Raw genomic sequence first — 57,671 nt, forward strand, 5'->3', positions numbered from 1 at the left:
AGTTGGCGGGTAAACCTGGCCAACGGAGAAACTCTTTCAAGCCCGGTCGTGGTGAACTGCGCAGGTGCTTCAGGCGGTCCAGAGATCTGCAGGCAGGCCGGAGCAGAGGTTCAGATCGTACCGAAGAAGCGCTGTGTCTTCACTTTCGAATGCCGAGACCGGCTTGAAGGTTTTCCCTTGCTGATCGATCCGACCGGAACTTATGTGCGTCCGGAAGGGACCGGCTACATCTGCGGCTCTGCGCCTCCAGCGGACAGAGACCCGAATTGCAGCGACTTCGATGTCGACTACACACTCTTTGAAGAGCATATCTGGCCAACGCTTGCTGCCCGAGTTCCCGCCTTCGAAGCAATCAAGCCAGGAGCCGCCTGGGCAGGCACCTACGACATGAACCTGTTCGATCACAACGCCTTTGTCGGAGACGTCTCTGGTCTGGACGGATTTTTCCTTGCGCTCGGGTTTTCCGGGCATGGCCTGCAGCAGTCTCCTGCGGTCGGCAGGGGACTGGCTGAACTGATCGCTACCGGAACCTATCAGACACTCGACCTCTCGCCTCTATCTCACGACAGGCTCAAGGCCAACGCACCGATTGTCGAGAAGAACGTCGTATAGAGAAACTGCTTCCTATTCAGCAACAAGCAGCGGAACAGCCGGTTCTTCTTCTACCTGCGATGTTTGAGATTTTTTTGCCTTTGCAAGACGTTGCCCATCCGCGGGGACAAAATCCGCTCCGGTCTTTTCAATGCGTCTTTGCGCGAGACTGGACACGTTCGAGGCTGTTGCCCAGTCGATCACCTGTGACAGCATCTCCTTCAACACTGCCTGCAAACGGGCAACGCGGATCTTGTCGGGTTCGAAAGGTGGAGACTCGTGCCGCAAGTATGCACGCTGCGCCAGCAACAAAGTCAGCGCGTGAACGCCTTTTCCGGGTTGACCGAACGTCCGCGCGATGTGCCCGCCTTTTGTTTGCTCATCGACGCTCAGCGAATATCCATCCCGGTTACGAAAAGTTCCGGTAACCAGGTTTTTCAGGTCCGAAGCACAGGAAGTTCCGTCGGCTGTGCCGATGCTCACCACAGGCAATCCGGCGCTGCTCACGCCCCTGACATGCGTCCGCATGGACTGGCAATCAAGCACCACGACGGTTCCGTGCTTTTCCAGCAGCCGGCCGATCTGCTTGCGCAGCGCGTTGTGGTACGGTGCGAAAAACAACAGCGATCGTTGCTCGATTTCGGTCGGACCCGGCTCTTCCCCCTCCCGATAGATCCGCTTGCCATCGAGCGTGGTGACCGGGCACAATCCACCACTGGTTACTTCCGGGCCCTTCGGCTGAAACGACAGTTCTTCATCGAGGTCAATGACGTAACGCGAAACCGTGGACCTCACCAGCGTTGCATCCAGTTCCTCGCGAATACCGAAAACGCGTTCCAGCCGCCATGCCAGATCCACCTGCAGACGCCCGGTTGCGTTCAATCGCTTTCCGACGACTTCAGGTATTTCCGTGCCGCTATGCGGGAGACACAGAATGAGGGGGCTTTGCCCTTCTTCAACCAGGATCATGCTGTAACGCTTTACTCAAAAATACCAATTGGTCTTTAATTTGAATAATTTACTTAACGGAAACAAGACATTTTCTTTTCAGTTGAAAAACATCCAAATTCCGCAACACATGAATTCTGAAAAATTTGTCACAAGTAAATCAGCTATTTAGAGTGTTTTTTCCTGCGCATGAGATACTACCCGCCTCACTCGTTAAGGTTAGTTGCGCACACAAATATTTGAACATGCCTGCAATTTTCGGGCGAATTGCAACTGCCTCAACCAATGTTTCGTTGTCATTCCCTTGACGTGGAACTTCCATCGCGCAATTTTTTCAGGACCCACACTCATGCAGCTTCTGCCGGCTGCAATTTCCGGATTTGAAACCCCGCTTCAAACAAGGATGCCGCCATGACGCTTCGCAATGGCAAAGAGTTTTTGATGATTCCAGGGCCGACCAATGTCCCCGAAGAAGTCTTGAGGGCGATGCACAGGCCCGCGGTGGACATCTATGAAGGTCCACTGCTGGAAACAACGAACTATTGCCTGAAGAGCCTGAAAACTCTGTTCCGGACCGAAGGCAAAACGTACATCTATGCCGCAAACGGACACGGCGCGTGGGACTCGGCGCTCTGCAACACGCTGAAAAGAGGCGACAAGATCCTGGTGCTGGAATCCGGACGCTTTGCGCTCGGTTGGGGCGAAGCGGCGTCAGTGAGCGGGCTCGACGTCGAAATCCTGCCGGGCGCTTGGGACAAGGGTGTTGATCCAATGCGGCTGGAAGAGCGCTTGAGACAGGACAGCACGCATGAAATCGCTGCGGTCCTTGTTGTCCAAGTCGATACCGCCTCGGGCGTCTGGAATGACATAGCCACGCTTCGCAAAGCAATCGACGCAGCCAACCACCCGGCCCTCTACATGGTCGATACGATCGCATCGCTCGGTTGCATGCCGTTCGAAATGGATGCATGGGGTGTCGACGTTGCCCTGACAGGTTCGCAGAAAGGACTGATGTGCCCACCCGGCCTTTCCTTTGTCGCAGCCGGACCCAAGGCGGACAAGGCACATGAGACCGCAGATTTGCGCACCAACTACACGGACTGGACGTTTCGGCAGGGAGCCGAGCATTACCAGAAGTACTGCGGCACCCCACCGGAACATCTCCTGTTTGCCTTCCACAAGGCCCTGGACCTGATTTTTGCCGAAGGCCTGGAAAACGTTTGGAAACGCCACGAACTGCTTGGCGAAGCAACCCGCCGCGCGGTGGCGAAATGGTCCAAGAAGGGTGCAGTTGAGTTCAATATCAGCGACCCCAACGCGCGCTCCAACAGTGTCACGGTTCTGCGGCTGGCCAATGGAGATGCAGCAGCGCTGCGTGCCTTCACCCAAGAAACCTGCGGCGTTACCGTAGGCGGCACGATCGGCGAGTTGTCCGGCAAGGGAATTCGTATCGCCCATATGGGACATGTGAATGCGGTAATGCTGCTGGGAACACTTGCAGCGATCGAACTCGGTTTTGACAAGCTGGCAATTCCACATTGCAAGGGCGGCGTTCAGGCAGCGATCGACTATCTGGCGGCAATGGTTTGACAACTCCCCGCGTCGACTTTTCAAATTTCTGGTTGAGGACTGAAGAAACGGGGGGATACCGATCCCCCTGATCTCCCATTTCTTCATGAAAATGAGGAACGCGGGCAGCGCACACGCGGCCTTCGAAATCCTGAAACGGGATGCCGATCAACATGACATCACGACTTTCGCCGAAGTCGACGAATTGATCCGCAAGCAAGGTTTCACGCTTGGTGAAGGTGCGGCATCAATCAATGCAAGTGCGATCACGAAACAAGTCCCACGCGATCTGGTGAAGGCTGCACGTACGTTTAGCAGCGACCTTCACCACACTGAGAACCTGGAAATACTGGAAGCCGCTTTGCGAGATTGAATGGCGCTGTTTCGATCAGGCGTGATTTCCCGCCATCATGGCGGCAGCCATTTGACTGAGCCTTGGCCGGTTCAGTTTGCCGACGGCTGTAAGTGGCAGACTTTCCAGGAAGACGATCGCTTCGGGAGCTTTGTACCCCACTCTCGCGCGCGCAAAATTCAGGAGATCCCGTGTATTCGGTCGAGCCATGTCATTCTTCAGTGTCACGAAAGCCCAAACGTTCTGACCGTGCACCAAGTCGTCTACACCGACGACACCGGCATAGGCAATTGAAGGGTGATCCATCAAGGCGCCTTCGACATCCTGCGGATTTATATTGGAGCCGTCGTGAATGATGATCTGCTTCCTGCGGCCGCAAAACCATAGGTAACCGTCTTCATCGGCGCGCATGATGTCACCGGAATCGAGCCAGCCCATCTTGAGAATCCGGTCCGTTGCGTCACGGTCGTTCCAGTAACCGGTCATCATGCAGGGGCTTTTGACCCAGTGTTGCCCTTCAACACCTATAGGAACCTCCTCGCCATCGATATCCCGTAGCGCAGACGTATAACCGGGATTGTTCAATCCGACCGAGCCGAGTTTGTTGACACCGTAGGGGGGATTGAGATGTGAAGTGCCGATCTCGGTCATTCCGTATGCCTCGTTGATCGGGATGCCCGCAATTTCGGTGAATTCCTTCTCCAATTCCGCTGACAGCTTGTCACCGCCCGACATGACCAGCCGAAGCGATTTGAAATCGCCTGGAGTTGAATGAGTATCCCGGATCAACCCGAAGAGCGCCGCCGGAAGTATCAGCGAAACCGTTGGCCGGTTTGCTCTCAGAAGCGGCAATAAGCCTTCTGCGTCAAAGGTGGGTGCCAGACAAACCTCCGCACCTGCCCACAAGCTGGACAATGAAAGCTTGATAGATCCCATATGCGAAGCCGAGGAGGCAGCCAGCAAGACATCGTCCGGTGTGATTGCCAGGGCTTCGGCAAAGCTGGAGGTGATGTAGCCGAATGTCGTCAGGCTATGAGTGACGCCCTTCGGCTTTCCCGTACTGCCGGAAGTGAAGAGAATGAACGCAGGAGCATCGGGGGTCACCTTGGGAGGTGAAAAATCTTTCGCTTCTTCGCTCAACAGCCACTCCAGGCTGTTATCGGCTCCAGCTTGATCTCCTTCGAAAGAGAACAGTCCCTGCGGCAGCTTTCCGGCTTCTTCACTTCCTTCGATTTCCGGCACTCGTTCAGAATGCACGATCATCATTGCGGGCTTCACTTTTGCCAATGCGTGATCGATTTCCGAAGCTGTGTACCTGTAATTCAACGGCATGGCGACGAGGCCCGCCTTCACGCAAGCCAGGTAGTGCACAATGAGCGCAGACCTGTTCGGCATCAAAGATGCCACTACGCAACCTGGCGATAATTCCATGCTGACGTAGTGCCCGGCAAGGCGGTTCGAGAGCGTATCCAACTCCTGCCAGGTCAAACGCGCATCCGATCCGGTCAACGCATAGGCGTCCGGCTTTTCACGAACGTGAGGCGAAATCAGTGACCGAAGGTCTGCGGCTTCTTCAAGTGGACTGCCGTGCAGCAAGTTTTCGCCCTCCCTACGAATTTCCCACTAGGTGCCAGACATAGAAGAATATCTCTTGGCTCGATCAAAGCTTTTCTTCCAGGCGCTCACAAATTGTCTTGAGCACCTGAACCCGTGCATGCCGCTTGTCTTCAGAAGACACCAGAGTCCATGGTGCATAGTGCGTCGAGGTGCGGTCAACCATGTCGCCCGCAGCAACGGCATACTGGTCCCATTTCAAACGGTTTCGCCAGTCTTCATCGGTAATCTTGTGCTGCTTGTAAGCGATGTCTTCACGAAGCTTGAAGCGCCGCAGCTGCTCCTCTTCGGAGATTGCCAGCCAGAATTTGCAGACAATGTAGCCGAAGTCGGTCAGTTCCTGCTCGAACTCGTTGATCTCGTTATAGGCCCTGAGCCAATCTTCATGCCCGGCAAATCCCTCGACACGCTCGACAAGCACGCGTTCGTACCAGGACCGGTCAAAGATTGCGAAATGCCCCTTGCGGGGGACCCGTCGCCAGAACCGCCAAAGGTAGGGACGCGCCTTTTCTTCATCGGTTGGCGCCGAGATCGGGTGCACCTTGTATATCCGTGGATCGAGGGGCCGGATCACCCGTCGGATCGCACCACCTTTTCCGGCCGCGTCGTTGCCCTGAAACACGAGGACGACGCCTGTCTTGGACATCGTCTTGCGATCGGAAAGCTCAGACAGGACCTTCTGATACTTGTCCCGCAAATCTTCGTATTCGGCCTTCTGGAGCTTCGCGGTGAGATCGATCGTGTCCACCGCCGTTTCCCGTTTCAAACCGCCAACCACGGGCGGTGCGGCGACAGAATGCGGTTCGCCGTCTTCCAGTTTCAATTTCATGGAACGGGCAACCGTCTGGGCAACCGCCGCGTCCCGGTATTCAGGATCCTGGGAAGGGATCACGAACCAGGGTGCGTACCCCTTGCTGGTCTCGAGAATGATTTTTTCACCTGCCTGGGTGGCTTTCTTGTGATGCTTCAGGGCCGCCCAGTCCACCAGCACATGACGCGCGGCATGCTTCTTTTCAATTTTCTTCAACCGCTCTTCCTGAACATCCTTCGGCAGAAAGAACCAGAACTTGAGGATCAGAACGTCTTCATTGGAGAGCATTTCCTCGAAGCGGCGGATTCGCGACAACGCTTTTTCAAACGCGTCCTCATCGATCTTCTTGTAGATCCAGTCGCGCAGGATCGACTGGTACCAGCTGCCGAACACAATGGCCGTTTCGCCCTTCGCCGGCAGGTCCCGCCAATAGCGCCACAGCGGCGGTCGCAAACGCGCCTCGTCCATCGGCTCGCCATAGGCATTGCACCCCAGATGACGTGCATCCATCCAACCGTAAAGCCGCGCGACAGCTTCGCCCTTGCCCGCGCCGTCCAGCCCATCAACCAGAATCAATGTCGAAAACTGCTTGTTCTCCACCACGGGCAACTGTGCCGCAAGCAGGTCTTCTCTCAGTTTCGGCTCCAGTTTCTTGAAGGCCTTCTTGTCCATCTTTTGCGGCAGGCGGGCAGATTCAAACATCGGGACCTCCGTGGAAAAACACGCTGATTGCATATTGAATCAGCTGAAACCAAAAGGCCATGTTCCAGATCAAAGGTTCGGAATTGCAGAAGATTCCGTTTTTTCCTGTTGGAGGAAACAATCGTGGCCTATATGAAACGATATCCGACTCCGGCAGGACCTTTCCTGAGCGGAACTCGATCTTGACCACATGACTTTCGTCGAACCGGCAGATGTCCGTATCTGATTTTATTGATCCCATACTCAGCTTCATAGCCAACAATCCGTCACTTGCCGGTTTGATCTGCTTTCTCGCAGCGATGGGTGAAGCCCTTTTCATCATCGGGCTGTTTGTGCCGACAACGGTGGTTCTGGTTGGTGCCGGCACCCTCGTTGGCCTTGGCAAGCTGGACCCGGTGCCGCTGTTCATATGGACCACGCTGGGGGCGACCGCGGGTGACGCGATCTCCTACTGGATCGGCTATGCATTCAAGGACAAGATCAAGAGCATGTGGCCGCTCAACAAATATGCGCACATGATCGAGAGCGGCGAAAAGTTCTTTCAACACCATGGCGGCAAGAGCGTGTTCATCGGCCGGTTTGTTCCGGGCGTCAAATCCGTCGTTCCCGGCATCGCCGGGATGGCAGGAATGAATTTTACGCGCTTCTCCGTGGTCAACGTCACTTCCGCGTTCGCCTGGACGATTGCCCATATGGGGCCGGGCATCATCGCCGGTTCGGCACTTGGTGCCATCGGTCAGATCAGCGGACGTCTGGCGTTCGTGCTGGGAGCGTTGCTGGTCGTCATCTTCCTGATCGTCATGCTTGGCCGCTGGCTGATCCTGATCATCCTGCCCCTTTTTCCAAACGCGCATGCAATGATTGTCAGCTGGTTTGCGAAACGGGATGACCGGGTTTCACGCTGGATCGCACAAAACTTCGATCCGGCGCATCCGCGTTCCACCGGCATGCTGGCCTCTGCCCTGCTGCTGCTGATCAGCATGCCGGCATTCTTCTGGATCATGGGGGAAGTCGCACCGGGCGAGCCGATGGTCCGTGCCGATCTTGCGATCCTGAACCTGTTTGACAGCCTTCGCACGCCGGTCGGCGACGAGATCATGGTGTTCATGACAACCCTTGGCGACGGCGTTGTCGTCACCGGTGTTACCGTCGCGGTCGCTGCCTATCTGTTCGGAAAGAAAGCCTGGCGGCGCGGTATCGGCTTCGTTATTGCCATGGCAGGAACGGCAATGTTCGTTCCGCTCATCAAGCTGCTTCTGCACCGTTCCAGACCGATCGAGCTTTATGCCGGTGCGGACGCCTACAGTTTTCCCAGTGGGCACGCAACGCTCAATGCCGTCCTTTTCGGCATCTGCGCGGTTCTGATCGCCCACGACCTCAAGCGATGGGCCAAGGCGGGTATCTTCACGGTTTTCGCGACCTATGTGATCACCATCGGCTTTTCCCGCATCTATCTGGGCGCTCACTGGATGTCGGACGTTCTGGCCGGCCTCCTGTTCGGCACCGCGATGGTCTCGGCATTCGCCTTCGTATTCGGACCCATCCACAATGAAAAGATCGGCCGCGCAACGTTGGCGGGGATCGTGGTCGTCACGCTGGCGGCCTTCGGTGGCTGGCATCTGTCCACGAGCTTCGACAAGGCGCTGGTGACTTACAAGCCACGCACCAACAAGGAAGTCATGACCGCGGCCAGTTGGCGCGAGTATGGCTGGATTTCCGTTCCGGCCCGTCGGATCGAATTGAACGGAGACCGGGAAGAGCCCCTGGTCATTCAGTATGCCGGTTCCCTGCAGCGTTTTGCCGACCTCGCCAAGAAAGGCGACTGGCAACTGCCGCCCAAATGGTCGCTCACAACAGCCGGCGGATTTGTCGAGGGTGAAACCCCGCCGGACTCGCTGCCGATCCTTCCGCGCAGCCAGAACGGTCATCAACCCGACCTGGTCTTGATCAGGAGAGATCCCGGAAAGGACAAGAGCGGGCGATGGGTTCTGCGCCTGTGGCCCAGCCAGTATGAAGTCCTGGATGGCGGCCGTCTGCAGCCGCTTTATGTCGGCTCTGTGGTGCATGAGGATATCGTACGCCCGCTGGGAGAATTCTCCGGTCCGCGCACGGACATCCACGCGCCGCCCCTGGCCGACAATCCTGCCATGCACATACCCGGCTCGGTGATCCGGAAACGATCGGACGGAACCGAAGTCGTCCTCGGTCAGGCGGAAGACCGGTCCGGACAGCCATAAGTCAAAACCGTTTCCGGCACCCGCGGCAAAGTGAGGAAGTCTCTTCCTCGCTGCAATCCTGCTTGCCTCACCCCAGGAAACTCTGCCGCCCTCGACATGATTTCCGCGACCTGACGGAACCTTCTGTTCCCTCTTCAAGCCTGCGACACCTCGTCTTCAAGGATCCACTTGCGACTTTGTTATTATATTCATATATTCGAATATAACGTAATTAAGGATCCATCATGACTGACTTCACTCCTCTTTTGAGTTTTGCCGGCGGTGCGATGATCGGCCTTGCGGTGGTTGCGCTGATGGCGGTTCACGGCCGGATTGCCGGTATCAACGGCATTGTAAGCGGCTTTCTGACAACCCGGCTCTCGCAGGACTGGGCATGGCGAGGTGCGTTTCTGGCGGGATTGATTGCCAGTCCCCTGATCATGCTCGGTGTGTCCGGACAACTGCCGGCCATCACGATACCGTCTTCACCGGTGTTGCTGGCAATCGGCGGGTTCCTGACCGGCGTCGGCACCACGCTTGGCTCCGGGTGCACGAGCGGGCACGGGGTGTGCGGCATGTCCAGACTGTCGACCCGCTCCATCACGGCAACGCTCACCTTCATGGCCACTGCCGTTGTGACCGTATTTCTGACCCGTCACGTCTTCGGAGGCTGATTGGATGAGACTCGTTTTTGCTTTCGCATTTGGCCTTCTGTTTGGCAGCGGTATACTGATTTCCGGAATGGGAAATCCGGCAAAGGTCCTGAACTTTTTTGATTTCGCCGGAACCTGGGACCCGAGCCTTGCGTTCGTCATGGGAGGTGCGTTGCTGGTCACGGCTATCGGCTATCGCCTGGTGTTTCGCATGCGGAAACCCTTGCTGGCGCAGGCATTCAGCCTGCCGACAAGGCAGGATCTGGACATCAGACTGCTCGGTGGCTCGGCCATTTTCGGGATCGGTTGGGGCCTGAGCGGCTTTTGCCCGGGCGGTCTCATTCCCGTGCTCGGACTGGGCATGAGCGGCCCCTTGCTGACAGCGGCAGCCATCGCGGCAGGTATTGTCTCGGCCAGATGGATGATCAAATTAAACTATGGCGGACAACCGGCCGGTGCCTGATCCCATCAGAAAACGGCCGCTAACACGGAGATAATAATGAGCAGTTCAAACTACCCGGTCGACATGGCTGTCAAACCGGAAGTGAAGGCATTTTTCGATCCCGCGACGAACACGATCAGTTACGTCGTCAAGGATCCGGCGACCAACGCCTGCGCCGTCGTCGACAGTGTCATGGATATTGATTACGCGGCCGGTCGTATTACTTACGACCACGCTGACGAAATCATCGCCTATATCCAGGACAATGGCCTGAAGCTTGAATGGCTCATTGAAACGCATGTCCATGCCGATCACCTGTCGGGCGCTCCCTATATCCAGCAGAAGCTCGGTGGCAAGCTTGGGATCGGCGACAAGATAACCGTGGTTCAGGAGACTTTCGGCAAGGTCTTCAACGAGGGCACGGAGTTTCAGCGCGACGGCAGCCAGTTTGATCAGCTGTTCAAGGATGGCGACAGCTACCAGATCGGTGAGATGACGGCATTTGTCATGTACACACCGGGTCATACGCCCGCCTGCATGGTTCACGTCATGGGCGATGCGACGTTTGCCGGGGACACGCTGTTCATGCCTGACAGCGGATCCGCACGAGCGGATTTTCCCGGCGGCGATGCCGCTACCCTGTACGATTCCATACAGAAGGTTCTTGCCCTGCCTGACGACATGCGCCTGTTCATGTGTCACGACTATGGTCCCAATGGACGCGACATTCAGTGGGAGACCACTGTCGGCGCGGAGAAAGAGCACAACATTCATGTTGGCGGTGGCAAGACGAAAGCCGAGTTTGTCAAGTTCCGCACCGAACGCGACGCCACATTGGATATGCCGAAGCTGATCATACCATCGCTGCAGGTCAACATGCGCGCAGGTAAACTGCCGCCGGCCGATGACAGCGGCAAAACGTTCCTGAAGGTGCCTGTAAACACGCTCTAGCACCAGGACAAACATGCAGAGCCGCTCCGGCTCTGCCCAGCCGCAGGAGTTACCTGCATTTTCAAAGCGTTGAATTGCGCAATTCTGAAACCCGGCCGCTATTGCGTTTCGACCGGGGTCGTTCAGTGCGCTCAAAGTCCGTTGTGAACAGAAGCGCCGGGAGGAAACGGCCATGACGATAAAGGCAATCAACTCGGAAATTTCCGTTGCCCCTCAGATCACCCCGGAGGATGTCACCGACATTGCCCAGCTCGGGTTCCGGTCCGTGATCTGCAATCGGCCCGACGGTGAAGGCGCAGATCAGCCGACATTTGAGGAAATCGAGGCGGCCGCCAAGAAATTCGGTCTCGAAGTGCACTATCTTCCCATTGTCGCGGGAAAGGTGCGCGACGAGGATGCCGACGCTTTCGATGCACTCATGAGCAAGTTGCCCAAACCGGTGCTCGCCTATTGCCGGACCGGAACCCGCTCGGCAACTCTCTGGTCGCTGTCCCAGTCAGACAAGCTGCCGCTGGCGGATATCCTGGCTCAATCGAAATCTGCCGGCTACGACATGGCCGGCGTCGTGCGCCGGATCGCCAATGGTGGACGCACGCCAACGGAAACCGCGGAAGACGCGCGTTTTGACGTCGTGATCGTGGGCGGAGGTGCTGCGGGCATTTCTGTGGCATCGAGCCTTCTGGCCCGCAAATCCGATCTGAATGTTGCGATCATCGACCCGGCTGATGTTCACTACTATCAGCCCGGTTGGACCATGGTCGGCGGCGGTATTTTCAACGCATCCGACACTGCCAAGACCATGGGGTCGCTGATCCCGAGAGGAGTGCACTGGATCAAGTCGGCGGTTGCCGCGTTTGAACCGAAGGACAATGCCGTCATTCTCGATGGTTGCCGGGTCGTGAAATATGGCCGGCTGGTCGTGTGTCCAGGTCTGAAACTCGACTGGCACGGGGTGGAAGGCCTGGTCGATACGCTCGGCAAGAACGGTGTCACTTCCAACTATCGCTACGACCTGGCTCCCTATACCTGGCGTCTGGTTCAGGAAATGGATGCTGGACGAGCACTCTTTACCCAACCTCCGATGCCGATCAAATGCGCCGGTGCGCCGCAAAAGGCGATGTATCTTTCTGCTGATTACTGGGTGAAAACTGCCAGACTCGGCAGCATCGACATTCAGTTCATGAATGCAGGAGGTGTTCTCTTCGGCGTCAAGGACTACGTTCCGGCCCTGATGAACTACATCGAACGCTACGGCGTCCAGTTGAATTTCTTTCACAATCTGGTCTCGATCGACGGACCGGCCAAAAGAGCTGTCTTTGAAGTGAAGCTGCCGGATCAGGCGCCGACACGCTTCGAAACCGACTTCGACATGATCCACGTTACCCCGCCGCAGACCGCACCCGATTTCATTCGCGTATCACCACTTGCCGATGGCGCAGGCTGGATCGATGTCGACCAGTCGACTTTGCGCCACAAGACTTTTGACAACATCTGGTCGCTGGGTGACGTGATGAATGCTCCCAATGCCAAGACGGCGGCGGCGGCACGCAAACAGGCACCGGTCGTTGCCCAGAACCTTGTGTCGGATATCGAAGGACACAGTGCAACTGCTCAATATGACGGATACGGGTCCTGCCCGCTCACCGTAGAGCGGGGCAAGATCGTGCTTGCGGAATTCGGCTATGGCGGGACGCTGTTGCCGAGCTTTCCGCGTTGGTTGGTGGACGGGACCAAACCAACGCGGACTGCATGGCTTTTGAAGGAACGCATCCTGCCGCCGGTCTACTGGCGCGCCATGCTGCGCGGCAAGGAGTGGATGGCCAAACCGGAAAAAGTCACCGCTTCATAAGCCTTTAATCGATAAACTGTTTCATCGCTCGGGCCGGTTCTCCGGCTCGTTTGATGTCTCGGCGGAATGAAAGCCCAATTGATGAACCTGCTTCAGCGCTATTTGCCCATCCTTGATTGGGGAAAGCGATACGACAAGGAAACGGCGACCAACGATCTGGTCGCCGCGGTGATCGTGACCATCATGCTGATCCCGCAATCGCTGGCCTATGCGTTGCTGGCCGGGCTGCCGCCGGAAGTCGGACTTTATGCATCGATTCTGCCGCTTGTCGCCTATGCGCTTTTCGGCACCAGCCGGGCCCTGGCAGTCGGCCCTGTCGCCGTGGTGTCGCTCATGACCGCCTCAGCTGTCGGCGAACTCGTGCAGCAGGGCACACCGGGATATCTTGGAGCGGCAATCGTCCTGGCGTTCCTCTCCGGTCTCATGCTGGTCGTCATGGGACTTTTCCGGCTCGGTTTCCTTGCCAATCTGCTGAGTCATCCGGTGATTTCCGGCTTCATCACGGCGTCCGGACTGCTGATCGCCTCCAGCCAGCTGAAGCACATTCTCGGTGTGCCGGCAAACGGGCACACCCTTTACGACATTCTGCTGTCGATCCTCGATCATCTGGATGAAATCAACTGGATCACATTCATCATCGGAGTTGCGGCAACCGCGTTTCTGTTATGGCTTCGCAAGGGACTGAAGAAGCTGCTGCTCGGGTTCGGCTTCAAGCCCTTTCTTGCCGATATCCTGACGAAAGCCGGACCAGTGGCGGCCGTTGCCGTCACGACGCTCGCCTCCGCCACCTTTCACCTGGGTGAACGAGGCGTTCGCGTTGTCGGCGACATCCCGTCCGGACTGCCGGTGCCGCAGTTGCCTGCCTTTGACAGTGAACTCTGGATGGCGCTTGCCGGCCCTGCACTGCTGATCTCCGTGATCGGATTCGTCGAGAGCGTATCGGTGGCGCAAACCCTGGCGGCCAAGAAACGGCAGCGCATCGATCCGGATCAGGAACTGATCGGCCTCGGCGCCTCCAATATCGCCTCCGCCGTTTCCGGCGGATATCCGGTGACCGGTGGATTCGCGCGGTCGGTCGTCAATTTCGACGCGGGCGCCGCGACACCCGCGGCTGGAGCCTTCACCGCCGTCGGCATCGCGCTTGCGACCCTGTTCCTGACGCCTTTACTGACCCACCTGCCGCAGGCAACCCTTGCCGCGACGATCATCGTCGCTGTTCTGTCGCTTGTCGATTTCGGCGCGATCCGGCGCACCTTCGCCTATTCGAAGAGCGACTTTTCCGCCATGGCGGCGACCATCGTCGCCACTCTGGTATTCGGTGTCGAACCTGGTGTTGTCACTGGCGTACTGTTGTCCATCGCGCTTTATCTTTACCGCAACAGCCGCCCGCATCTGGCGATTGTCGGTATCGTTCCGGGAACCGAACACTTCCGCAACGTCGACCGGCACAACGTGGTCACCGGCGAACGCGTGTTGACGTTGCGCGTCGACGAGAGCCTGTTTTTCGCCAATTCCCGTTATCTGGAAGACAGGGTCTATGAGCTTGTGGCGGAAAAGCCCGAGATAGACCATGTCGTCCTGATGTGCCCGGCCGTGAACGAAATCGACGCCAGTGCCCTGGAAAGTCTTGAGGAGATCAATCACCGGCTTTCCGATTCCGGCGTCTGTTTTCACCTCTCGGAAGTCAAGGGACCAGTGATGGACAGATTGAAGAGAACCGATTTTCTCGAACACCTGACGGGTCAGGTCTTCCTCAGCCAGTACGAGGCCTTGTGTGCGCTGGACCCGCTGACGGCGCATCTGGCGGAAGCCCGCACGCCCAAGAAGACAGCGCAGCCCGTTGTCTGGGCAGGGCCCGAAATCTGACCCCGAAGAGCCGCTTAATCGCTGCCCTCGGCCTGCAGAACCGGCGTGATCCTTTCACAAAAGCGGAACTGAACCGGAGGCCGTTCGCCTTCCTGCACCAGCAGGCCGTCGCTTCCTCTCGGCTGAACGGTCACCAGCTCAATGGCTTCCCCGCCGTCATTCATCAGACAATTGATGGCCGCGCGCTGCGTGTCGCGGCTGCCCAACTCGGCGCCATAGACCTGGCAGATGCGCCCCGGCATTTCCCAGAGCCCGCGATAGATGGCAAGGGTCGATCCCGGAGCACTCTGGTCGATGCGCGGAGCAGGACAGTCTTTCAGGTCGCGCACCCAGATCCCTTGCGCAAAACTGGCAAACCGCAGATCGAGCGTCCGCCCCTGCAGCAACGGTGCCGATTTCGGCACCTGAACTTTCAAATCGCCTTTCCCTGCCAAGGCCGGTTCTCCCATTCCGGCGCTCAGCACGGCAAGCATGGCGCTCACCTTTACAAAATCAAACCGCATAACCCCTCCCGGATTGACTTACCCAATTCATAGATGCGCAATCCTTCCATTGGAACAGGCAATTTACACAGGCTGATCAACTTCTGCGAGAGGTTGACTTGTCTATTCCGAACAAATGTGGAACAAAACTCGAATGAGTGAAGAGGTTTCACATCAACCGGGCCGCATACAACTGGACGATCCTTTGGTTGACGGCCGTCAATCGGAAACGGCGTTGAAGGTCTGGCGCGGTGCCGCGCGGTTGCTCCGCCAGATGGATTTTGCCTGCCTGCCGGAGGTTACGCTCGCGTCGGCGCGGCGGGCGGACCTCCTTGCCCTCGGTCCGAAACACGAACTCTGGATTATCGAGGTGAAATCGTCGATTGCAGATTTTCGAGCGGACACCAAGTGGCCGGACTACCGCCAGCATTGCGACCGGCTCTATTTCGCCACCCATCCGGATGTTCCGACAGACATATTCCCTGAAGAAGCAGGCCTCATCATCTCTGACGGGTTCGGTGCGGAAATCCTGCGCGAAGCCCCTGAGCACAAACTGGCCGCGGCCACGCGCAAATCGGTCACGCTGCGCTTTGCCCGCCATGCCGCCCATCGCCTGCATGACCTTTCGGACCCCGACGGCCGGCGCTTCTTTGACGGTCTTTAGATCCGTTAGAAGAACAATACTCTCTTCTAACGAACAGAGGCCGCGGACGAGCCGCGGCCAGGTTCCGGAATGGAATTGACTCCAATCCGGGAGGATCTACTACATCACCCTCTTTGATCGACTTCAAGCAAACAGGTTCACCAGGCTTTCCAGATATTCCTGCTTGCCCGATTTCGGCTGAGGCTCCAGGTCGGCGGAGTGCACACGCTCAGCAAGAGCCTCGAGTGAAGAGCCGCCTTTCAGGATTTCAGCGTTTTCCGGCTTTTGCCAACCGGCATAGCGATCATCGACAAAGTCTTTCAGGCGGCCGTCTTCGATCATGGCCGCCGCCGCCTTCAATCCGCGGGCGATCGCATCGGCCGAACCGACGTGAGCCTGAATCAGGTCAACAGGATCGAGCGACTGACGGCGCAGCTTGGCGTCGAAGTTGGTGCCACCGGAGGTGAACCCGCCTGCCATCAGGATCTCATAGTAGGCCAGTGCCAGCTCCGGCACGTTCATGCCGAAGTGGTCGGTGTCCCAACCGCACTGGTAATCGTTCCGGTTCATGTCGACGGATCCGAAAATGCCAAGGGAGCGGGCCATGTGCAGCTCATGCTCGAACGAATGACCGGCAAGGATCGCGTGCCCCTGCTCGATATTCATCTTCACTTCGTTCTCAAGACCATAGGCTTTCAGGAAACCGTAGACAGTTGCCACATCATAGTCGTACTGGTGGCTCGAGGGTTCCTGCGGTTTCGGCTCGATCAGGATGGCACCCTTGAATCCGATCTTGTGCTTGTACTCCACCACCATGTTCAGAAACCGGCCGAACTGGTCGAGCTCCTGCTTGACATCGGTGTTGAGCAGGGTCTCGTAGCCTTCACGTCCGCCCCAGAGCACGTAGTTCGCACCATTGAGGCGCAGGGTCACGTCCATGGCGTTCTTCACCTGGGCCGCGGCGTAAGCAAAGACGTCCGGATCCGGGTTCGTGGCCGCACCACTCATGAAGCGGCGATTGGAAAACATGTTGGCGGTTCCCCAGAGCAGCCCGACGCCGGTATCGGCCATTTTCCTTTCAAAGATATCGGCAATGGCATTCACATTGGCATTGCTTTCAGCAAGGGTCCTGCCTTCGGGTGCGATATCGCGGTCATGGAAAGTGAAGAACGGCATGCCCAGTATCTGGAACATCTCGAAAGCAACATCGGCTTTCAACCTCGCCTGCTCCATGGGATCGCCACCAGCCGCCATCCAGGAACGCATGAACGTTTCACCGCCGAACGGATCGGAGCCCGGCCAGCAGAAATTATGCCAATAACACACGGCAAAGCGCAGATGGTCCTCCATGCGCTTTCCAAGAACGATCTCGTCCTTGTTGTAGTGGCGATAGGTCAGCGGATCGCGGCTTTCCGGTCCGGCAAATTGAATCGGCTGCAAATCGCCGAAAAACCCAGTGCTCATCACAATTCTCCTTAGAAGCCGGCCTGCTTGAGCGCCGGATAAAGTTTGCGCCAACGGCCATAGGCCGCGGCATAGGTTTCGGTCAGTGAGGGAACGGGATCGATGCTGGCCTTGAGCGCTGGCTTGGCAAAAATCCCGTCCGTTGTTCCGGTAGCTGCTGCCTGTCCGAGACGGGCTGCGCCCAGAGACGCGCCGAAATCGCCGTCCACCGGCACATCGACCGGCACGTTCAGCGTGCTGGCAATAATCTCCAACCAGGTGCGTGAGCGTGATCCCCCGCCGACAGCCAGAAGCCGATCAACCCTGGTGCCTGCAACGCTCAGCGCGTCCATACAGTCTTTCAGGGCAAAAGCCACACCATCGAGCACCGCGTGGGTCAGGGCCACATCATCGCTCTGGTGTGAAATTCCGGCAAATCCGGCACGGATATCGACGTCGTTATGCGGAGTGCGCTCACCGCCAAGATAAGGCAGGAACGACACCGGAGACGAGCCTGAGACCTTGCCCAGGGCGCCGGTCAACTCGACGGGCGACTTTTTCAAGATACCGGAGAGCCAGTTGAGACTGTCGGTGGCCGACAGGATGACCCCCATCTGGTGCCAGGTATCGGGCACGGCATGGCAGAAGGCATGAACGGCACCTTCCACATTCGGGGAAAATCTGTCGTTGGTGACGAAGAGAACGCCTGACGTGCCGAGGGACACGAAAGCCGATCCGGGATCGACCGCACCGACCCCGCACGCAGAGGCGGCATTGTCGCCGCCGCCGCCGGCAATGACAGGAAATGCTTCAATGCCCCACCGGGTACACAGGTCCGCTCTCAAGGTTCCCGAACTTTCTGAACCTTCGACCAGACGCGGCATCTGCTCGCGCGTCAGGCCCGTTGCCGCGAGCAAGTCATCGCACCAGTCTCTTTTGGCGACATCCATCCAGAGCGTTCCGGCGCTGTCCGACATGTCACCGACATAGTCGCCGGTCAACTTGAAGCGCACATAGTCCTTCGGCAGCAGAACCATCGCCGTTTTGGCAAAAGTCTCAGGCTCGTTCTCGCGGACCCACTGCAGCTTGGGAGCAGTGAAACCCGGCATGACCAGATTTCCGCCGACGGTCAGGAATTTCCGTTCGACCACCGCCAGTTCTGCGCATTGCTTTCCGGAGCGGCCATCGTTCCACAGGATGCATGGCCGAAGCGGCCTGCCGGCGTCATCCAGCAGTGTCGCGCCATGCATATGGCCTGAAAGGCCAATGCCTTTAACGGCAGCCAGTTCTCTCGGCGCTTGCTCTTTCAAAGCATCCAGAACGGTTTCGCAGGCAGTCCACCAACTGTCCGGGTCCTGCTCCGACCAACCCGGATGCGGACGCTCCACCGTCAGATCCGCTGTCGCGGAGGCAACCAGCGACTGGTTCTCGCTGAGCAGGATGGCTTTGACCGAACTGGTGCCAATATCGAGACCGATATACATGAGGTGCGTTCCTCAAAAAACTTCAAAAAGAATGCCGATGCCCGCTGCGAGGTCTCGGCGCATTGTCATCAATCGTGTCGGAACGAGCGCTAACGCACTCTTCCGGCAGATGGATCCCGCGGGCTGTCGCCCGCGGGTCAGTTCGGTTTACCCGAGCACGGTATCATCGACAAGAGCACCCGGACCCGGGGTCGCCCCTGCCGGGCACTTGCCGAGGATGATCATGCCAAGAACATCGTCGTCCGTAACGTCGGTTGTCTTGGCCGTGCCGACCAGCTGACCGTTCTTCATGACCGCCAGCCGATCGCAAAGCTGGAATACGTCATGAATGTCGTGGCTGATCAGGAAGATGCCGAGCCCCTGCTTCTTCAGCTCCTGGATCAGCTCCGCCACCATCTGGGTTTCATGAACTCCGAGCGCTGCCGTCGGCTCGTCCATGATCAGGATCTTGGCGTTGAAGTAGACTGCACGAGCGATTGCCACCGACTGGCGCTGACCGCCGGACAAGGCTTTCACCGGTGCATGGAACTTTTTGAAGTTCGGATTGAGCCGGCCCATGATCTTGCGGGTCTCGGCCTCCATCTTGTCATCATCGACGAAGCCCATCGGCGAGGTCAGTTCACGGCCCAGGAACAGATTCGAAGCCGCATCGAGATTGTCCGCCAGTGCAAGTGTCTGGTAGATGGTTTCGATATTGTGCGCTCGCGCGTCCCGGGGCGAATGAATGTGAACCTCATCGCCATTGATGCGGATTTCTCCGCTGTCGGCCTTGTAGGCTCCGGAGAGGATCTTGATCAGCGTCGACTTGCCTGCACCATTGTGGCCAAGCAGACCAACCACTTCGCCAGGGTAGAGATCGACGGAAACGTGATCCACGGCGTGCACCCCGCCAAAGGAGATGCACATGTCTTTCATTTCAACGAGAGGTGTTGCCATCGCTTAATCTCCCGTGCGTTTGCGATAGATGATGTCGACCAGAACGGCGAGAACCAGAACGGTGCCGACGACAATGTTCTGAAGAGGCGCGTCGACACCGACCATGGCCATGCCGGACTGCAGCGACTGCATGATCAAGGCACCAAGGATCGCGCCGTATATCGTGCCAACGCCACCGGCCAGAGCCGTTCCGCCGATAACCGCAGCAGCGATCACCCGCAATTCGTCAAGCGTACCGATGTCATTGGTAGAGAAGCCGAGGCGGGCCGAGGCAACGGCCGCCGCCAGCGCACAGAGCCCCCCCATGATGGCGAAAATTTTGACCGTCAGGAACCGGGTGTTGATGCCCGAGAGTTCCGCCGCATCCGGATTGCCTCCCGTCGCAAAGATATAGCGACCAAGACGCGTGCGACGCGCGGTGACGGTCATGGCAACGGCGACCACAATGAGAAGGACGACCGAATAGGGAATGCCGTAACCGATCTCCAGGCCTTCCGGCATCGTCTCCCCCGCCGCTTCGAACAACCGGCGCAGGCGTGCCTTGGGAATGTGATAGGCATTGAGAATGGCGACGAAACCGAGGATGGCGATGGTGGTGATCGCCCCCATGGTCACTTCGGCCCAGGCAGGCTTGACCGGGAAACCGTGCGAGGCCTTGCGCCGACGCGAGCCGATCTGGAGCCACAGCGCCATGCCAACGGCAAGAAAGCCGAAAATCCAGGAAGCCCTTTCCCCCATGGTGCCGCCGATGCCACCGAGCATGGTGAAGGTTTCATTGAGCGGACCGATGGTCTGGCCGGAGGTGATGAACCAGGCGACGTTCCGCCAGACGAGAAGACCACCCAAAGTGACGATGAAGGCAGGAATACCCAGATAGCCGATCATCCAGCCGTGAAAAGCGCCGATGGCCACGCCAACGAAGGTACCGGCAATGAGGGCGATAACCCAGATCGCGGGGTGTCCCAGGCCGAGAACATCCGGATGGGCGAGAATGTCCGTCTGCACGACCGCCATGACCGCCGCAACGGTTGCCAGAAGAGAGCCGACCGACAGGTCGATATGGCGGGTGACGATGACGAACACCATGCCCGTCGCCATGATGGCAACGGAAACGGTCTGGATCGTCAGGTTGAAGATGTTGCGCGGTGTAAGGAACCGGCCGTCCGTGAACACATTGAACACCAGACACAATACGATGAAAGCTCCGATCATGCCCAGAAGGCGTGTGTCGAGCTGCAACGCGGCAAAGAAGTTTCGTGCTGCCGGGTTTTTCGACCCAGGCAGTGCGGTGTCGGACATAGAGGTTACTCCTGCTTGGAGACCATTACGCTTTCGCATCGGGTGGCCTGTCCCGGGGGACTGCAGTGGCAGTCGACCCTGCTTTGGCCCCGGTTATTCAGAATAACCGGGGCCGCGCTCAAAGCGTACTGTTATTAGTTACAAGGAGCCGGGCCGTTCGAGACGCCCTGGCAGAGATCGTCCTTGGAGATCCAGCCAGCGTCGACGACGGCCGTCAGGTTGTCCTTGGTGATCGGCAGCGGCGCCAGGAACTTGGCGACCAACTCGGTACCACCCGGGGAGGTCCATTTGGCGGCGCCCGGAACGTCGGTCAATTCGGCACCATCTGCCAGTGCAACAGCGATCTCACCGGCTTCCTTGCCGAGTTCCCGCGCGTCTTTCCACACGGAAACGGTCTGTGTGCCTTTGGCGACACGGTTCAGAGCGGCATGGTCGCCGTCCTGGCCGGAAACCGGAATACCTTCCATACCCTGAGCCGTCAGGGCCGCGACCACACCGCCGGCGGTGCCGTCATTGGAAGCGACCACGGCATCGACCTTGTTGTCATTGGCCGTCAGGATCTGTTCCATGTTGCGCTGAGCATTCGCCGGAAGCCAGCCATCGGTGTAGGCTTCACCGACAATCTTGACGTCACCGGTATCGATCGCGGCCTGCAGAACCTCCTGCTGACCGCCACGGAGGAAGTCCGCGTTCGGATCGGTCGGGGAACCCTTGATCATGACGTAGTTGCCTTTCGGCGCGGCAGCCAGAACCTCGGCAGCCTGCATGCGGCCGACTTCGACGTTGTCGAAGGTCAGGTAGAAGGCGCGCGGATCGTCGATAAGGCGGTCATAGCCGACCACCGGAATGCCTTCGTCGGCAGCAGCCTGAACAGCCGGACCGATGGCCTGAGCGTCCTGTGCCAGGATGATCAGGGCATTGGCACCCTGTGCGATCAGCGCTTCAACGTCGGACAGCTGCTTGGCAGAAGAGCTCTGGGCATCAGCGGAGATATATTTTGCGCCAGCGGCTTCCAAAGCGCCCTTGATAGCCGCTTCGTCAGTCTTCCAACGCTCTTCCTGAAAGTTGGACCAGCTCACGCCGACAACAATGTCTGAAGCCTGAGCGGCTGTTATTACGGTCGCGGACAGTAGGGCTCCCGCCAGCAAAGTGGTAATCTTACGCATTGCGATGTTTCCTCCAGTTGGCACAGCATACGTCGATCCGCTGCGCCTAAAATGCGTCTGTTCAGCAAGCGCCTTTTGGAGGCGCCTTCAGATAGGACAACCTTGTTGTTATTTTTTTTAGTGTCCGAAAAAAAGTTGCAGGAAAGCGCAGCTCCTGTCAACATGGTTTTGTAAAACTCTGCTCCACGGGACTTGAATTTCCCGCAGAAGAGCAGGAAAACCGGGAGAAACCCGGGACAGAGGAAACACCGTGGGAAGAGCTGAGCGAGCATGACACGCAAGGCGGACCGGGATCAGATCCGGCGACAAAACAGAAGTATTGTTCTACAGGCCCTGCGCCGGAACGGTCCGATGGCTCGGATCGATCTCGGCCACATGACACGGCTCAGCCCAGCTACCGTGACGGCCATCACCTCCGACCTTCTGGATCAGGGACTGATCCTCAGTCTGGAAAGCGAGGAGCCCAAGACACCACAGGCGCGCGGTCGGCCGCGCACCTTGTTGAAACTCAATCCGGATGCGGTCTACACAGTCGGTGTCCGGCTTTCGGTCAACAACATCGACATGTCGCTGGTGAATTTTTCCGGTGAAGTCACCCGGGAAAAGCGCACTCATTTCGACAGCGCAAGCGCGGATGCCGACAGTTTTCCCAAAACGCTGACGGACGCCATCAGACTGTTCCTGCAGGAAGCCGGAATCGGCCCCTCCAGGGTGCGGGAGATCGGTGTTGCGGCACAGGGTGTTGTCGAGACCGAAACGGGAGTCGTTGCATGGAGCCCGGCCTTTGCCGGCCGCAAGATACCGGTTGTGAAACCGCTGCAGTCCGCATTTGGCGCCGAGTGCTATATCTCCAACGATACCAACATGATAACAGAGGCGCTGCATTGGTCCGACCCCAGCCGGTACAGCGGAACATTTGCCGTGATCATGCTCGATTACGGTGTCGGCATGGGGCTCTATCTAAACAATCAGCTGTTTTCGGGAGCCAGCGGCACGGCGGCTGAATTCGGCCACGCCAACCACATTCCCGGCGGGGCGCTTTGCCGCTGCGGCAAGAAAGGTTGCCTTGAAGCTTACCTGTCCGACTACGCGCTCGTTCGAGCCGCCTCCCATCTGCCTGAGAACACCGATCCGATTTCCATCGAAGCCGGTGTGAGTGGCCTTGCCAGGCTGATCGAGCTTGCAAGCTCGGGCGACGCAAACGCGCTCAAGGCGTTTCATGAAGCCGGACGTGTTCTGGGGTACGGACTTGCCCGCGTCATCGCGATGATCGATCCGAAACGGCTTGTTCTGACCGGTGCGGCTATGCGCGCCTTCTCGTTCATGGAAAAGGGCATGTGGGAGGGTCTGGAGGACGCGCTGGTCGCCGATCTCAGGAATAATTTCTCCCTGGATGTCATGCCCTGGAACGAGGATTTCATCCGCAGCGGCCTGATCGCCCAGTCCATGGAGCGGCTCGACAAGGACTTTCTCGGCAACGCGACACCTGCAGTCAGCCGCATGCCCAGAACGGACAACTCGGAGATCCCTGCATGATCCGGGCCTCCAGACTTACCATCGCGGTTTTTGCGGCTGGCATTTCGCTTCCTTTGGCGGGTCATGCCGACCCTGATCTGCCGCCCTGGAGTGAAAAGGCCATTCAGGAGGACGTCGACATCGATGCGCTGGCGGCCTCCGGACAGGACCCGATAGCGGTTCTCCAACCGATGGGGGAGCGGCTGTTTACGGCAAAATTCACCACACTGGACGGTGCAGGAAGACCGGATGCAACGGGTGCTATGGTTCCGACAAAAGTCCGCCGACAATCTCATCTGGCGTTTCAGCGCCTCGCTGGACCGGACGCCAACGCCTGTTCCTCGTGCCACAACGAACCGGTCGTCGGCGGCTCCGGCGCGTTCACGGCAAATGTCTTCGTTTCCGAAGGTTTCGAGAGTGCCGATTTCGACACGATCGATCCGCAGTTTTCCAACGAACGCAATACCAATGCCATTCAAGGTGCAGGACTGATCGAGCTGCTTGCGCGAGAAATGACCGCCGATCTGCGTACGCAGCGCCAGGGCCTGCTGGAACGGGCCCGGACGGAAGGCAAACCGGTCAAGGGTGACCTTCTGACCAAGGACATCTCGTTCGGAACATTGACTGCCTATCCGGATGGAACCCTCGACGTGTCGGCACTTGACGGGATCGATGACGACCTGACCCTGCGACCGTTCAGCCAGAAGGGTGTCTTTCCGTCCCTTCGGCAATTCACCGTCAACGCCATGAACGCTCATCACGGCATTCAGCCGAGCGAACGCTTCGGCGCGCAATGGACAGGTTCCACGGACTTTGACGCTGACGGTCATGAAAACGAAATGAGCCCTGGCCAGATTTCGGCGCTTGTCGCCTGGCAGGCAACCTTGCCGGCGCCGATACGAAAAAAAGATCTGCCGGAAACCTGGCAGGATGCGGCAGCCGGAGGCGAAGTTCTGTTCAGCGAAATCGGCTGCGCCTCCTGCCATGTACCGTCCCTTCCGCTAGAGAGCCTGGTGTTTCATGATCCAGGCCCATTTGACACGGCGGGCACCCTGCGCCAAAGCGACCTGGAAACGCCGCTCGCTCTGGATCTTGCCACACTCGACTGGGTTCAGGATTTGCCCCGAGACGACGAGGGACGGGTTCTCGTGCCGCTCTATGGCGACCTGAAAAGGCACAAGATAGCCGATGCAGCAAACGACACGTTCGGCAACGAGCTGCTGGCGCAGAGGTTCGTGGCCCGGGACGTCTTCATCACCGCAGAACTCTGGGGAATTGGCAGTACTGCTCCTTACGGTCACAGAGGCGATCTGACCACGCTGGACGAGGTCATCCGGGCACATGGCGGCGAGGCCAGCGAAAGCCGGAAGGCCTATGCCGATCTGAGCGAACCTGACCGACAGTCCGTCATTGCCTTCCTGCGCAGCCTGGAGATTGCCGAATGAAACACTTCAGTCTTGCGCTGCCAACCGCGTTGCTTGCCGGATTTGCTGCCCTACCGGCAATTGCAGAAGAAAACCGCGAAACGTCTCTCGCTCCGGTTCCCCAGTTCGTTGAAGAAGCCAGCGCAGCCGGCATCGATCATTCCTATGACGGCGCTTGGGAGTTTTTCGTTGGCGGCGGCGCCGCGATTTTCGACTGCAACAGCGATCGGCTGCCGGACCTGTTTCTTGCAGGCGGCAATAACCCTGCCGCCCTTTACAGAAATGCCAGCCCCACGGGCGAAGCGCTGGCATTCGAAGAAGTTGACAGCGGGTTGACCGACAAGCAGCTGCGCAAGGTTCTGGGCGCCTATCCACTGGACGTCAACAATGACGACGTGCTGGATCTGGTTCTTCTGCGCCTTGGCGAGAACCTGGTTCTGCAAGGCAAGGGTGATTGCACCTTCGAGGTGGCCAATCGCGCACTTGCCTTTGACGGCGGCCGGGAGTGGACCACGGCTTTTTCCGCCACATACGAGCCGGGCTACGCATTTCCGACCCTGGCATTCGGCAATTATGTCGACCGCTCAGCTCCCGGGTCGCCCTGGGGAACGTGCCACGACAACTTCCTGTTCCGATCGGAAGCGGCCGCAGATGGGACCGCCAGCTATCCGGAAGCAACACGGCTTGCCCCCGGCTACTGCGCCTTGTCGATCCTTTTCACCGACTGGAACCGGTCCGGCGAGGCGGATCTGCGCATCTCGAATGACCGCCATTACTACCGGGGTGGCGAAGAGCAGCTCTGGGCCGTTCCGCCGGGACGCGCACCACGGCCCTATCGAAAGGCCGACGGCTGGCAACACCTGAAAATCTGGGGCATGGGAATCGCTTCGGTTGATCTGGATGTTGACGGATATCCCGAATACGCCCTGACAAGCATGGGCGACACCAAGCTGCAGAAACTCGATGACGAAACGGATGAGACGGTACCGGTCTATCAGGACATTGCCTTCGATCTCGGGATCACGGCCCACCGCCCCTATGCCGGCGAGGACCTGAAGCCCTCGACCGGCTGGCATTCGGAGTTTCAGGACGTCAACAATGACGGGCTTTGGGATCTTTTCATTGCAAAGGGCAATGTCGAGGCGATGCCGGACTTTGCAGCCTATGACCCCGACAATCTGCTGATCGGGCAATGGAACGGCAAATTCGTCGAGACAGGAGACCAGGCCGGGGTTGATCTGGACCGGCGGGGCCGCGGGGCGGGTCTCGCTGATTTCAACGCTGACGGCCTTCTTGATCTTGTCGTTGTCAACCGTGCTGCTCCTGTCAGCCTCTTTCGCAATGTCGGCCAGGGAACTTCTGAAAACCCGAGGCCCCTCGGCAACTGGTTGGCGGTTGACATCCGGCAACCTGGACAACCGAATTCCAGGGCGGTTGGCGCCAGGATCAGTGTCAAGACCGGCAATAGAACAGTGGTCAAGGAGGTCCAGGTCGGTGCCGGTCACGCGTCAGGCCAGATGGGTTTCGTTCATTTCGGTCTTGGCGTCGCAGAGCGCGCGAATGTTCGTATCAAATGGCCCGATGGCGACTGGAGCCACAGTTACCGGGTCTTTGCCAATGGCCATGTCATTATCGAAAGAGGGGCTGAAAAGGCCCGGCTTTGGTATCCTAGGTGAGCGTCTGAACACTGAAACAGATGTCGAGTGGCCCAGCCCGCGGCCGGTGCTTTCGCACCAATGCCCACCCTTGCCGCTTGCCGAACAAGGTATCGTCCCTGTCAACCGCAGGGAGCGATGACGGCTGGTTTACCTCTTCACACCAGGTTGGACAGGAGACGCCGGAACGAGCTTTCATCGTCCGATTTGGCGAAATTTTGACATTCTCAAGCAAAATAACATCGATTTCGGGTGCCTCAAACCCGAATTAGTTTCCGAGTATTTTTGCCTTAAGCTGCTGTGATTTCAGTAATTTAATTTCTGATATTTTCCCTCAAGTTTATAATTGTTCTAAAAATATTTGACTAACTGTTCAAATTTTTGCCCAATAGGGTCATGAGCTGCCTCAAAAAACGAAGGCGGCCACCTTGAAATTTGATCGCCAACCTTCCGGAGATCTCCATGACCCAGACCAAAGCCGGCCCGGACATTGCCGCCGGACGCCTGCCTGAGGACGCATACGCAGAGAATTTCAGTGACCTGCATCCGCTGCTGGCACCGCATGAAGCCAGTGTCGAAGCTGACCGCTGTTACTTCTGCTATGACGCGCCCTGCATGCAGGCCTGCCCTACCAGCATCGACATTCCCCAGTTCATCCGCCAGATCTCGACGGGCAATCCGACCGGATCTGCGAAAACGATCTTCGAGCAGAACATCCTGGGCGGCATGTGCGCCCGAGTCTGCCCGACCGAAACCCTGTGCGAACAGGTATGCGTCAGGGAAGTCGCTGAAGGCAAACCCGTAAAAATCGGTGAGCTGCAGCGCTTCGCCACCGACCACTACATGAGTGAGAATGACAGCACGCCATTCACCCGCGCAGCCTTAACCGGCAAGAAAATCGCTGTTGTCGGCGCCGGACCGGCCGGGCTTTCCTGTGCCCATCGCCTCGCCGTTCACGGCCATGATGTCACTTTGTTCGACGCCCGCGAAAAAGCCGGCGGCCTGAACGAATACGGTATTGCCTCTTACAAGTCCGTCGACAATTTCGCACAACGCGAAGTCGAGTTTGTCCTGTCCATTGGCGGGATCGAAGTGAAAAACGGCATGCGCCTCGGCGATAACCTGGACCTTGGCGACCTGCGCTCCACCTACGATGCCGTTTTCCTGGGAATAGGCCTTGGCGGCGTGAATGCTCTCGGTCTTGATGGCGAAGACAAGACCGGTTCGCTGGACGCCGTCGATTACATTGCAGATCTGCGTCAGGCCAGGGAGCTTTCCAAGCTTCCCGTCGGCCGCCGAATCGTTGTGATCGGGGGCGGCATGACCGCCGTCGATATTGCTGTTCAGACCAAGCTTCTGGGTGCTGAAGATGTGACGATCGCCTATCGTCGCAGCCAGGAGCGAATGAATGCTTCGGAATACGAGCAGCAGCTTGCGCAGACAAGCGGCGTCCGTATCCTGACCTGGGCGCAGCCGAAAGCGCTGGTCACGGAAAATGGCTCCGTTACCGGAATTGAGCTTGAGCGCACCGAAGAGCAGGATGGCCGCCTGACAGGCACCGGACAGACTGTAACAATGCCTGCCGACATGGTGTTCAAGGCCGTCGGTCAAAAACTCGTGCAAGCCGACCTCGGCGATTCTCTGTCCCTGGAGAAGGGACGGATCGTTGTCGATGACGACCGCAAAACCAACCTTCCCGACGTTTGGGCCGGGGGCGACTGCGTACTTGGCGGCGAGGACCTGACGGTCGCTGCCGTAGAGGACGGAAAAATCGCCGCTGAAAGCATCAATGCCGCCTTGAGCGAACAATCGCTCGGCGCCACGGATTCGAGGGAGAGCAAGTATGGCTGACTTGCGTACAAATTTTATCGGCATCAAATCGCCGAACCCGTTCTGGTTGGCATCCGCGCCACCTACAGACAAGGAATACAACGTCGTTCGGGCCTTCAAGGCCGGATGGGGTGGTGTTGTTTGGAAAACGCTTGGGGAAGACCCGGCGGTCGTCAACGTGAACGGCCCGCGCTATGGCGCCATTCACGGCAAGGACCGCCAGCTGACCGGCCTCAACAACATCGAGCTGATCACCGACCGTCCGCTTGAAGTAAACCTGCGTGAAATCAAGCAGGTCAAGCGAGACTGGCCCGACCGGGCACTGGTTGTTTCCCTGATGGTGCCGTGTGAGGAACAGAACTGGATCGACATCCTGAAGCGCGTCGAAGAGACCGAAGCCGATGGCGTTGAGCTGAACTTCGGTTGTCCGCACGGCATGAGTGAACGTGGCATGGGATCTGCCGTCGGGCAGGTGCCGGAATACATCGAGATGGTCACCCGCTGGGTGAAGCAGCATTCGCGCATGCCATGCATCGTCAAGCTGACGCCAAACATCACTGATGTCCGCAAACCCGCCCAGGCTGCCAAGGCAGGAGGCGCAGACGCCGTTTCGCTGATCAATACGATCAACTCCATCATGGGTGTCGATCTCGACATCATGTCCCCTTCCCCCTCGGTTGACGGCAAGGGTGCTCACGGTGGTTATTGCGGCCCGGCCGTCAAGCCGATCGCGTTGAACATGGTTGCGGAGATTGCCCGCGATCCGGCAACGCATGGTTTGCCGATTTCCGGTATCGGAGGCGTGACCGATTGGCGCGACGCTGCCGAGTTCATGGCCCTTGGTGCAGGATCGGTACAGGTCTGCACCGCGGCGATGACCTATGGCTTCAAGGTTGTCGAGGACATGATCGATGGCCTGAGCGACTGGATGGACAGCAAGGGATACACTTCCGTTGACCAGTTCATCGGCAGCGCGGTCCCGAATGTCTCCGACTGGCAGTATCTCAACCTGAACTACATCGCCAAGGCGAAGATCGACCAGGATCTTTGCATCAAGTGTGGCCGGTGCCACATCGCCTGCGAAGACACGTCTCACCAGGCGATCACCAACATGGTGAATGGCGAGCGCATGTTCGAAGTGATCGACGAGGAATGCGTCGGCTGCAATCTGTGCGTCAACGTCTGCCCGGTCGAGAACTGCATCTCCATGGAGGCGATGGACCCCGGCAGCACCGATCCGCGGACGAAAAAGAAAGTGGAAGAGGACTACGCCAACTGGACCACCCATCCGAACAATCCGATGGCGGTCAAGGAAGCTGCGGAGTAACAACTCCGGCTGATTCAATATCATGCGCAGGCAAATCCAGCATTTGCCTGCGCATTTTCGTTTCCCAATTGCAAAAGCAACCTTTGCGTTCAAATGCTTGCGCCGGTAGCCTGTGTCCGAGGACTTTTCCCGAGGGGGTATGATGCAGAGTTCCCGGTTGCTTCTGGCGACATCCTTGAGCCTTTGTGCCGTCATCGGCATCTGGGGTGTTGTTGACCCGGCGGGGCTGCTGGCCCTGGCCAAGACCATTGTCGATCAGTATTTCTTCAGCCGCGGCTGGTTCGTCATGTTGTCCGTGACGATCATGTTGCTGTTTTGCCTTGGCCTGACTTTCACCCGCTTTGGCGATCTGCGTCTCGGCAAGGATACGGACCGGCCCGAATATTCCACCCCCACCTGGATTGCGATGCTGTTTGCAGCCGGAATGGGTGTCGGCCTGCTTTTCTGGGCCGTCGCAGAACCGCTCACGCATTTCTACTTTGCCAAGGAGGCGTTGCCCGCACCGCTTGCGGCAGAGCAGGCACTCCTGGCAGCGAATTTCAATTGGGGAATTCATGCCTGGGCGATCTATGGCACGACAGCGCTTACGATTGCCTATTTCAGTTTCCGGCGAGGAACACCCATGCTGGTGAGCGCACCGGTCAAGAACCTGTTTCCGGGTGAAACCTGGGCGACAATTGTCGGCTGGCTGTCCGATTTCATGGCAATCGCCGCCATCGCGATCGGAGTGGGTGGTTCGGTTGCCATGGGCGTTTATCAGGTCGCCGACGGCGTCTCGATCCTGACAGGGGGAGAGACCGCGACACCCTTCATGATCGGCGCCGTCTTCCTGATCATGGTTGCTGCCTACATTCCACCCCTTCTGGTGGATCTCGGCAGTGGCATGGCGCGCCTTTCCAACATCGCCATGTGCCTTGCGATCGGGCTTGTCGCCTACACCATCATTCTCGGACCAACCGAATATCTGATGAACTCAATCATCAGCGGTATCGGTCTATATGTAGCCGAAGTCGTTCCACGTGGCCTCCAGACGTTCACGTTTTTTGGCGATGAAGCAAGCCGCTGGTTTCAGGACTGGACGCTCACCTACATGGTCTGGTGGATCGCCTGGGGACCGTTCGTCGGTGTCTTTGTTGCCCGAATATCCAGAGGTCGGACGATTCGCGAATTCGTGCTTGGCGTTTTGATCGGACCGACGCTGTTTTCCACTATCTGGTTCGGAGCGTTCGGCGGGGTTGGCCTTTTCGAAGCGCTGAACGGCCAGGGCGAACTTCTTGCGATGACCCAGACCAATGTCGAGCGGATGACCTTTGCCCTGCTTGACAGGCTTCCCCTGTCGACCATCACCACGCTTGCAACCATTGCCGCAGCTTTCCTGTTCATTGTCACAAGCGTCGTGAGTGCCGCGTTCGTGCTCGGCATGTTTTCGACCGGCGGCAATCCCAACCCGAGTTCGAAAGTCAGGGTCATCTGGGGCGTGCTGCTCGGCATCCTGGGAGCTGCCATGATCCTGTCCGGCTCTGCACAAGCCATGAAAACGCTGATCGCACTGGGTGCTCTGCCGTTCGTGCTCATTACGGGCCTGTTACTGGCTTGCCTCGTCAGGGCTCTTATTCTCGACAGCAGAACGGAGACTTCGCATGCTGATCGGTGACCCGCTTGACACACTCCTGAACCTCGGCGCCTTCGCCTTCATCGGTGCCATGATCTGGCTGATCATGCGCAAGGAACCGGACAAGATGGAGTGATTGCGGGCAACGGCGTCTAGAAGAGCGGGTCGGGCCTGGTCAGCATAAGCCAGACAATGGCAAGAACCGCGAAGAATGCCGGAAACCCGAATGCAAACCAGATCCGGTAAAGCCTGTGATACTCGGCGGGCAGATCTGTTTGCGTTTCTGCTGCGACCGACGCGAGACGGCGCATTCTGATCTGGACCCAGACGACCGGAAGCCAGAACACGCCAACGAACACATAAAGGCAAAGGGAAGCCAGGACCCAACCTTCCAGGATCGGCCAACCGGTTTCGCGTGCAAGCAAATAGCCGGTTACCGGCTGAACGACCGCCGCCGTTGCTGTGAAAACCGTGTCGGCAAGGACAACGATCCCCGCGACATGCGCAATCAATACAGGGTTCTGCGACCTGTTGGACATCACCATGAAAAAGGCGATGCCGGCACCTGTCCCCAGCAGAACACAAGCGCCTATCACATGGGCGTAGCGCAACAGCTCATAGACCATCAACGTGTCTCCACCAGCATGGCCACGACCACGGAGAGCACCATCGCCGGAAAAACTTTTACCAACGGTCCGAGCGGGTCTGCCCAAAGAGAGGGCGCCCAGACCGTTGCACCCACGAGATACGCCAACGAGACCACAATCATTCCCAGGCAGGCCAGACGTGTCCAAGGCCTCCACATCACGGCTACAGCAAGCATGAGATCCACGACCGCACCAATAGAGACGGACGCCTTCGCAAAGCCTGAAGACAGGCCGCGGTCTGTCAGCACCGCAGTTGCCGCCTCAAACGACATCAGCCCGATGAAGCCCGAAAGCCCCCAGAACACCGACAGACATGCAATTGCCAGCGGCAACAACAGATAAAGGCGAGCAAATGCGCGTTCTTGTGCGGTCGCCTCCAGATGCTGCAATGTCTCCTCAAGGGATTTCATCGGGTGGCCGCCACGGTTATTCCATGCTGCCGCGTCACCACGAATTCCGTTTTTCAATGACACCAAGGCGTTCGTTCTGAAGGGAGAGCGCCAGCCGAGCCATCCCAGAACATCCGCGCCTTTCCCCAGCAGCGAAACGATACTGTCCGGAATTGTCACCATTCCGCTCCATGACGGGAAACCCAGCCAGGAACGAATCCGAACCGTCAGATCGTGAAAGGAATGTTGCTCGTTTTCTGTCAGATCCGCGACAAACCGATTTCCGAGTTCTCCGCCCGCAGCCTGGACAACTGCTTTGGCGACGTCGTCCACGTGCACTGTTTGAACCGGGGCATCGGGGAAGACTTTTGCGCCGACAGCAGGCAGCGCCGCAACAGCACGCAGCAAAGCGGTTCCCCCATAAGCATCCGATCCAAGCACCAGAACCGGACGCAACACAATCCAATCGAGGCCGGAAGCTGTCACCAAAGCGTCTCCCCTTGCCTTTGTCCGAAAGAAGTCAGTTGGAGCATCCGGCGAAACACCGGCTGCCGAGATCTGCACCAGCCGTGTCCGCGATCCCGCAAGCGACTTGAGAATTTGCTCAACGGCAGTTTCATGGATTGCCACCAGATCATCCCGGGCGCCGTCCTGCAGCGCGCCAGAAACATTCACAACAACGTCTGCGTCTTGGAAAATCGCCTTCCAGCGCTCGACCGTGCACTGTGAAATGTTCTCAATCACCCAGGAAAGATCCGGGAAAGTTCGAAGCGCTGTAATTCTTGAACGGCCTACCGCCGTAATTTCATAATCGGCTGATTGCAATGCACGAACACAAGCTGATCCGATAAAGCCGTAGGCGCCAAGAACGACTGCTTTTTTCATGCCCCGATACCTTGCCCGATTTTCTTTCGGTTTTATGCCGGGCTGTGAGGTGAGTAAAATACAAAGTGGTACTTCCTCCCTGCAAACTCACTGGTTGCCGACTTGTATTCTGTCTCGGACCGCGACTTTCGCTGAGACATTCAGGCGCAACTCTACACATCACCCTAGGGAATTCTATCTTTATTACGTAGAATTACCTACGGTAATATGCAGTTTTTGACAATTATCTACGCAACGTTAACCGGCGATTAATTACAGTATTTCTAACAATGTATTCGAAACAGTTTACGGAACTCAACGTTATATTCAAAAGTAGAATTTTATTATTTTTGCAACCTTGGGTTTTTCCAATCTGTTTGAGACCGGAACCTTTGCATCTTACGGAGCAACCAATTGCGAAACGACGTGTTTCTCACTGGCGTTGAGCGCTATTTTGATGAAAACGAGATCATCGTCAGCAAAACCGACCTCAAGGGGCGCATCACCTATTGCAATGATGTGTTTTTGCGGGTCGCCGGATACACGGAAAAGGAATGTCTTGGACAACCGCATAGTCTGATCCGGCATCCCGACATGCCGCGCTGCATCTTTGATTTACTTTGGGAGACCATTCAGTCCGGCCGTGAGATTTTCGCTTACGTAAAAAACCGCTGCAAAAACGGCGACCACTACTGGGTCCATGCGCATGTCACGCCCAGCAGGGACAAGAGCGGGACCGTGATCGGCTACCATTCCAATCGCCGTGTCCCCGACCGAAACGTGCTGGAAACCGCAATCATGCCGCTCTACCGAAATTTGCTGGCTGAGGAGCGCGGACACCAGGACCGCAAAAGTGGCCTTCGGGCTTCAAAAGCCATGATCAGGTCGCTGTTGGAAGACCATGCTGTCGAATATGACGAGTTCATTGCAACGCTTTAGATCTTTCAAATTTTGAATTGAACTTCGCACTTGTCTGGGAGGCAAGAACCATGCTGATGGGAAGAAACAACTCGGCTATTCAAAAGGCACTCGATGTCGTGGAGAGGGTCGCGGAAGGCGATTTCGAAGCGCGCATCATCAACATCACGGAAGGCGGAGAAGCTGGCAGGTTGCTTCATTCCATCAATCGCATGATCGACCGGGCAGACGCTTATGTGCGCGAATCAAAGGCATCACTCGAATACGTTGCCGACAACAAGTATTTCCGCCGGATTTCGGAAAAGGGCATGTCGGGCGCCTTCGGAGAAGCAAGCCAGACGATCAACAGCGCCATGCAGGTTATGGAAGACAGGGTGTCCTCCTTCAAGGACGTCGTTCTGGGTTTTGAAGGGACGATGGAAGACGTTGTCGAGTCGGTTGCAACGGCCGCCACACAGCTGGAGGCTTCAGCCGGATCGATGAACAGCTCGTCGGCTTCGGCAAGTGAACAGGCCTCTTCGGCCGCCGCCGCTGCACAGGAAGCATCCGTCAACGTGTCCGCGGTTGCCGCCGCAACGGAACAGCTGACCCAGTCAGTCAACGAGATCAATCAGCAAGTCTGCCAATCCGTGGAGATCACCAGCAAGGCCGTTGGCGAAGTCGATCAGACGAATGTCGATATCGGTACGCTGTCAGACGCTTCGGAAAAAATCGGCGAAGTGGTGTCCCTGATTACCGAAATTGCCAACCAGACCAATCTGCTGGCACTCAATGCCAGTATTGAGGCTGCCCGGGCCGGCGAAATGGGCAAGGGATTTGCGGTGGTTGCGGCCGAAGTCAAGGAACTTGCCAGCCAGACCGCCCAGGCGACCCGCGAAATCGGTCTTCAAATCGGAGATATTCAGTCGGCAAGCACCAAGGCCGTCTCTTCGATCGACTCCATCGGTTCCACGATATCAAAAATCGATGAAATTTCCTCTGTGATCTCCGCCGCCGTGGAAGAGCAGGGTGCGGCAACTTCCGAGATTGCCCGAAACATCAATCAGGCTTCAATCGGAGCCAATGAAGTCAGCTCCAACATCGGCGCAATCAGCTCGGTCGCGGAAGAAACAACAAGAGAAGCAAACGAGGTTCTCCTTGCTGCCAGCGCGCTTGCGGAAAAAGGCAATCTGCTGCGCAACGAAGTTTCAGGCTTTCTGGGAGAAGTCCGGCAAGTCATCTGATGAACGCAGAAAGGCCGCCCGAGGGCGGCCTTTCCCAGTTCGTTCATAGCGACGGAACTTCGTTTTCAGAGCTTGTCGGTCACTGCCGTGGAAGTTGCGCCTTGCGGCTCCTTGGTGATGACCGGATCGGAGCCACCGGCCAACAGGGACTTCACCGTGCGGTCGTAGGCGCTCATGTCCAGTTTACCGTCGGAGCCATCGACCAGCTTGTTGATTTCACCGACCATGCGGATCTGATGCTTTTCGGTCTGAGCCCCGGTCGCATCGTTTTCCAGAACGATTTCCGCAGCTTCTTCCGGGTTATCCGCGGCATAAGCCCAACCCTTCATCGTGGCTTTCACAAATCTGGCCAGCTTGTCGACCATTGCAGGATCTTCAAGGCTGGACTCCAGCACATAGAGGCCGTCTTCCAATGTCGCGACGCCCTGATCTTCATATTTGAAGACGATCAGCTCCTCGGCCGGAATACCTGCATCGATAACCTGCCAATATTCATTGTAGGTCATGGTGGAAATGCAGTCGGCCTGCTTCTGAAGCAGCGGATCAACGTTGAAGCCTTGCTTCAGGACAGTCACGCCGTCAGGCCCGCCTTCAGTTGAAATACCCAGCTGACTCATCCAGGAAAGGAACGGATATTCATTGCCGAAAAACCAGACACCAAGGGTCTTGCCCTTGAAATCCTCGGGCGAGGTGATGCCTGTGTCTTTCCGGCAGGTCAGCATCATGCCGGATTTCTTGAACGGCTGGGCGATATTGACCAACGGCACGCCCTTTTCGCGGGATGCAAGCGCGGACGGCATCCAGTCGATGATCACGTCTGCACCGCCACCAGCGATCACCTGCGGTGGAGCAATGTCGGGACCACCTGGCTTGATGGTCACATCGAGGTCTTCTTCCTCGTAAAAACCCTTGTCCTTGGCCACGTAATAACCGGCAAACTGACCCTGTGTGACCCATTTGAGCTGGAGTGTCAGCTCGTCGGCGGCATTCGCCACGCCCGAGACGAGGCTCGCTCCCAACACGGACGCAAGCGCCAGACTTTTCAATGCCTTCATTGCCATTCCCCTACTGGTTCTGGACCTTGCTCAACCGGCAAAGCCCTTCTCTGGAATTTATCAACCCCTTGCCGATCCAACGACGGGACAGCTCCCGACCGCCCCATTGGATGCCAGCAATCTGGCCGCTGCAAGAACATCCGGGCATTTTTGCCTTCTGAACGCCTCCGCTGACCAATTGGTCAAGAAAATCTAGAAAGCAGCCACGTCCCTGGTCAAGGTTATTTTTTGTTCAGGGGGCATTTGCCGTCATTTTGCCGGTAGAAACCGGCCTTTATGCGCCACTTGCAGTCGACTTGACGGTGCCTGACATTTTTTCGCGAGGTGGAACAAATGTTCCAGAGACTTTGTCGCCAAATTTCTACAACCGGACCCGCCGGCAACGACTTTTGCCAACGTGTCGACCGGCACTTTTTTAAGACAAACAGAGAGTTGTAGAAATGAAAACCTTGTTGTTGTCCCTCGCGGCAAGTCTGCCTCTGGTGGTTGCCAGCGCCGTTGCGCCGGCTGCTGAAAACCCGCTGCCCACGTTCGACAAGGCGCACACGGCGATCGTGATCACGGATCCGCAGAACGATTTCCTCGCGCCTGACGGCAAGCTCTATGGACTCGTTGCGGAAAACCTGGCGGAACTTGGAACCATCGGCAACATCGAAACGCTGATGAAGACCGCAAAATCCGAGGGTGTTGCCCTTGCTGTGGACCCTCTGGTCTATACGCGGATCGATATCGACTGGTCCCGCGCGGGAACCCTTCAGCGCCAATTGCTGGACATGAAAGCGCTTTATCGCGAATCCCTCAATGATAAGGACGGATTTGAAGGGTCGGGCGCAGACTTCTACGAACCGTACAAGAAGTACATCCATGACGGCGACACGATCGTGGTCGCTCCTCACAAGATGTACGGACCGGAAAGCAACGATCTGATCTATCAGCTTCGTGCCCGGGGAATCGACACGGTCATTCTCGGCGGACTGGTTGCCAACCTGTGTGTGGATTCGCACATGCGGGCGCTCATGGAAAACGGCTTCAAGGTCTATGTCGTCAAGAATGCCGTCGGGGCCCCAGGCACGGATGCCTACAATGCGGCGCTCGTCAATTACAGCATGATCGCCAATGGCGTTCTGACCACCGAGGAAGCCACGAAAGCCCTCGCCAATTAGGACGCTGCACGCCAGGGGAATTTCGGACGGGCCCCTGGCGTTTGCTCCGGATCGGCTTCAATTACAGATCAGACCCAATCAACTCAGTTTTCCGAAGCCTCGGACCGAACCAGCTCCTGCAGGCGATGTCGATCCAGGAGCGTGATCCGTTTTGGTGCAAGCGAGATCAGGTTTTGACTGGCAAGATTGCGCAGCAATCGGGAAACGACTTCTCTAAGCGTGCCAAGATCACGCGCCAGCCTGTCCTGCGACAGGCAAATGACCCCATCTTCGTCCGCTCTTGCCAAAAGCAGCAGCACCAGACGCTCTTCCTGCGGCAGGCGCATGGACTGTTCCAGACTGTAGAGCAGAGAATACACGCGCCCGGACAGCTGCTCGAACAAAAATCCCTGAACTGCCGGGTCTTTGGCAAACAGTTCCCTGAACACGTAACCGGACAAGGTCAGAAACTCGACCCCCTCGGTATCGGCGGCCGCAAAGGCGGGGTATGGCATGTCGGAAAAGAGGCTGTTCAGCGCCAGAATGCAACTCTCACCGGGTTCAATCCAGTACAGCGTGCCTTCGCGCCCGTCCGGGTCGATGTAATAGACGCGAATGTTTCCCGATTTGACCAGAAAGACGCCGTTAACAGTGTCTCCGGGATGCAGGATATCCTCTCCGGCGGCTACAACGGTCCGGGTTATGTTGTCTTTCAGGTAAGCCAGTGCCTCCGGCTGCATGCCGCGTGCGAAAGGCACGATCCTTTCGATTTCTTCCTCCATGACGCTCCCCTTCATAGCCTCGGCAAGCTCCGCAGCCACTGCACTCAGGCTCTCGCTCGACCGAGCGACCGAGGCCGTTTCGAACCTTTCGGAAAATGATTTCCAACAGCAGTGTTGTGTTCAGGTATTTCAGGAACTTAGAGTGATCTCAAAGCGCACGCTCTTTCAATTGTGCAATTGGTCTCAGTGGGCAGATGATACCCACGGCCGATTGTTGGCCGGGCGGTGCACAATAAAAACCGGACGACGACCATGATTGACAAATCCACTCTGGACTACAAACCGCTCCCATTGCCGGACCGGCGTGATTTTTCCGACAAAGAAATGCAGGATCGCGCTGAGGCATTTTACGAGGATGTCCGCACGCGCCATACCGTGCGGGAGTTTACGGATCGGCCGATCGACCGCTCGGTGATCGAAACCTGTATCCGTGCGGCAGGGACCGCTCCAAGCGGCGCCAACCACCAGCCCTGGCATTTTGTGGCCATCTCCAACCCGGAGCTCAAGCACAAGATCCGTCTGGCGGCGGAGGAAGAAGAACGCCGTTTCTACGATGGCGGTGCAGGCGATGAATGGATCAAGGCGCTCGAGCCGATCGGAACCAATGCCGACAAGCCGCACCTGGACATCGCTCCGTGGCTGATCGTCATCTTCGCCCAGCGCTGGGGCACCTACAAGGATGGCAGCAGATACAAGCACTATTATGTGCCGGAGAGTGTCGGCATCGCCACTGGCATGCTGATCACGGCGCTTCACCATGCCGGCCTCAGCACGCTGACGCATACGCCCAACCCGATGAAATTCCTGAACGATATTCTGGACAGGCCGGAAGCGGAAAAGCCGGTGATGATCCTGGCGGTAGGTCATCCGGCACAGGACGCAACGGTTCCCGCGGTCGCGAAAATCAAGAAACCGCTTGAGGAAATTCTCAGCGTGTTTTGATGCAAACCTCATGAATGGGCAGGCATCTCATATGCCTGCTCAGAGCTAAAATCGCTTACGTCACGAGGTAACCTGTCTCGGGGCCGCGTTGACGTTGTCCTTGATTTTCTGCAACAGATCTTTGCGTTCCTGACTGTCATCCGCGGAATAGTTCAGGTTCTTGAACAGAGACGTCTGTTCGGTAAAGAACTTGCGCACCGCGTCCTTGTCGTCAAAGGCAAAGTCGGACTTGGCGATCGAATAGACGAGATCGAATGTCTGCTGCTGACGGGCAAGCGGTGCCGACACGTCGACATCGTCGAAGGCGTCCTGTTGCAGGTAGACCATGTCGAGAAAAAGCGCCTTTTGCTGCAGCACGAAGTCTTCGGTCGAGACCCCTTCTTCACCGGTGACCTGCATCATCCGGGTGATTTCGTCACCTTTGGCGAGGAGCTCGATCATCTCCTCGACGCGCGGCACCCAGTTGGGGCCGATGTTTTTCTGATACCAGTCACCGAGCTGTGCGTGGTAGCGGGACCAGGACAGCAGCGGATCAACCGCCGGATAGAAGCGCTTGTAGGCCCGCTCTGATGACAGACCCAGGAAGGTTTTGACCGTGCCAAGCGTGGATTGGGTGACCGGTTCCTCGAAATTGCCACCGGCCGGTGAAACCGTGCCGATCATGGTGAGACTTCCGGTTTTACCCGTTGCCGTTCTCAGGACCCCGGCGCGTTCATAGATGCCCTTGATCGCCGAATCGAGATAGGCAGGGAAGGCTTCTTCACCAGGAATTTCTTCCAGGCGGCCGGAGGTTTCGCGCATGGCCTGCGCCCAGCGCGACGTACTGTCGGCGATCAGCAACACGTCGTAACCCATCTGGCGGTAGTATTCGCCAAGCGTGATCCCGGTATAGATGGAGGCTTCACGGGCTGCGACCGGCATCGACGAGGTGTTGCAGATGATCACCGTCCGGTCCATCAATGTGCCATCGCCCGACGGGTCGGGCTGATGGGGGAATTCCGTGATGGTTTCCACCACCTCTCCCGCGCGCTCGCCGCAAGCCACAACGATCACGATGTTGACCGCGGAAAATCTGGAAATCAACGACTGCAGAACCGTCTTCCCCGCACCGAACGGGCCGGGAATACACCCCATTCCGCCTCTTGCGATCGGGAAAAACGTATCAATCAGGCGCAAGGTGGTGATCAGAGGTTCGCTTGGATAGAGCCGTTCGCTCTGGCCTGACCTGACCAGACCTTCCGGGATCGCCCGGCGAACCGGCCAATGCTGGACCATGCTCAGGTCACGGATTTCGCCTCGATCGTTCTTGAGCGTGACCACCGTTTCGTTGATGGTGAACGTACCCTCGCGCACCCGCTCCACCGACCAGTTCCCGGTCAGGGAAAACGGCGCCATGATCTTGTGCTCGAACCGTCCTTCAGGGACCGTGCCGAGCGTCTCACCTGCCTTGACCGGATCCCCGGACGCGACCTTGGGTTCGAAGGCCCATTTCCGGTTCTGGTCGAGCGCGTTGGTGAGCACGCCACGCGGCAGGAAAAAGCCATGTTCCGCCGCGATATCGGCCAGCGGGTTCTGCAATCCGTCGAAAACGGTACTGAGCAGCCCCGGGCCCAACGCAACAGACAGCATTTCACCGCTCTGAATGACCTTGTCGCCCACCCGGACACCATGAGTGCTTTCAAACACCTGGGCCTCGGCAGACTTGCCGCGTACGCGCAGTACTTCGGCCTTCAGGTATTCCCGTGGCTTGCCCTCACGTTCTGGACCATGAGGAATGATGTAGACCACCTCGTTCTTGATCAGGGGGGCATCGCCTGTCGGAGCAATCGTCACCAGATCGTCCTGGACGGCTATGATTTCGGCCGTCGGTTCCGGAAGCTGGACATGGCTTGTCATGAAGTGGCTCCCTCAAGAGATAATGAATTGTCTTTCAAGAATTCCTGCCCGCTCCCCGATTTCTCAAGACCTTGCAGGCCGTTCAACGCAGCGGCAACCAGAGACTGAAGGCGCTCGCGCGCCTCTTCTTCATCGTAACGCGACCAACGCTCGACAATAACCCAGCGCAGTACATAGATGCCGACGGCTTCGAAATCGAATTCGTGGCGCGTGCCATACTGGTCGAGTTGACGGAACACTTCAGTCAGGGTGAGACGTTCCATGGCAATATGGTCTTCCGACTGCATCAGCCGATGAGCCTCGGCAACCCAGGGCATGAAGTGCCCCAATCCGAATGCGGGGTCGTTCCAATTGGCCTTTATCCGGCTGCACCAGCGACCGAAACCCCAATTCTGAATGTCTCCGGCGGTATCCTCGCCGCGGCCGCGTCTTCTGAGCGCTGCGATCAGAGTGCGGGTTTCCATGCGCACCCGGACCAGGTCCTGCAGATCGGGATAGGCCTTCAAATCGGCGATTACCTGATTGGCCCGTCGAATGACTTCGATATCCTGATCGTACTTTGCCACTCCTGCCCATGCCGTGACTTCCACCATTTCCCGCATCAGACGCTGATGCTCTTCCTCGAGCATCGCAAGACGTTGCTTCAGCCGGAATTTCGATATCGGCACGTCCTTGCGCGAAAACAGCTTGCCCAGATGCGGTAGGCTGGTCACCAGCGCGATATATTGGTGCGGCCGGGACATGATCAGCGCAGCACTCCTTCCATGACCGCACGCAGGCGCGGTTGAAGATGGCGCTTCAACAAGGTTGCAATGGCTTCCTCGGTCAGGTCGATGGTCACATCGCGGTCCGTCAGCTTGACCTTGATGCCGTCAAACCCCGAGGCAGTGGAAAATGTAACCCCGTCGCGCAGGACTTCTCCGGCAAGCGCGATGACGAAATGCGTCAAGGTTCCAGGTTCGACGGCTTCGGGAGACTGTTTCAGTTCCTCGAATGTGACCACCTTTTCCGGAAGCACGACCTCCATCGGTTCCGTATTGCTGACGGAAGCATTTTCCTTGGCGTTCGCAGCCATTGCCAAAATGAGTTTTTGCAGGAACTCCTGGTCTCCGAGGGTCGTCCCGACCAGTCTGCCGGCCTCCTGCTGAATACGGTCACCGAGCTCGTTTCTGAGACTCAGGACAAGATCCCGGGCCGCCACTTTCAGGCCGTCTTCCGTGGCGGCTTTCTCCTTGGCGGCCTCTGCGCGCGCGTCAGCCAGAAGACTGTCCGCCTTTTTCTGCGCTTCGGCGACGATTTCGTCCGCCCTGGTCTTCGCCTTGGCAAGGATCTCCTCGCCCTCGGTTTTCCCGGCCGATACACCTTCCGATTTCAGACGGTCGATCAGTGCCTGAACCCCTGCACCCGCAGTGTTTTCCAGGTCTGTCGCCCCTTTGCTCTTGGACATCATCGCCTCCTAACTCGGGATCGAGCCTGCCAGGACCAGGGCAAAGACGAGTGCAAAGACCGAGAAGCCTTCAAGCACTGCTGCCGGTGCCAGCGAAATGCCGAAAATCTCCGGCTTTGCCTTGGATGCGTGAATTGCGGAGGCCAGAACCTCGCCCTGGCGAATGCCAGTAAACAGCATCGTGAATCCGGAAAGCACGCCAATGCCAAACAGTGCGGCCCCGTTTGCTGCGTCGACACTGGACTGCTGCAGGGAGAACATGATCACGATGCCGTAGATGACCTGGGACGACGGCATAAGGGAAACGCCGATAAAGCGGCCATACCCGCCCTCGCTGTCCAACATGGCACCAATCGCGGCGCTGCCGCCGAGCGCACATCCCCAGGCACTGCCGATCGCCCCGAGGGCGACCGGAGCGTACAGCCCGAACCAACCGAGAGCCACAACGAATTCGTTCACAGGCGTGTCTCCTCTTTCTTAAAAGGACGGAAGGGCTTGCCTTCGTCTTTCAAACCCCAATTAAAAAATTCAATGACGTTCAGGCGCAGACCATGGACGAAACCCGCAATAACCCCGAGCCCGATATTGATTGCGTGGCCGATGGAGAGCACAAGCAGCGCGATCAGAAGACCGATACCGGGCACGGCGTGATTGAGCTGTCCTGAAAGCGAATTGATGGTCTCGGCCAACGAGGCGGCCGCCAGTCCCAGCGCAAACAGACGCATGTAACTGAGAACATCGGAAAAGATGTTGACGATGCGGGCGAGCGCCGCGAGGCCGTCGAAGATCCGCAAGCCGCCGGACTTGACTGAATCCACCTTTCTGTCGCTGCCGAAGAAACCGACGGTCAGCAGCCCCAGTATGATGCTTGCCGGCCCCACAGTGGCAAAAATCGTGCCCTGCCCCAGAAAAGTTGCCAGACCACCGAAGGCAACCAGAGACCAGCCGATCGGTTGGTATCGTCCGCTCCGTGTCTTTTCATGAAAAGCACGCAGCAGGTTGGCCAGCACGATATGAACCACGCCGATGGTGAGCGTGATCTTCATCATCGTGTCGACATCCTTCAGATGAAGCACCTTCAGATGTGCCAGGAAACTGCCATCCGGCGGCGAGACCCCGAAATAACTGCCGGTCGCCACACCGAATGCCGTGGTGGAAACCATCAGCCAGGCGAACATGCGGAACATGCGCCTGCCAAGCTCCGAACCGGTGAAGCGCTTGCGGAACAGGAACAGAAGGGCAAGCAGCAGAAGGCCATAACCTGCATCGGTCATGATCATTCCGAAGAAGATGATGAAGGAGACGTAGACGACCGACGATGGGTCCCAATCCCGGTAACCGGGCGTCTGGTAGAACTCTACCAGATCTTCCCCGGCCTCAAGGGCCGTCGCGTTTTCCAGAAGGGTTGGCGGTTTATCCTCTTCCGACAGATCCTCAAAGACCGCAGCTATCCCTAGCTTGGCGGAAAGCTCCTGGATTTCAGCAACCTGATCGCGCCGCGCCCAGGCCTGCAACATAAAAATTCGCTCGCTGTCAGCTGTCTCGAGAGCGGCGCGCTGGCGCGCAGAAAGGTCCCTGGCCGCAGCCAGGTTCTGAGCCAGAACGTACCGCCACTTGGTCAGCGACTGACGCTCCAGTTCAAGCTCCTCAAGGTCGATTGCAGCCCTTTCATGAGCGCGCTTGAGCTGTGATAGAGACGCCGACCCTACATGGGTTCTGGGCACAGGCATTGCAGTCGTTGCGGGCTCTTCAGGAGACAGAATAACGATATAGGACCGGTATCTGTCCTGATGCACAACCTCCAGAACCTTTTCCGACGGATCGACGGCGTTGAGCTTGCCATGCGGCACCACATAGAACCAAAGGCGGTTGTGGCCGATTTCCTCCAGCTCTGAAAAGTTGAAGTCGCCCCAGGGCTCCACGTCCTGTATCCGCCGATCGAGCTTGGCAAGCAGATCCTGGCAATCTTTCAACGCCTTGCGGTTTTTCAGGGTCCGGTCGACGACCTCTTCCAGATGGAAGTCGTCTGGCTCGGTCACGGGACGGCGCTGCGCCGGACAGTCCATCAGCCAGCGCAAGGCCTCCACCGCTTCTCGGCCAAGGCCCGCAGGCACCGCTTCAAGTTCCTTTTGCGCGGACGTCAAAGGAATAAGATGCAGCGTGCCAAAAGTCTGAGCCGCTTCCAGCACTTTCTCCTTGTCGTCCAGAATGCCGACGAGGTTTACCTTGACGAGGGGGACGATGGTCATAGCTCGGCCATCCTTTCCTCTGCGCTGCGAGCAGCGGTCTTGCGTTTGGAGATCTTGGCGCGAACAACGGCATCCCGTTCCGCATCAGCAAGCGCCATGCGGATCTTTTTGATGTTTCGTTCCGCGCGCGGGATGAGCACCTTCTCAAAGAGATTGACCCTGCGCGATATCACCGCTTCGGCTTCGACCAGACGCACGATACGCTCTCTGGCGATGTCCCTTTCCATGTTCAGGCGCAGCAGGTTCTGCATGCCTTTCACATACGGGTCGACCCAATGCGGCCGCGCCAGCAGGGAATAGGGCTCTGTCTCCACCTCAAGGTCTTCCAGTACCGGAAGGATCGTGCCAGACAGGTTCTGTTCACCCCGGACGACTTTCTTGAGCACGACCAGTCCCTCGAGAGGGACCTGTTCGTTGGCCATCATCGGCAAGGAAGCGGCAAGATCGGCAAACCGTTCCTCATACTCTCTTTCGAGCCTGGTCGCTGCCTCTTTCGCCTTGGCTCGCTCAGCCATGATCTGGAGGCGCTTGAGCTCGAGCGACGGCAAGAACCGCCTGAACTCTGCCAACTGTGCGCTCTCCCGGGCAAGGGATGATTTATTGAGCGCGAGTTTCGCCATCAGGCGGCCTCCTCATCCGAAGGATCCGAAGTGGCCGTCTTTCTGGGGAAGTATTTGTCAATCAAGCCCTGCTTCATCAGCAGCTGCTCGGGCTCAAAGCATTCCGCGAGCGTCTCCCAGCAAAGATCCAGGGCTTCTTCGAGAGGTTTGGAGACTTCGATGTTCATGAAGCGCTCACGGAACAAAGCACCGAACTTCAGGAGCTGCCGGTCGTAATCGGACAGCTCGAAGGCCATCGACTGTTTCTGCTCGGCATCGCGTGCGCCGGAATAAAACCGGATCATGGTGTTCATGATCTGATTGTGATCCTCGCGGGTCACCTTGCCGATGACGTGCTGCTTGAGGCGTGACAGCGATCCGAACGGGTCAAGCACGCCGCTATGGAGATAGAACTGTCCCTCGGTGATGTAGCCGGTATTGTCCGGTACTGGATGGGTGACGTCATTGCCCGGCATGGTCGTCACCGTGAGAATGGTTACCGAGCCCGACCCCTTGAAGTCGCACGCCTTTTCGTAGCGGCGTGCCAACTGGGAGTAAAGGTCACCCGGATAGCCGCGATTTGCCGGAACACGTTCCATTGCAATCGAGACTTCCTTCATCGCGTCGGCGAAGGCGGTCATGTCGGTCAGCAGCACCAGAACGCGCTTGCCTTCCTCCACCGCGAATTTCTCGGCAACCGCGAGTGCCATATCCGGCACCTGAAGGCGCTCGACAACCGGATCAGAGGCCTGGTTGATAAACATCACCGTGCGTGGAAAGACGCCGGCATCTTCGAACTGCTTCCTGAAAAAGGCATAGTCATCAAAGATCAGGCCAAGACCACCGAAAACCACGATATCCGCGTCGGCCTGAATGCCGATCCGGGCCAGGAATGGATTGTAGGGCTCTCCGGATACGGAAAAGATCGGGATTTTCTGGCTTTCGACCAGACAATTGAAGATGTCGATCATCGGCACATCCGTGCGGATCATGCGCGAGGCCAGAACACGCTTCATCGGGTTAGCCGACGGACCTCCGATCGGAACGGACGGATCGCTGGAAAGATCGGGACCCTGGTCGATCGGTTGACCGGCACCACTGAACACACGTCCCAGGATATTGTCGGAATAGGTGACCATGGCCGGTTCGCCCAGAAACCTGACCGATGCATTGTTGGCAAGCCCCTTGGTACCCGAGTTCACCTGCAATGAGACCATGTCCTCATCGATGTTGATGACCTGGGCAAGCGACGACGCTCCGTCTCCGGCATCTACCAACGCAAGGTCACCCAGACAGGGTCGCCCTTCGGATTCGGCCTTGGAGGCCGACACCTGAATACGAATGATATCACCGACAATATCGACAATCCGGGTATGGGAGACCAGCATCAACGCCCCCTTGGAATGGACTATTTTCAAAATATGGCGCACTAAACATGCGCATGGCCCGCATGCCTGACCCGGCCAAAGCGGACAAGTTATCTTAGGCGGCTTTTCCGGCCTCTTACAACCTGCACATTAGGCATAGGAAACCGGACAACTTCAACCGGAACGAAGTTAAGAACGAATTGATTACACGGGTATGACTTGCATCAAGGCCGACGTTTCAATCCAGCCTAATCGCGTGCCTGCCCCGCAATCTCTCGGAAGAGACCTGTGGTCGGAAAGTCGGAGTGCGCGCCCCCAATAGAACACGCGTCTCACTCCATTGAAACTTTTGACGATATGCACAAGAGCCGGACGGCTCTGCTCCCTGCGAGGCCTCATTGGCCACGTCATCACAACTATTATTTGAAAACTGCAGTTATACTTACAACCTCACTTGCAATTAGAGGTTATATTGGCCGTTTATTAATTGTTAACCTTATAATGCATACATTGCCGGCGAAAAAAAAGAAAAAGTAGCGACTTTACACCATCTTTTTGCTTTTCTTTTTCCTTCCGGTGCTATTTTTTAACTAAGAATATAAAACTCTCATTAATTTTTCGGCACGAATCAGGTTTTAACAACCTGTTGCTACGCACCTGAAGGTTGGAGGAAAAGTTGACGGACCAAGTGACTGATCACACCCTTGAGCTCACTTCTCCGCCAAAATCCTCGGGACGTGCCGGGGCGCAGACTCAAGGCGACCGCGCGGACAAGGCCAGTGGCCGGCCGGAAGATCAAAAAGCCCCCGTGCGCAGCGATCTTGGCACCATCCTTCTTCACTGGACGTTGGTAATTGCAATCTTTACGAGCTTGCTGACGGGCCTGAGACTGTCTTCCGACGCCGAAGGATCCTGGTTCGCCATCATGTTCGAACCGATCTTGCCACAAGGCGAAATCTGGACCTGGCACTACGTGTCGGCCATCTTTGTCCTGGCCCTGATCTTTGCTTATACGGCCTATATGTCGCTTGCGCGTCTGAAGCGCCGGGTTTCTTCCAAGAAAGTCGTGGTACTGACCTTGCCGGCGAGCACAAAGCTTCGCATCGCGGCCGTCAATGTCATCGCCTACTGGATCCTGTTCGCGGCAGTGCTGGTGCTGACTGCAACCGGTGTCCTGCTCTATCTTGGTCACGGTGGCTTGTGGGTGGATGTTCATTACATCGCAGCACTGACGGTTCTGACCTACATCTTTGCGCATGTGATACTGCACTACTTTTACGGCGGTTGGGAACAATTGTTGCGCCTGTTCCGTCCGCAATCACTTCGCCAGTTTCCTGGCATGGGCCGCTACCCTCTCGCCAAGGCGGCTGCCCTCGGAGCAGTGGTCCTGGCAGGCGCTGTCGCTCTCGATTTCGGCACCCGCGATGATCTGATTGTTGCCCAGGCCTCAGCGCTTCCCAAACTGGACGGGGTTCTGGACGACCCTGCCTGGCAAAGCGCCAGACCTGTGTTCGTCAGAACCCAGCAGGGGTCCAACCTAAACGGGACGGGAGAATCCACCGTTGAGGTTCGCGCTGCGCAAGTCGGCGACAAGATCGCTTTTGCCTTCCGGTGGGAGGATGCATCACGATCGTTGAAGCGCCATCCGCTGGTCAAGACCGAAGAAGGCTGGCGCATGCTCAACAACCGCGCCGATATCTCTGACGAAACCGCCTATTACGAAGACAAGTTTTCCGTCGCCTTCTCAAAGACGGACGCATTTGGTGGTGGCGCCTCCACACATATGGGTCCTAAGCCACTTGCCGATAAACCGTCTTCCTTTCACGGACGCGGCCTTCATTATACGACGGACGGAAGCCTTCTGGATGTCTGGCAGTGGAAGGCGGCGCGTGGTGGCATGCTCGGCAAGGTCGATGACATGTGGTTCGGCACTCCGCTGGAACCGAATGAAGGCCAGGCCGCCGGCAAGAAGCGTTACAGTGCCGGATACGGAGCTGACGAAGGCAAGTCCTTTTACGTCTACAACTACAAGGGTTCGCCGGAAACCGGCTACCGGGAGACGGTCGACGTCAAACGCCTCCCGGTGGACTATGTGAAGACCGCTTCACTCATGGGCAAGATCGACATGGACACCGAAGCGACCGACGACGAAGGTTCGCAATGGTGGATGTTCGACGCGGAGAGCGTTCCCTATTCCCCGGAAAAAGATGCAGAGATTCCGGTTGGCACCGTCATTCCCGGTGTTCTGATCACAGGTGAGTACCTGGGGAGCCGCGCAGACCTGAACGGCGGTGCGAAATGGAAAGACGGATACTGGACGCTGGAAGTGGTCCGCGACATGGACACCGGCAATCGCCAGGATCTGGCAATGGAAGATGGCCTTTTTGTCTGGCTATCCGTTTTCGATCATAACCAGACCCGCCATACAAGGCATTCCCGCCCGGTTCGTCTGACCTTCAACTGACCAAACAAGCCCTCAAGCACGGACAATCAACATGTCGAAGAGCACTTGCACCGTCACAATCAACGGCAAGAAGATCAAGGCGAATGTCGGCGACACGCTGATTGATGCCGGCCTTGGCGGACGGTTGGTGCTTCCTCACGATTGTTGTTCCGGCCAGTGCGAAACCTGCCGTGTTCGCGTTTTGAGCGGTCAGGTCGATGATCTTGGAACACGCGAGAAGAACTCCGTACTGGGATGCCTCGCCGTTCTGGAAGGAGATGCGGAAATTTCCTACGATCCGGTACCGATCGTGAAGACGGTCAAAGGGACGGTGGAAAGCATCCGCAAAATCAAGGAAGACTACCTGGAAGTGCGCGTGCGGACGGCCAGAAGAGTGACATGGCTGCCCGGCCAGTACCTGCGCGCGACCTTCGCAGGGTATCCGGCGAGAGACTACAGTCCGACTACGCCGCTAAACCTGGATGCGGAACTGGATGTCATCGTCTTCCACATCAAGGTCTATCCGAACAGCATCGTTTCCTCGAAGCTGGGAAACCAGATCGACAAGGGGCACAGCGTCAAGCTGCGTGGCCCCTTCGGCAACGGCTTTTTGCGGCGGCAGCCGGAACCGATTGTCCTGACATCTACGGGCACCGGATTTGCGCCGATCTGGTCCATTGCGGTTGCCGCGAGCATGGGCCAACCCAACCGCGATATCAGGATGATCGTCGGGTCACGCACCCGGGACGGCCTTTACATGCGAGACGCTATCCGCTGGCTGAAAAATCGTGGCATTTCGGTTACGCTCACCGCCAGTGACGGTGACAACGAAACGGTGTTGACCGCCCGCCCCTACGAGCTTCTTGGCGAGCTGTCCGAAGACCATATCGTTTACTCCGCCGGCGCACCGTCGCACGTGGACGCCACGCGTGATGTTGCCCGGCAGGCAGGCGCAACCTTCTATGCGGACCCGTTCTTCGTCGCCGAGGAAAGCAAAGGCCTGCTGACACTTGCAAATTCACTGCTGCGAAAAGCGAAAACACCTTTTGCGTCTGCAGCTGCAAGCTGACATTCAGAAATTGCCGATTGAAGACGCGGCAGCCCGGCAGTCTTATTGGGCTGCCGCCGTAAAGGTGCTTTGACTGGCGTAGACGAGCGCCTCGGTTTCCGTGATCGGCTTCGGACTTCCCAGGAAATAGCCCTGCGCATCGGTGCATCCGATCTCCGTGAGCATGTCCAGAAGCTGCTTCGTCTCAACACCTTCAGCAGTCGTCGTCATGTTCAGGTTTTTCGCCAGTTCTATCACGGCCTGAACGATTGAGACGGAATCTTCCGAGTAGGCCATCGAGCGGACGAAGGACTGATCGATCTTGATCTTGTCGAAGGGGAAGCGACGCAGGTAACTGAGAGAAGAGTATCCGGTTCCGAAATCGTCCATGGACACTTTCACGCCGAGGGACTTGGCCTGATGGAGCGCATCCAGAACATCATCGGCATCGGTGAGAAGCACGCTTTCCGTGACCTCAAGCTCCAGGCGCTCGGCCTGCAAGCCGGACTTTGCAAGGGCATTGATCAGGACCGGTCCGAATGCGTGACCACGCAGCTGTCTCGGTGAAAGGTTCACGGCTATCCGAAGATGGCCCGGCCAGCGCGCCGCGACACGGCAGGCTTCGTTCAGCACCCATTCGCCGAGCTGCAGGATGAGGCCGGTATCTTCGGCCAGTGAAATGAACTCGCTCGGTGAAACCATCCCGCGTGTTGGATGGTGCCAGCGCAGCAATGCCTCAAACCCGGAGATAGTATTGGCCTTCAGAGAGTATTGCGGCTGGAAGTAAAGTTCCAGTTCTTCATTTGCGACGGCATTTCGCAAGTCCGTGATCAATTCCCTACGGTCGTTTACCGCTGTTCCCATATCAGTTTCGAAGAAGCGATAAGTGTTTCGTCCGTCCTCCTTGGCCTGATACAGGGCCAGGTCTGCCTGTTTGAACAATTCGTCAAAACCGGCCTCGTCGCCGTTGGCGATCGAGATGCCGATACTTACGCCGATGACGATCTCATGGTCCGCAATCTGGAAAGGTTGATGCAATTCCCAGATGACCGATTGCGCCAGTTCTTCGATCACGTTTCGGTCAACCGGCAGGTCCGAAAGTATGGCGAATTCATCACCGCCCAACCTCACGACCAATTCACGTGCACTGACGAGCGCTTTCAACCGTTCTGCGACTTGCCGAAGCAATTCGTCGCCAATCGGATGCCCCAGAGAATCGTTGACGGTCTTGAACTCATCCAGATCGAGGCAAAGAATTGCAAACTCGCCTCCGCGGCGTTGCTGCCGCTGGAGCAATTGCTCGATCTGATCGCGAAACTCTATTCTGTTTGGCAATTGCGTCAGGATATCGTGGCGAGCAAGGAAGGCCAGTCTGTCCCGCGCTTCCTGGCGTTCGGTAATATCTTCCGAAATCGCCACCCAGCCACCATCAGAAAGCGGCTGGCGCGTGGTCAAAACAATCCGGCCAGACCGGATTTTCACCATTTCGGTGCTTTGCGCCACCGGTTGCGAAAGCGCCAGCGGGAAGTGTCGGTCGAGGGCCTTTTCCGGTTCCGGATCAAGTTTTTCAACCTTGTGGAGGGCCGCAAGCTCTGCAGTGGTCATGCCGGGCTTAATGGCGTCCGGCTCCAGTTCGAAGAGCTCCACGAACCGTTGGTTCGAGACAATCAGCTTACCTTCGGCATCGAACATACACAGGCCATGAGACATATTGTTCAGGGCCGCATCAAACAGAATATTCTGCTCTCGAAGCTTGGTTTCCTGAGATTTCAGAATTGTATTCTTCTCATGAACGCGAATGCGCAGAGCATCACGCTCCTTGACGGAACGTTGCAATGACACAACCGATCTCGCGATGTCGCCAACTTCATCGAGACGCTCGGTCCCGACAACCTCGCTCTCGAAATCACCGGCCGCGATCCCGGAAAGGACACGTGTGATGTTGGTCAGAGGACGCGTGATCTGGCGGGAAAGCAAGAATGCCACGGAAGCAAACGCAACCAGTGTCAGCAGACCGAACAGAAAAAGCCATCTGAGCAGTTTCGCTTCTTCTTCCGTTCCGATCCTCGTCAGTTCGTTTTGAGTCTCGTTAAGCTTTGAGATCGGCAGCAGCGCACAAACCGTCATGGGGTAGACCGGCACGCCACACTCGATGACATGTTCACCATTCATGGTGATGTTGGGTTCATTGGCCGCCCGATCGAGGTCGGCAAGAGCCCCGTCAAAATTCGCTCGGGAAATCACCTTGCTGTCATAAACAACGGCAAGTTCGAAGGAGTTGATCTTGGCCAGATCCGCGAGAATAGGTTCGTTCGGACGAAGCCAACGCTGCGCGAGAAGTCCTCCGATGACGTAACCGAAGTCATCAAAGACAGGCACGAAGACGACCTGTGAAATGCTGTTTATGTTTTCTCCCGGAACAAGCACTCGCGTTTCGGACAGAGGCAGAATTGCGGAATAGGTCAGCTTGGCATCGGGGAAACTGTCTTGCAGAGACCGGGTAATTTCACCGAAGAAGCTGAATTCCTGGATTCTGGCGCCAAGTGTTACGAGATCGGCTTCATAGGATGAAGCGCCGATGACACGTCCTTCTTCGTCAAGGACGACGATACCATCGACATCCGCCAATTGCGCTGCAGGTCCGAGCAGCTCCGACATCGCCACCACATTGCGCGAACTGACTGCGTTGCCGGTCTCGAGCCGTTCGGCGATGGCGTTCACACGCCGGAGCCTGTCTTCAAAAAGAAACTCCAGGCGCGTTCCGGCCAGTTTGACATCCGCGGTAAGCGCTTCAAGCAAGCGGGTATGCGACAGCTTCTGCAGTTCCGTCTGTTGACGGGTCATGCTGTCTTCCAGCTGATAGGCCACAAGTCCAATCAAGCCTGCAAACGCGCATAGCGCTGTGAAAACAGCGCCATACGTGTAATGCCAGAGAAGTGACGAGTGACGTATCATGCTTTGCCAGAGTGCTAGTTCTTGACGGGCACACCACCGTAATTCTTCATCAGTTCGTGAGCCTTGTCTGACTGACTGAACTCAATGAAAGCTTTCATCTGATCGTCGAGGGTGCCGTCCTTGTAGATCAGGGCCAGCGTCACGGCGCTTGGATAGTTGTCGTCGGTCGGATGCGCACCGTTGATCCGAATAACCGACAGGTCATCTTCAAGCAGGCGGGAATAAGGACCGAATGCGATCGCCCCTTTCTCGTCTCTCGCCGTCGAAATCGCGTCCTGGGTTGTCAACGCGGTTTTGGAACGCCGGGACATTTCAAGGTCGCTCCAGCCTGGCATGGAAGCTCGCAACACCTGCAATGTGCTGTCCGCATCTTCCCGGCGAACGAGACGAACACGCAGATCAGCGCCGCCCAGTTCGGACCAGTTCCTGATTTTGCCTGAATAGACCTTGACGAGGTCTTCGCTGGAAAGCTCCTCGATCCCCGTCGACGGGTGTGCAAATATGGCGCTCGGAATCTTCGCGATGGGCAGGTAAACCAGTCCATACTCGACTTCGCTTTCCTTCAGCGGTCGCGCAACCCGGCCAAGGCGCTCCGTACCAGAACTGACGGCAGCAATGCCGCCTCCGGACCCGATGCTTGGCGGTATGGACAATTTGATTTCGGGATGCTCTTCGCCGAAGCCTTCACCGATTTCCCGAAGCATCTCAAGACCATCACCGGTCCCAACGACATTGAGCTCGGATTGTGCCCGGGCGCTTTCCGGTTGCATAAACATCGCGCAAAACGACAGGGCTAGACTGACGGCCAGAATCCGCATTTTTACCACCAAAATTTACTCGTGTTTTCCAGAATGCCTCATTCAAGTTAATTAAAGACTAAATGGATGGGATAAATTACAATGAAAATGTAATCAAATTGAACGAAACAAAGAAAAAGGCAAAATCAAGGCAAATGTAAAACGCACAGTTGATGTGAATTATTTACCCATGGGCAATAATTACCCATCCTCCCCACTTCGTCACTCGTACACAACCGAGATACAACTTCTCCAAGAGATTCAACCGGCCACAAGATCGGCAAAGCTACAAGAATTCACACAAAACCTTACGTAGGGTCCAAAATACACTTGCGGACAGAGAGACGTCCTAAACAGCACTGATGTCCACATCACTTCCCAGGCCATTGCAAGATTCATGGATCTTCCTGGAGAAGAACCAAAACGTAATCAGCCGGCCGGAGGTGCAGCGCTTTGCCGAACGACAAGTTCGACGTCGACCACAACCGGAGCCGTACGTTCGGCCAGCGCAACCGGCTCCGGATCAATGCATTCCATGAGCAACGTTGCTGCCTTTCTCCCAAGCGCACGCCTGTCCTGCCGGATGGTCGTCAGGGCGGGAACGTAATATTCTGAGAGTTCGATATCGTCGAAACCAACGACCGAAATATCCTCCGGCACACGCAAGCCATTGGCGCTCAAGGTGGACATGAGACCGAATGCCACCTGGTCCGAAGCACAAAAGACGGCAGTCGGGCGGTGTTCCATCGCGATGATCCTTTCCGCTGCCTGGCGGCCGGATTCCAGGGAAAAGTCTCCGCGGATTATCCAGTCGTCCTTGACAGGCAATTCCAGGCGTGCCCGCTCGGCCAGCATTCCCTCTCGCCTTGCGTGGGTGAGGACATTCTCCTGAGGTCCGGTTACGTGTGCGATTTTGCGATGTCCCAGATCGAACAGGTGCTGCACGGCAAGCCTTGCGCCGCGAGCATTGTCGCTGCGCACGGAAGGAAGGCAGGTGTCATGGACCCACTCACAGGCAAAAATGATCCGATCAGACAGGCCGTTGTCGCTGAATTGCCGTAGCTCGTGGCCTGACAGTCCTCCATCCAGACAGATCATGCCATCCACCTGGGAATCCAGGAAATAGTCGACAAACAGTTTTCCCGATTGTGCCTGATCCTTCGTATCTGCAATCAGCACGGAGGTGTCGCTGTCACCAAAGCACTCGCTCATGCCAGCCAATATCTGCGAGAAAAACGGATTGCCCAGGTTGGGAACGAGGACGAGAACCGCCCCTGCCTGACGCGTTCTCAAGTTTCGTGCGGCCTTGTTTACCCTATAACCGGTTGAGCGGATCGCGGCAAAAACGACTTCGCGGGTTGCTTCAGTGAGAAGTTCAGGGTTGCTGAGCGCACGACTGACGGTCGCTGTCGACACCCCCGCCTCCTTGGCAACATCTCGAATTCTAATGCTTTTTTGAGACAACACCCTCTCCGGCATCTTTTGACTTTCTTCATTTCCTACATTCCGGGTTGACACAAGGCCAATTCCCGAGAATGATAAATGTAATCGATTACATGTATATACACAACCAAATGTAATCGATTACAAATATGCAGCATCGGCTGCATGTGAGGACAATCGAACGTTTCTTGTTCGGTGGGAGGAAGATATGAAAGCACTACGCGCAGTCTTTGCGGCGACAACAGCACTTTGCGCAGCAAGCGCAGCAAATGCGACCGATCTGGAAGTAACCCACTGGTGGACATCGGGCGGTGAAGCCGCCGCTGTTGCCGAATTCGCGAAAGCCTTCGACGCCACCGGCAACAAATGGGTCGACGGCGCAATTGCAGGTTCCGGCGGAACGGCCCGCCCGATCATGATCAGCCGCATCACCGGCGGCGATCCGATGGGCGCCACGCAATTCAACCATGGCCGCCAGGCAGAGGAACTGGTTGAAGCAGGATTGATGCGCGACTTGTCCGACGTTGCCGCGGAAGGAAAGTGGGACGAAATCGTCTTTCCGAAAAGTCTGCTCGACAGCTGCACGCTTGACGGCAAAATCTTCTGTGTACCGGTCAATATTCACTCTCAGCAATGGCTTTGGCTGAACAACTCGGTCTACGAAAACCTCGGCATCCCGGTCCCGAGCAATTGGGACGAGTTTGTTGCCGCCGCTCCGAAACTGGAAGAAGCAGGAATTGTTCCGCTGGCAATGGGCCAGCAACCGTGGCAAACCACCCTCGCCTTCCAGGTTCTGCTGGTCGCACTGGCCGGGCCCGAAACCTACACGCAGGTCTTTGGCGACAAGGATGCCGACCTCGCAGCCGGACCGGAGCTTGCGAAGATCTTCCAGGCTGCCGCAGTCGCTCGCGACATGGCGAAGAACTCCAACGTTCAGGCCTGGAACGATGCCACCAACATGGTCATCACCGGCAAGGCCGGCGGTCAGATCATGGGCGACTGGGCACAGGGAGAGTTTCAGGTGGCCGAACAGGTGGCCGGAAAGGACTACACCTGTCTTCCCGGTCTTGGCGTCAACGAAGTCATCATGACCGGCGGCGATGCCTTCTATTTCCCGAAAGTGGACGACCCGGCAATTACCGCGGCCCAGGGAGAGCTGGCCAAGGTCATGATTTCTCCCGAAACCCAGGTCGCCTTCAACCTGAAAAAGGGCTCGCTTCCGGTGCGCGGAGACGTGGACCTAACCGCGGCAAATGACTGCATGCGCAAAGGTTTGGACATCCTTTCCAAGGGCAACATCATTCCAGGTCCGGATCAGCTGATGTCCGCAGACAGCATTGCCCAGGTCAACGACCTCTTCGTGGAGTTCTTCAACAACCCGTCCATGTCGGCAGAAGATGCGCAGGCACTGTTTGCATCGATCATCGGCAACGCTGACTGATACCTCCATGCGTGCCGTCGTCCCGAGCTAGTGGGGCTTGCAGAGGGACGGCGTCCTCCAGCCCTGTGCGCAGCAATGCGCGCAGGGAACGCCGAAGTAACTATCGGACCGAATATCGACAAGGAAATCTGAAGCATGGCGGCAACAACGGGCCCAGCTAGATGGCACCGTAACTTGAGTGCCAAGATAGCGGCAATTCCGATGATCACCACCGCTATGGTGGTCTTCATCGGCGGGACCGCCTGGACGGTTCTTTACTCCTTCACCAGTTCAAAACTCCTGCCAAAGGAAAAATTCGTCGGATTTGCCCAATACGAACGTCTCTGGAACAGCAGCAAATGGCTCATCTCAATCGAGAATCTGGCCATTTACGGAGGTTTTTCGCTGATCTTTTCCCTGGTAATCGGCTTCGTACTCGCGGCCCTGCTTGACCAGAAGATCCGGTTCGAAGACACGTTCCGTACAATTCTGCTTTATCCGTTCGCCTTGAGCTTCATCGTGACCGGTCTTGCCTGGCAATGGATCCTCAACCCGGATTTCGGCATCCAGCACGTGGTGCGCAGTCTCGGATGGGAGAGCTTTTCCTTCGATCCGCTCTACAACCCGGACATCGTGATCTACGGCATTCTGATTGCGGGGCTGTG

The 57,671-nt window shown here is 57.2% G+C and carries 47 protein-coding genes (2 of these 47 running past the window's edge); 24 read left to right on the forward strand and 23 right to left on the reverse strand.

Features of this window, described 5'->3' with window-relative positions:
- Nucleotides 1-612: the 3' portion of an NAD(P)/FAD-dependent oxidoreductase gene (locus ABLQ08_RS22235; RefSeq protein WP_352946535.1), read on the forward strand. 570 nt of this gene lie to the left of the window's left edge; 612 of the gene's 1,182 nt are visible here — the last part of the coding sequence; its start codon lies beyond the left edge, outside the window; the stop codon is at nucleotides 610-612.
- Nucleotides 613-624: 12 nt separating this feature from the next.
- Here the strand turns inward: ABLQ08_RS22235 and ABLQ08_RS22240 are convergent, their stop codons facing one another.
- Complete coding sequence (locus ABLQ08_RS22240; RefSeq protein WP_352946538.1) at nucleotides 625-1,560, reverse strand: N-formylglutamate amidohydrolase; 936 nt, start codon at nucleotides 1,558-1,560, stop codon at nucleotides 625-627.
- Between the two features lie 390 nt (nucleotides 1,561-1,950).
- On the opposite strand from ABLQ08_RS22240, the gene ABLQ08_RS22245 reads away from it, so the two are divergent.
- Together ABLQ08_RS22245 and ABLQ08_RS22250 are read left to right on the forward strand one after the other, a co-directional pair.
- The gene (locus ABLQ08_RS22245) at nucleotides 1,951-3,129 is read left to right on the forward strand and encodes a pyridoxal-phosphate-dependent aminotransferase family protein (protein WP_352946541.1); all 1,179 of its coding nucleotides are present in this window, start codon (nucleotides 1,951-1,953) and stop codon (nucleotides 3,127-3,129) included.
- 85 nt (nucleotides 3,130-3,214) lie between these two features.
- Nucleotides 3,215-3,481 (forward strand): hypothetical protein, encoded by a 267-nt coding sequence (locus tag ABLQ08_RS22250; RefSeq protein WP_352946543.1) that lies wholly within the window; start codon nucleotides 3,215-3,217, stop codon nucleotides 3,479-3,481.
- 15 nt (nucleotides 3,482-3,496) lie between these two features.
- Here the strand turns inward: ABLQ08_RS22250 and ABLQ08_RS22255 are convergent, their stop codons facing one another.
- Nucleotides 3,497-5,056: a class I adenylate-forming enzyme family protein gene (locus ABLQ08_RS22255; RefSeq protein WP_352946546.1), complete on the reverse strand. Its 1,560-nt coding sequence runs from the start codon at nucleotides 5,054-5,056 to the stop codon at nucleotides 3,497-3,499.
- Between the two features lie 64 nt (nucleotides 5,057-5,120).
- Nucleotides 5,121-6,587 (reverse strand): polyphosphate:AMP phosphotransferase, encoded by a 1,467-nt coding sequence (pap, locus tag ABLQ08_RS22260; protein ID WP_352946548.1) that lies wholly within the window; start codon nucleotides 6,585-6,587, stop codon nucleotides 5,121-5,123.
- A gap of 212 nt (nucleotides 6,588-6,799) precedes the next feature.
- Between pap and ABLQ08_RS22265 the strand changes: the two genes are divergently transcribed.
- The 6 genes from ABLQ08_RS22265 (at nucleotide 6,800) to ABLQ08_RS22290 (ending at nucleotide 14,564) form a co-directional block, all read left to right on the forward strand.
- Entirely contained in the window at nucleotides 6,800-8,824 is a 2,025-nt protein-coding gene (locus ABLQ08_RS22265; protein WP_352946551.1) for a bifunctional DedA family/phosphatase PAP2 family protein, read from the forward strand.
- Between the two features lie 224 nt (nucleotides 8,825-9,048).
- Nucleotides 9,049-9,477, forward strand: a complete 429-nt coding sequence (locus tag ABLQ08_RS22270; RefSeq protein WP_352946554.1) for a YeeE/YedE family protein — start codon at nucleotides 9,049-9,051, stop codon at nucleotides 9,475-9,477.
- A gap of 4 nt (nucleotides 9,478-9,481) precedes the next feature.
- Nucleotides 9,482-9,919, forward strand: a complete 438-nt coding sequence (locus tag ABLQ08_RS22275; protein WP_352946557.1) for a DUF6691 family protein — start codon at nucleotides 9,482-9,484, stop codon at nucleotides 9,917-9,919.
- A 36-nt stretch (nucleotides 9,920-9,955) separates the two neighbouring features.
- Entirely contained in the window at nucleotides 9,956-10,849 is an 894-nt protein-coding gene (locus ABLQ08_RS22280) for an MBL fold metallo-hydrolase (protein WP_352946560.1), read from the forward strand.
- Between the two features lie 172 nt (nucleotides 10,850-11,021).
- On the forward strand, nucleotides 11,022-12,698 hold the full coding sequence (locus ABLQ08_RS22285) for a TIGR01244 family sulfur transferase (protein ID WP_352946563.1): 1,677 nt from the start codon (nucleotides 11,022-11,024) through the stop codon (nucleotides 12,696-12,698).
- A gap of 81 nt (nucleotides 12,699-12,779) precedes the next feature.
- On the forward strand, nucleotides 12,780-14,564 hold the full coding sequence (locus tag ABLQ08_RS22290) for a SulP family inorganic anion transporter (RefSeq protein WP_352946566.1): 1,785 nt from the start codon (nucleotides 12,780-12,782) through the stop codon (nucleotides 14,562-14,564).
- A gap of 14 nt (nucleotides 14,565-14,578) precedes the next feature.
- Here the strand turns inward: ABLQ08_RS22290 and ABLQ08_RS22295 are convergent, their stop codons facing one another.
- A complete protein-coding gene (locus ABLQ08_RS22295) occupies nucleotides 14,579-15,067 on the reverse strand; it encodes a hypothetical protein (RefSeq protein WP_352946569.1) in 489 nt (162 codons plus the stop codon).
- Nucleotides 15,068-15,200: 133 nt separating this feature from the next.
- Here ABLQ08_RS22295 and ABLQ08_RS22300 point away from each other — a divergent pair, with 133 nt between their 5' ends.
- A complete protein-coding gene (locus tag ABLQ08_RS22300) occupies nucleotides 15,201-15,710 on the forward strand; it encodes an MmcB family DNA repair protein (protein WP_352946572.1) in 510 nt (169 codons plus the stop codon).
- Nucleotides 15,711-15,833: 123 nt separating this feature from the next.
- On the opposite strand, the gene xylA is transcribed toward ABLQ08_RS22300, so the two are convergent.
- The 5 genes from xylA to xylF form a co-directional block, all read right to left on the reverse strand.
- Nucleotides 15,834-17,153: a xylose isomerase gene (gene xylA, locus ABLQ08_RS22305; RefSeq protein ID WP_352946575.1), complete on the reverse strand. Its 1,320-nt coding sequence runs from the start codon at nucleotides 17,151-17,153 to the stop codon at nucleotides 15,834-15,836.
- A gap of 11 nt (nucleotides 17,154-17,164) precedes the next feature.
- Complete coding sequence (gene xylB / locus ABLQ08_RS22310) at nucleotides 17,165-18,616, reverse strand: xylulokinase (protein WP_352946578.1); 1,452 nt, start codon at nucleotides 18,614-18,616, stop codon at nucleotides 17,165-17,167.
- Between the two features lie 147 nt (nucleotides 18,617-18,763).
- Nucleotides 18,764-19,531 carry an ATP-binding cassette domain-containing protein gene (locus tag ABLQ08_RS22315; protein WP_352946869.1) on the reverse strand — a complete coding sequence of 256 codons (768 nt, stop codon included), beginning with the start codon at nucleotides 19,529-19,531 and terminating at the stop codon, nucleotides 18,764-18,766.
- A 24-nt stretch (nucleotides 19,532-19,555) separates the two neighbouring features.
- Nucleotides 19,556-20,851 (reverse strand): sugar ABC transporter permease, encoded by a 1,296-nt coding sequence (locus tag ABLQ08_RS22320; RefSeq protein ID WP_352946581.1) that lies wholly within the window; start codon nucleotides 20,849-20,851, stop codon nucleotides 19,556-19,558.
- Between the two features lie 134 nt (nucleotides 20,852-20,985).
- Nucleotides 20,986-22,017: a D-xylose ABC transporter substrate-binding protein gene (xylF, locus tag ABLQ08_RS22325; protein WP_352946584.1), complete on the reverse strand. Its 1,032-nt coding sequence runs from the start codon at nucleotides 22,015-22,017 to the stop codon at nucleotides 20,986-20,988.
- Nucleotides 22,018-22,287: 270 nt separating this feature from the next.
- Between xylF and ABLQ08_RS22330 the strand changes: the two genes are divergently transcribed.
- From ABLQ08_RS22330 to ABLQ08_RS22355, 6 genes are all read left to right on the forward strand, one after another.
- The gene (locus ABLQ08_RS22330) at nucleotides 22,288-23,553 is read left to right on the forward strand and encodes an ROK family transcriptional regulator (protein WP_352946586.1); all 1,266 of its coding nucleotides are present in this window, start codon (nucleotides 22,288-22,290) and stop codon (nucleotides 23,551-23,553) included.
- Nucleotides 23,550-24,977, forward strand: coding sequence for a di-heme oxidoredictase family protein (locus ABLQ08_RS22335; RefSeq protein WP_352946589.1), 1,428 nt, complete (start codon nucleotides 23,550-23,552; stop codon nucleotides 24,975-24,977). Before ABLQ08_RS22330 ends, ABLQ08_RS22335 begins: the two co-directional genes overlap by 4 nt.
- The gene (locus tag ABLQ08_RS22340) at nucleotides 24,974-26,632 is read left to right on the forward strand and encodes a CRTAC1 family protein (protein WP_352946591.1); all 1,659 of its coding nucleotides are present in this window, start codon (nucleotides 24,974-24,976) and stop codon (nucleotides 26,630-26,632) included. Before ABLQ08_RS22335 ends, ABLQ08_RS22340 begins: the two co-directional genes overlap by 4 nt.
- 441 nt (nucleotides 26,633-27,073) lie before the next feature.
- The gene (locus ABLQ08_RS22345; RefSeq protein ID WP_352946594.1) at nucleotides 27,074-28,462 is read left to right on the forward strand and encodes an NAD(P)-dependent oxidoreductase; all 1,389 of its coding nucleotides are present in this window, start codon (nucleotides 27,074-27,076) and stop codon (nucleotides 28,460-28,462) included.
- Nucleotides 28,455-29,768, forward strand: a complete 1,314-nt coding sequence (gene preA, locus ABLQ08_RS22350) for an NAD-dependent dihydropyrimidine dehydrogenase subunit PreA (RefSeq protein WP_352946597.1) — start codon at nucleotides 28,455-28,457, stop codon at nucleotides 29,766-29,768. Before ABLQ08_RS22345 ends, preA begins: the two co-directional genes overlap by 8 nt.
- A gap of 139 nt (nucleotides 29,769-29,907) precedes the next feature.
- Complete coding sequence (locus tag ABLQ08_RS22355; RefSeq protein ID WP_352946600.1) at nucleotides 29,908-31,422, forward strand: BCCT family transporter; 1,515 nt, start codon at nucleotides 29,908-29,910, stop codon at nucleotides 31,420-31,422.
- Nucleotides 31,423-31,532: 110 nt separating this feature from the next.
- On the opposite strand, the gene ABLQ08_RS22360 is transcribed toward ABLQ08_RS22355, so the two are convergent.
- Nucleotides 31,533-32,006: a DUF2269 family protein gene (locus ABLQ08_RS22360; protein WP_352946603.1), complete on the reverse strand. Its 474-nt coding sequence runs from the start codon at nucleotides 32,004-32,006 to the stop codon at nucleotides 31,533-31,535.
- On the reverse strand, nucleotides 32,006-33,301 hold the full coding sequence (locus ABLQ08_RS22365) for an SDR family oxidoreductase (RefSeq protein ID WP_352946606.1): 1,296 nt from the start codon (nucleotides 33,299-33,301) through the stop codon (nucleotides 32,006-32,008). The genes ABLQ08_RS22360 and ABLQ08_RS22365 overlap by 1 nt, the downstream gene beginning before the upstream one ends.
- 393 nt (nucleotides 33,302-33,694) lie before the next feature.
- Between ABLQ08_RS22365 and ABLQ08_RS22370 the strand changes: the two genes are divergently transcribed.
- Together ABLQ08_RS22370 and ABLQ08_RS22375 are read left to right on the forward strand one after the other, a co-directional pair.
- Nucleotides 33,695-34,219 (forward strand): PAS domain-containing protein, encoded by a 525-nt coding sequence (locus ABLQ08_RS22370; protein WP_352946609.1) that lies wholly within the window; start codon nucleotides 33,695-33,697, stop codon nucleotides 34,217-34,219.
- 50 nt (nucleotides 34,220-34,269) lie between these two features.
- Nucleotides 34,270-35,421, forward strand: a complete 1,152-nt coding sequence (locus ABLQ08_RS22375; protein ID WP_352946611.1) for a methyl-accepting chemotaxis protein — start codon at nucleotides 34,270-34,272, stop codon at nucleotides 35,419-35,421.
- 65 nt (nucleotides 35,422-35,486) lie between these two features.
- On the opposite strand, the gene ABLQ08_RS22380 is transcribed toward ABLQ08_RS22375, so the two are convergent.
- Nucleotides 35,487-36,476: an ABC transporter substrate-binding protein gene (locus ABLQ08_RS22380; protein ID WP_417714938.1), complete on the reverse strand. Its 990-nt coding sequence runs from the start codon at nucleotides 36,474-36,476 to the stop codon at nucleotides 35,487-35,489.
- Between the two features lie 440 nt (nucleotides 36,477-36,916).
- Between ABLQ08_RS22380 and ABLQ08_RS22385 the strand changes: the two genes are divergently transcribed.
- Complete coding sequence (locus ABLQ08_RS22385; RefSeq protein ID WP_352946616.1) at nucleotides 36,917-37,639, forward strand: isochorismatase family cysteine hydrolase; 723 nt, start codon at nucleotides 36,917-36,919, stop codon at nucleotides 37,637-37,639.
- Between the two features lie 83 nt (nucleotides 37,640-37,722).
- Here the strand turns inward: ABLQ08_RS22385 and ABLQ08_RS22390 are convergent, their stop codons facing one another.
- Nucleotides 37,723-38,400, reverse strand: a complete 678-nt coding sequence (locus tag ABLQ08_RS22390) for a Crp/Fnr family transcriptional regulator (protein WP_352946619.1) — start codon at nucleotides 38,398-38,400, stop codon at nucleotides 37,723-37,725.
- A 252-nt stretch (nucleotides 38,401-38,652) separates the two neighbouring features.
- Between ABLQ08_RS22390 and ABLQ08_RS22395 the strand changes: the two genes are divergently transcribed.
- Complete coding sequence (locus ABLQ08_RS22395) at nucleotides 38,653-39,342, forward strand: nitroreductase family protein (RefSeq protein ID WP_352946622.1); 690 nt, start codon at nucleotides 38,653-38,655, stop codon at nucleotides 39,340-39,342.
- A 60-nt stretch (nucleotides 39,343-39,402) separates the two neighbouring features.
- Here the strand turns inward: ABLQ08_RS22395 and ABLQ08_RS22400 are convergent, their stop codons facing one another.
- The 7 genes from ABLQ08_RS22400 to ABLQ08_RS22430 are packed head-to-tail and all read right to left on the reverse strand — an operon-like array spanning nucleotide 39,403 to nucleotide 46,921.
- The gene (locus ABLQ08_RS22400) at nucleotides 39,403-41,238 is read right to left on the reverse strand and encodes a V-type ATP synthase subunit A (RefSeq protein WP_352946625.1); all 1,836 of its coding nucleotides are present in this window, start codon (nucleotides 41,236-41,238) and stop codon (nucleotides 39,403-39,405) included.
- The gene (locus tag ABLQ08_RS22405; RefSeq protein ID WP_352946628.1) at nucleotides 41,235-41,981 is read right to left on the reverse strand and encodes a DUF2764 family protein; all 747 of its coding nucleotides are present in this window, start codon (nucleotides 41,979-41,981) and stop codon (nucleotides 41,235-41,237) included. The genes ABLQ08_RS22400 and ABLQ08_RS22405 overlap by 4 nt, the downstream gene beginning before the upstream one ends.
- Before the next feature lie 2 nt (nucleotides 41,982-41,983).
- On the reverse strand, nucleotides 41,984-42,685 hold the full coding sequence (locus ABLQ08_RS22410; RefSeq protein ID WP_352946630.1) for a hypothetical protein: 702 nt from the start codon (nucleotides 42,683-42,685) through the stop codon (nucleotides 41,984-41,986).
- Between the two features lie 9 nt (nucleotides 42,686-42,694).
- A complete protein-coding gene (locus tag ABLQ08_RS22415) occupies nucleotides 42,695-43,144 on the reverse strand; it encodes an ATP synthase subunit C (protein WP_352946633.1) in 450 nt (149 codons plus the stop codon).
- Entirely contained in the window at nucleotides 43,141-44,934 is a 1,794-nt protein-coding gene (locus ABLQ08_RS22420) for a V-type ATP synthase subunit I (RefSeq protein ID WP_352946635.1), read from the reverse strand. The genes ABLQ08_RS22415 and ABLQ08_RS22420 overlap by 4 nt, the downstream gene beginning before the upstream one ends.
- Nucleotides 44,931-45,554: a V-type ATP synthase subunit D gene (locus ABLQ08_RS22425; protein WP_352946638.1), complete on the reverse strand. Its 624-nt coding sequence runs from the start codon at nucleotides 45,552-45,554 to the stop codon at nucleotides 44,931-44,933. The genes ABLQ08_RS22420 and ABLQ08_RS22425 overlap by 4 nt, the downstream gene beginning before the upstream one ends.
- Nucleotides 45,554-46,921 (reverse strand): V-type ATP synthase subunit B, encoded by a 1,368-nt coding sequence (locus ABLQ08_RS22430; protein WP_352946640.1) that lies wholly within the window; start codon nucleotides 46,919-46,921, stop codon nucleotides 45,554-45,556. The genes ABLQ08_RS22425 and ABLQ08_RS22430 overlap by 1 nt, the downstream gene beginning before the upstream one ends.
- A 655-nt stretch (nucleotides 46,922-47,576) precedes the next feature.
- Between ABLQ08_RS22430 and ABLQ08_RS22435 the strand changes: the two genes are divergently transcribed.
- Nucleotides 47,577-49,364, forward strand: a complete 1,788-nt coding sequence (locus ABLQ08_RS22435; protein ID WP_352946643.1) for an ethylbenzene dehydrogenase-related protein — start codon at nucleotides 47,577-47,579, stop codon at nucleotides 49,362-49,364.
- Between the two features lie 31 nt (nucleotides 49,365-49,395).
- A complete protein-coding gene (locus ABLQ08_RS22440; protein WP_352946645.1) occupies nucleotides 49,396-50,412 on the forward strand; it encodes a 2Fe-2S iron-sulfur cluster-binding protein in 1,017 nt (338 codons plus the stop codon).
- Between the two features lie 42 nt (nucleotides 50,413-50,454).
- Here the strand turns inward: ABLQ08_RS22440 and ABLQ08_RS22445 are convergent, their stop codons facing one another.
- The 3 genes from ABLQ08_RS22445 to ABLQ08_RS22455 form a co-directional block, all read right to left on the reverse strand.
- On the reverse strand, nucleotides 50,455-53,235 hold the full coding sequence (locus ABLQ08_RS22445) for an EAL domain-containing protein (RefSeq protein ID WP_352946647.1): 2,781 nt from the start codon (nucleotides 53,233-53,235) through the stop codon (nucleotides 50,455-50,457).
- Between the two features lie 125 nt (nucleotides 53,236-53,360).
- Nucleotides 53,361-54,164, reverse strand: coding sequence for a PstS family phosphate ABC transporter substrate-binding protein (locus tag ABLQ08_RS22450; protein WP_352946649.1), 804 nt, complete (start codon nucleotides 54,162-54,164; stop codon nucleotides 53,361-53,363).
- A 408-nt stretch (nucleotides 54,165-54,572) separates the two neighbouring features.
- The gene (locus tag ABLQ08_RS22455; protein ID WP_352946650.1) at nucleotides 54,573-55,622 is read right to left on the reverse strand and encodes a LacI family DNA-binding transcriptional regulator; all 1,050 of its coding nucleotides are present in this window, start codon (nucleotides 55,620-55,622) and stop codon (nucleotides 54,573-54,575) included.
- Nucleotides 55,623-55,794: 172 nt separating this feature from the next.
- Between ABLQ08_RS22455 and ABLQ08_RS22460 the strand changes: the two genes are divergently transcribed.
- Nucleotides 55,795-57,027, forward strand: a complete 1,233-nt coding sequence (locus tag ABLQ08_RS22460; RefSeq protein WP_352946652.1) for an ABC transporter substrate-binding protein — start codon at nucleotides 55,795-55,797, stop codon at nucleotides 57,025-57,027.
- 135 nt (nucleotides 57,028-57,162) lie between these two features.
- Nucleotides 57,163-57,671, forward strand: partial view of a carbohydrate ABC transporter permease gene (locus ABLQ08_RS22465; protein ID WP_352946655.1) — the 5' portion only. 385 nt of this gene lie beyond the right edge of the window; 509 of the gene's 894 nt are visible here — the first part of the coding sequence; it begins with the start codon at nucleotides 57,163-57,165; its stop codon lies beyond the right edge, outside the window.

Origin of the sequence: Roseibium sp. SCP14 (assembly GCF_040329475.1) — a bacterium.
Taxonomy (GTDB): Bacteria; Pseudomonadota; Alphaproteobacteria; order Rhizobiales; family Stappiaceae; genus Roseibium.

What these genes read in the sequence shown, in the direction of transcription:
- ABLQ08_RS22300 (WP_352946572.1), top strand. Translation starts at nt 15,201, where the DNA reads ATGAGTGAAGAGGTTTCACATCAACCGGGCCGCATACAACTGGACGAT.
- ABLQ08_RS22250 (WP_352946543.1), top strand. Translation starts at nt 3,215, where the DNA reads ATGAAAATGAGGAACGCGGGCAGCGCACACGCGGCCTTCGAAATCCTG.
- ABLQ08_RS22450 (WP_352946649.1), bottom strand. Translation starts at nt 54,164, where the DNA reads ATGCGGATTCTGGCCGTCAGTCTAGCCCTGTCGTTTTGCGCGATGTTT.
- ABLQ08_RS22390 (WP_352946619.1), bottom strand. Translation starts at nt 38,400, where the DNA reads ATGGAGGAAGAAATCGAAAGGATCGTGCCTTTCGCACGCGGCATGCAG.
- ABLQ08_RS22265 (WP_352946551.1), top strand. Translation starts at nt 6,800, where the DNA reads ATGTCCGTATCTGATTTTATTGATCCCATACTCAGCTTCATAGCCAAC.
- ABLQ08_RS22405 (WP_352946628.1), bottom strand. Translation starts at nt 41,981, where the DNA reads ATGTCCCGGCCGCACCAATATATCGCGCTGGTGACCAGCCTACCGCAT.
- ABLQ08_RS22330 (WP_352946586.1), top strand. Translation starts at nt 22,288, where the DNA reads ATGACACGCAAGGCGGACCGGGATCAGATCCGGCGACAAAACAGAAGT.
- ABLQ08_RS22345 (WP_352946594.1), top strand. Translation starts at nt 27,074, where the DNA reads ATGACCCAGACCAAAGCCGGCCCGGACATTGCCGCCGGACGCCTGCCT.
- ABLQ08_RS22455 (WP_352946650.1), bottom strand. Translation starts at nt 55,622, where the DNA reads ATGCCGGAGAGGGTGTTGTCTCAAAAAAGCATTAGAATTCGAGATGTT.
- ABLQ08_RS22365 (WP_352946606.1), bottom strand. Translation starts at nt 33,301, where the DNA reads ATGAAAAAAGCAGTCGTTCTTGGCGCCTACGGCTTTATCGGATCAGCT.
- xylA (WP_352946575.1), bottom strand. Translation starts at nt 17,153, where the DNA reads ATGAGCACTGGGTTTTTCGGCGATTTGCAGCCGATTCAATTTGCCGGA.
- ABLQ08_RS22290 (WP_352946566.1), top strand. Translation starts at nt 12,780, where the DNA reads ATGAACCTGCTTCAGCGCTATTTGCCCATCCTTGATTGGGGAAAGCGA.
- ABLQ08_RS22285 (WP_352946563.1), top strand. Translation starts at nt 11,022, where the DNA reads ATGACGATAAAGGCAATCAACTCGGAAATTTCCGTTGCCCCTCAGATC.
- ABLQ08_RS22355 (WP_352946600.1), top strand. Translation starts at nt 29,908, where the DNA reads ATGATGCAGAGTTCCCGGTTGCTTCTGGCGACATCCTTGAGCCTTTGT.
- xylF (WP_352946584.1), bottom strand. Translation starts at nt 22,017, where the DNA reads ATGCGTAAGATTACCACTTTGCTGGCGGGAGCCCTACTGTCCGCGACC.
- ABLQ08_RS22460 (WP_352946652.1), top strand. Translation starts at nt 55,795, where the DNA reads ATGAAAGCACTACGCGCAGTCTTTGCGGCGACAACAGCACTTTGCGCA.
- ABLQ08_RS22280 (WP_352946560.1), top strand. Translation starts at nt 9,956, where the DNA reads ATGAGCAGTTCAAACTACCCGGTCGACATGGCTGTCAAACCGGAAGTG.
- ABLQ08_RS22295 (WP_352946569.1), bottom strand. Translation starts at nt 15,067, where the DNA reads ATGCGGTTTGATTTTGTAAAGGTGAGCGCCATGCTTGCCGTGCTGAGC.
- ABLQ08_RS22425 (WP_352946638.1), bottom strand. Translation starts at nt 45,554, where the DNA reads ATGGCGAAACTCGCGCTCAATAAATCATCCCTTGCCCGGGAGAGCGCA.
- ABLQ08_RS22410 (WP_352946630.1), bottom strand. Translation starts at nt 42,685, where the DNA reads ATGTCCAAGAGCAAAGGGGCGACAGACCTGGAAAACACTGCGGGTGCA.
- ABLQ08_RS22420 (WP_352946635.1), bottom strand. Translation starts at nt 44,934, where the DNA reads ATGACCATCGTCCCCCTCGTCAAGGTAAACCTCGTCGGCATTCTGGAC.
- ABLQ08_RS22360 (WP_352946603.1), bottom strand. Translation starts at nt 32,006, where the DNA reads ATGGTCTATGAGCTGTTGCGCTACGCCCATGTGATAGGCGCTTGTGTT.
- ABLQ08_RS22270 (WP_352946554.1), top strand. Translation starts at nt 9,049, where the DNA reads ATGACTGACTTCACTCCTCTTTTGAGTTTTGCCGGCGGTGCGATGATC.
- ABLQ08_RS22440 (WP_352946645.1), top strand. Translation starts at nt 49,396, where the DNA reads ATGTCGAAGAGCACTTGCACCGTCACAATCAACGGCAAGAAGATCAAG.
- xylB (WP_352946578.1), bottom strand. Translation starts at nt 18,616, where the DNA reads ATGTATATCGGTCTCGATATTGGCACCAGTTCGGTCAAAGCCATCCTG.
- preA (WP_352946597.1), top strand. Translation starts at nt 28,455, where the DNA reads ATGGCTGACTTGCGTACAAATTTTATCGGCATCAAATCGCCGAACCCG.
- ABLQ08_RS22340 (WP_352946591.1), top strand. Translation starts at nt 24,974, where the DNA reads ATGAAACACTTCAGTCTTGCGCTGCCAACCGCGTTGCTTGCCGGATTT.
- ABLQ08_RS22385 (WP_352946616.1), top strand. Translation starts at nt 36,917, where the DNA reads ATGAAAACCTTGTTGTTGTCCCTCGCGGCAAGTCTGCCTCTGGTGGTT.
- pap (WP_352946548.1), bottom strand. Translation starts at nt 6,587, where the DNA reads ATGTTTGAATCTGCCCGCCTGCCGCAAAAGATGGACAAGAAGGCCTTC.
- ABLQ08_RS22245 (WP_352946541.1), top strand. Translation starts at nt 1,951, where the DNA reads ATGACGCTTCGCAATGGCAAAGAGTTTTTGATGATTCCAGGGCCGACC.
- ABLQ08_RS22320 (WP_352946581.1), bottom strand. Translation starts at nt 20,851, where the DNA reads ATGTCCGACACCGCACTGCCTGGGTCGAAAAACCCGGCAGCACGAAAC.
- ABLQ08_RS22315 (WP_352946869.1), bottom strand. Translation starts at nt 19,531, where the DNA reads ATGAAAGACATGTGCATCTCCTTTGGCGGGGTGCACGCCGTGGATCAC.
- ABLQ08_RS22395 (WP_352946622.1), top strand. Translation starts at nt 38,653, where the DNA reads ATGATTGACAAATCCACTCTGGACTACAAACCGCTCCCATTGCCGGAC.
- ABLQ08_RS22335 (WP_352946589.1), top strand. Translation starts at nt 23,550, where the DNA reads ATGATCCGGGCCTCCAGACTTACCATCGCGGTTTTTGCGGCTGGCATT.
- ABLQ08_RS22430 (WP_352946640.1), bottom strand. Translation starts at nt 46,921, where the DNA reads ATGCTGGTCTCCCATACCCGGATTGTCGATATTGTCGGTGATATCATT.
- ABLQ08_RS22445 (WP_352946647.1), bottom strand. Translation starts at nt 53,235, where the DNA reads ATGACCCGTCAACAGACGGAACTGCAGAAGCTGTCGCATACCCGCTTG.
- ABLQ08_RS22240 (WP_352946538.1), bottom strand. Translation starts at nt 1,560, where the DNA reads ATGATCCTGGTTGAAGAAGGGCAAAGCCCCCTCATTCTGTGTCTCCCG.
- ABLQ08_RS22275 (WP_352946557.1), top strand. Translation starts at nt 9,482, where the DNA reads ATGAGACTCGTTTTTGCTTTCGCATTTGGCCTTCTGTTTGGCAGCGGT.
- ABLQ08_RS22380 (WP_417714938.1), bottom strand. Translation starts at nt 36,476, where the DNA reads ATGAAGGCATTGAAAAGTCTGGCGCTTGCGTCCGTGTTGGGAGCGAGC.
- ABLQ08_RS22375 (WP_352946611.1), top strand. Translation starts at nt 34,270, where the DNA reads ATGCTGATGGGAAGAAACAACTCGGCTATTCAAAAGGCACTCGATGTC.
- ABLQ08_RS22400 (WP_352946625.1), bottom strand. Translation starts at nt 41,238, where the DNA reads ATGACAAGCCATGTCCAGCTTCCGGAACCGACGGCCGAAATCATAGCC.